The organism is Streptomyces sp. NBC_01476, from assembly GCF_036227265.1.
GTDB lineage: Bacteria > Actinomycetota > Actinomycetes > Streptomycetales > Streptomycetaceae > Actinacidiphila.
The window spans coordinates 2,260,560-2,315,203 of sequence record NZ_CP109446.1 but is presented as its reverse complement, the minus strand read 5'-3'; the positions used below and the strand labels follow the sequence as shown (position 1 = coordinate 2,315,203).

The 54,644-nt window shown below is 73.6% G+C and carries 53 protein-coding genes, 1 tRNA gene and 2 pseudogenes (1 of these 56 only partly in view); 26 read left to right on the top strand and 30 right to left on the bottom strand.

What is annotated here, in order from left to right; genetic code table 11:
• On the bottom strand, nucleotides 1–142 hold the 5' portion of the coding sequence (locus OG552_RS10135; RefSeq protein ID WP_329131416.1) for a helix-turn-helix domain-containing protein. 65 nt of this gene lie to the left of the window's left edge; only the first 142 of its 207 coding nucleotides appear in the window; it begins with the start codon at nucleotides 140–142; the stop codon falls past the left edge of the window.
• Between the two features lie 212 nt (nucleotides 143–354).
• On the opposite strand from OG552_RS10135, the gene OG552_RS10130 reads away from it, so the two are divergent.
• The 3 genes from OG552_RS10130 to OG552_RS10120 all read left to right on the top strand — a co-directional run bounded on the left by OG552_RS10130 (nucleotide 355) and on the right by OG552_RS10120 (nucleotide 2,609).
• On the top strand, nucleotides 355–891 hold the full coding sequence (locus OG552_RS10130) for a helix-turn-helix domain-containing protein (protein WP_329131413.1): 537 nt from the start codon (nucleotides 355–357) through the stop codon (nucleotides 889–891).
• 364 nt (nucleotides 892–1,255) lie between these two features.
• Entirely contained in the window at nucleotides 1,256–2,497 is a 1,242-nt protein-coding gene (locus OG552_RS10125; RefSeq protein ID WP_329131411.1) for a hypothetical protein, read from the top strand.
• Nucleotides 2,498–2,543: 46 nt separating this feature from the next.
• Nucleotides 2,544–2,609: transfer RNA gene (locus OG552_RS10120), tRNA-Val, on the top strand.
• A 520-nt stretch (nucleotides 2,610–3,129) separates the two neighbouring features.
• Here OG552_RS10120 and OG552_RS10115 read toward each other — a convergent pair.
• The gene (locus OG552_RS10115; protein ID WP_329131409.1) at nucleotides 3,130–3,504 is read right to left on the bottom strand and encodes a hypothetical protein; all 375 of its coding nucleotides are present in this window, start codon (nucleotides 3,502–3,504) and stop codon (nucleotides 3,130–3,132) included.
• A gap of 269 nt (nucleotides 3,505–3,773) precedes the next feature.
• On the opposite strand from OG552_RS10115, the gene OG552_RS10110 reads away from it, so the two are divergent.
• Genes OG552_RS10110 through OG552_RS10100 form a run of 3 tightly spaced genes read left to right on the top strand, consistent with a single transcriptional unit; the run spans nucleotide 3,774 to nucleotide 5,402 of the window.
• Complete coding sequence (locus tag OG552_RS10110) at nucleotides 3,774–4,034, top strand: hypothetical protein (protein WP_329131408.1); 261 nt, start codon at nucleotides 3,774–3,776, stop codon at nucleotides 4,032–4,034.
• Complete coding sequence (locus tag OG552_RS10105; RefSeq protein ID WP_329131405.1) at nucleotides 4,006–4,533, top strand: DUF6879 family protein; 528 nt, start codon at nucleotides 4,006–4,008, stop codon at nucleotides 4,531–4,533. Before OG552_RS10110 ends, OG552_RS10105 begins: the two co-directional genes overlap by 29 nt.
• A gap of 17 nt (nucleotides 4,534–4,550) precedes the next feature.
• The gene (locus tag OG552_RS10100; protein ID WP_329131403.1) at nucleotides 4,551–5,402 is read left to right on the top strand and encodes a helix-turn-helix domain-containing protein; all 852 of its coding nucleotides are present in this window, start codon (nucleotides 4,551–4,553) and stop codon (nucleotides 5,400–5,402) included.
• Nucleotides 5,403–5,504: 102 nt separating this feature from the next.
• On the opposite strand, the gene OG552_RS10095 is transcribed toward OG552_RS10100, so the two are convergent.
• Nucleotides 5,505–5,789, bottom strand: coding sequence for a sialidase family protein (locus OG552_RS10095; RefSeq protein WP_329131401.1), 285 nt, complete (start codon nucleotides 5,787–5,789; stop codon nucleotides 5,505–5,507).
• A 621-nt stretch (nucleotides 5,790–6,410) separates the two neighbouring features.
• Nucleotides 6,411–6,644 (bottom strand): hypothetical protein, encoded by a 234-nt coding sequence (locus OG552_RS10090; RefSeq protein WP_329131399.1) that lies wholly within the window; start codon nucleotides 6,642–6,644, stop codon nucleotides 6,411–6,413.
• Between the two features lie 196 nt (nucleotides 6,645–6,840).
• On the opposite strand from OG552_RS10090, the gene OG552_RS10085 reads away from it, so the two are divergent.
• Nucleotides 6,841–6,993 (top strand): hypothetical protein, encoded by a 153-nt coding sequence (locus OG552_RS10085; RefSeq protein WP_329131398.1) that lies wholly within the window; start codon nucleotides 6,841–6,843, stop codon nucleotides 6,991–6,993.
• 22 nt (nucleotides 6,994–7,015) lie between these two features.
• Nucleotides 7,016–7,774: a bestrophin-like domain gene (locus tag OG552_RS10080; RefSeq protein WP_329131396.1), complete on the top strand. Its 759-nt coding sequence runs from the start codon at nucleotides 7,016–7,018 to the stop codon at nucleotides 7,772–7,774.
• A gap of 121 nt (nucleotides 7,775–7,895) precedes the next feature.
• Here OG552_RS10080 and OG552_RS10075 read toward each other — a convergent pair whose 3' ends face one another.
• Nucleotides 7,896–9,317 carry a family 2B encapsulin nanocompartment shell protein gene (locus tag OG552_RS10075; RefSeq protein WP_329131394.1) on the bottom strand — a complete coding sequence of 474 codons (1,422 nt, stop codon included), beginning with the start codon at nucleotides 9,315–9,317 and terminating at the stop codon, nucleotides 7,896–7,898.
• A gap of 237 nt (nucleotides 9,318–9,554) precedes the next feature.
• On the opposite strand from OG552_RS10075, the gene OG552_RS10070 reads away from it, so the two are divergent.
• Nucleotides 9,555–9,740, top strand: coding sequence for a hypothetical protein (locus tag OG552_RS10070; RefSeq protein WP_329131392.1), 186 nt, complete (start codon nucleotides 9,555–9,557; stop codon nucleotides 9,738–9,740).
• Between the two features lie 52 nt (nucleotides 9,741–9,792).
• Here the strand turns inward: OG552_RS10070 and OG552_RS10065 are convergent, their stop codons facing one another.
• Nucleotides 9,793–10,476, bottom strand: coding sequence for a DedA family protein (locus tag OG552_RS10065; RefSeq protein ID WP_329131390.1), 684 nt, complete (start codon nucleotides 10,474–10,476; stop codon nucleotides 9,793–9,795).
• A 669-nt stretch (nucleotides 10,477–11,145) separates the two neighbouring features.
• Here OG552_RS10065 and OG552_RS10060 point away from each other — a divergent pair.
• The gene (locus OG552_RS10060; protein WP_329131389.1) at nucleotides 11,146–11,727 is read left to right on the top strand and encodes a TMEM165/GDT1 family protein; all 582 of its coding nucleotides are present in this window, start codon (nucleotides 11,146–11,148) and stop codon (nucleotides 11,725–11,727) included.
• 187 nt (nucleotides 11,728–11,914) lie between these two features.
• On the opposite strand, the gene OG552_RS10055 is transcribed toward OG552_RS10060, so the two are convergent.
• The 3 genes from OG552_RS10055 to OG552_RS10045 form a co-directional block, all read right to left on the bottom strand.
• Nucleotides 11,915–12,568: an HAD-IA family hydrolase gene (locus tag OG552_RS10055; protein WP_329131387.1), complete on the bottom strand. Its 654-nt coding sequence runs from the start codon at nucleotides 12,566–12,568 to the stop codon at nucleotides 11,915–11,917.
• Nucleotides 12,569–12,716: 148 nt separating this feature from the next.
• A complete protein-coding gene (locus tag OG552_RS10050; protein WP_329131385.1) occupies nucleotides 12,717–13,337 on the bottom strand; it encodes a hypothetical protein in 621 nt (206 codons plus the stop codon).
• A gap of 70 nt (nucleotides 13,338–13,407) precedes the next feature.
• A complete protein-coding gene (locus tag OG552_RS10045) occupies nucleotides 13,408–14,355 on the bottom strand; it encodes a peptidoglycan-binding domain-containing protein (protein ID WP_329131384.1) in 948 nt (315 codons plus the stop codon).
• A gap of 267 nt (nucleotides 14,356–14,622) precedes the next feature.
• On the opposite strand from OG552_RS10045, the gene OG552_RS10040 reads away from it, so the two are divergent.
• From OG552_RS10040 to OG552_RS10030, 3 genes are all read left to right on the top strand, one after another.
• On the top strand, nucleotides 14,623–16,677 hold the full coding sequence (locus tag OG552_RS10040) for an MFS transporter (RefSeq protein WP_329131382.1): 2,055 nt from the start codon (nucleotides 14,623–14,625) through the stop codon (nucleotides 16,675–16,677).
• A gap of 145 nt (nucleotides 16,678–16,822) precedes the next feature.
• Complete coding sequence (locus OG552_RS10035) at nucleotides 16,823–17,698, top strand: hypothetical protein (RefSeq protein WP_329131380.1); 876 nt, start codon at nucleotides 16,823–16,825, stop codon at nucleotides 17,696–17,698.
• A gap of 89 nt (nucleotides 17,699–17,787) precedes the next feature.
• Nucleotides 17,788–18,648 carry a hypothetical protein gene (locus OG552_RS10030; protein ID WP_329131378.1) on the top strand — a complete coding sequence of 287 codons (861 nt, stop codon included), beginning with the start codon at nucleotides 17,788–17,790 and terminating at the stop codon, nucleotides 18,646–18,648.
• Nucleotides 18,649–18,707: 59 nt separating this feature from the next.
• On the opposite strand, the gene OG552_RS10025 is transcribed toward OG552_RS10030, so the two are convergent.
• The 7 genes from OG552_RS10025 to OG552_RS09995 all read right to left on the bottom strand — a co-directional run bounded on the left by OG552_RS10025 (nucleotide 18,708) and on the right by OG552_RS09995 (nucleotide 25,608).
• Complete coding sequence (locus tag OG552_RS10025; protein WP_329131376.1) at nucleotides 18,708–19,505, bottom strand: ECF transporter S component; 798 nt, start codon at nucleotides 19,503–19,505, stop codon at nucleotides 18,708–18,710.
• Nucleotides 19,506–19,744: 239 nt separating this feature from the next.
• Entirely contained in the window at nucleotides 19,745–21,358 is a 1,614-nt protein-coding gene (locus OG552_RS10020; RefSeq protein WP_329131374.1) for an ABC transporter ATP-binding protein, read from the bottom strand.
• The gene (locus tag OG552_RS10015; protein ID WP_329140718.1) at nucleotides 21,355–22,512 is read right to left on the bottom strand and encodes a CbiQ family ECF transporter T component; all 1,158 of its coding nucleotides are present in this window, start codon (nucleotides 22,510–22,512) and stop codon (nucleotides 21,355–21,357) included. The genes OG552_RS10020 and OG552_RS10015 overlap by 4 nt, the downstream gene beginning before the upstream one ends.
• A gap of 11 nt (nucleotides 22,513–22,523) precedes the next feature.
• Nucleotides 22,524–23,216: an SCO2322 family protein gene (locus tag OG552_RS10010; RefSeq protein WP_329131373.1), complete on the bottom strand. Its 693-nt coding sequence runs from the start codon at nucleotides 23,214–23,216 to the stop codon at nucleotides 22,524–22,526.
• Nucleotides 23,217–23,220: 4 nt separating this feature from the next.
• The gene (locus tag OG552_RS10005; RefSeq protein ID WP_329131371.1) at nucleotides 23,221–24,462 is read right to left on the bottom strand and encodes a prenyltransferase/squalene oxidase repeat-containing protein; all 1,242 of its coding nucleotides are present in this window, start codon (nucleotides 24,460–24,462) and stop codon (nucleotides 23,221–23,223) included.
• 89 nt (nucleotides 24,463–24,551) lie between these two features.
• The gene (locus tag OG552_RS10000) at nucleotides 24,552–24,740 is read right to left on the bottom strand and encodes a DUF397 domain-containing protein (protein ID WP_329131369.1); all 189 of its coding nucleotides are present in this window, start codon (nucleotides 24,738–24,740) and stop codon (nucleotides 24,552–24,554) included.
• A 13-nt stretch (nucleotides 24,741–24,753) separates the two neighbouring features.
• Nucleotides 24,754–25,608: a helix-turn-helix domain-containing protein gene (locus tag OG552_RS09995; protein ID WP_329131368.1), complete on the bottom strand. Its 855-nt coding sequence runs from the start codon at nucleotides 25,606–25,608 to the stop codon at nucleotides 24,754–24,756.
• A 506-nt stretch (nucleotides 25,609–26,114) separates the two neighbouring features.
• On the opposite strand from OG552_RS09995, the gene lanKC reads away from it, so the two are divergent.
• The 4 genes from lanKC to OG552_RS09975 all read left to right on the top strand — a co-directional run bounded on the left by lanKC (nucleotide 26,115) and on the right by OG552_RS09975 (nucleotide 33,386).
• Nucleotides 26,115–29,081 (top strand): class III lanthionine synthetase LanKC, encoded by a 2,967-nt coding sequence (gene lanKC, locus OG552_RS09990; RefSeq protein WP_329131366.1) that lies wholly within the window; start codon nucleotides 26,115–26,117, stop codon nucleotides 29,079–29,081.
• 75 nt (nucleotides 29,082–29,156) lie between these two features.
• Complete coding sequence (locus tag OG552_RS09985) at nucleotides 29,157–29,285, top strand: SapB/AmfS family lanthipeptide (protein WP_329131364.1); 129 nt, start codon at nucleotides 29,157–29,159, stop codon at nucleotides 29,283–29,285.
• A 305-nt stretch (nucleotides 29,286–29,590) separates the two neighbouring features.
• Nucleotides 29,591–31,675, top strand: coding sequence for an ABC transporter ATP-binding protein (locus OG552_RS09980; RefSeq protein ID WP_329131363.1), 2,085 nt, complete (start codon nucleotides 29,591–29,593; stop codon nucleotides 31,673–31,675).
• A complete protein-coding gene (locus tag OG552_RS09975; protein WP_329131362.1) occupies nucleotides 31,668–33,386 on the top strand; it encodes an ABC transporter ATP-binding protein in 1,719 nt (572 codons plus the stop codon). Before OG552_RS09980 ends, OG552_RS09975 begins: the two co-directional genes overlap by 8 nt.
• Here OG552_RS09975 and OG552_RS09970 read toward each other — a convergent pair.
• Nucleotides 33,363–34,067 carry a response regulator transcription factor gene (locus OG552_RS09970; protein WP_329131360.1) on the bottom strand — a complete coding sequence of 235 codons (705 nt, stop codon included), beginning with the start codon at nucleotides 34,065–34,067 and terminating at the stop codon, nucleotides 33,363–33,365. The genes OG552_RS09975 and OG552_RS09970 overlap by 24 nt on opposite strands.
• A gap of 343 nt (nucleotides 34,068–34,410) precedes the next feature.
• Nucleotides 34,411–35,175 (bottom strand): annotated as a pseudogene (locus tag OG552_RS09965) (TetR family transcriptional regulator); the annotation flags it as partial.
• A 216-nt stretch (nucleotides 35,176–35,391) separates the two neighbouring features.
• Between OG552_RS09965 and OG552_RS09960 the strand changes: the two are divergent.
• Genes OG552_RS09960 through OG552_RS09950 form a run of 3 tightly spaced genes read left to right on the top strand, consistent with a single transcriptional unit; the run spans nucleotide 35,392 to nucleotide 38,653 of the window.
• Nucleotides 35,392–36,819 carry a glycosyltransferase family 4 protein gene (locus OG552_RS09960; RefSeq protein WP_329131359.1) on the top strand — a complete coding sequence of 476 codons (1,428 nt, stop codon included), beginning with the start codon at nucleotides 35,392–35,394 and terminating at the stop codon, nucleotides 36,817–36,819.
• A complete protein-coding gene (locus tag OG552_RS09955; RefSeq protein ID WP_329131355.1) occupies nucleotides 36,819–37,553 on the top strand; it encodes a class I SAM-dependent methyltransferase in 735 nt (244 codons plus the stop codon). The genes OG552_RS09960 and OG552_RS09955 overlap by 1 nt, the downstream gene beginning before the upstream one ends.
• The gene (locus tag OG552_RS09950; RefSeq protein ID WP_443070903.1) at nucleotides 37,550–38,653 is read left to right on the top strand and encodes a prenyltransferase; all 1,104 of its coding nucleotides are present in this window, start codon (nucleotides 37,550–37,552) and stop codon (nucleotides 38,651–38,653) included. The genes OG552_RS09955 and OG552_RS09950 overlap by 4 nt, the downstream gene beginning before the upstream one ends.
• Nucleotides 38,654–38,679: 26 nt before the next feature.
• On the opposite strand, the gene OG552_RS09945 is transcribed toward OG552_RS09950, so the two are convergent.
• From OG552_RS09945 to OG552_RS09930, 4 genes are all read right to left on the bottom strand, one after another.
• Complete coding sequence (locus tag OG552_RS09945; protein WP_329131354.1) at nucleotides 38,680–38,967, bottom strand: hypothetical protein; 288 nt, start codon at nucleotides 38,965–38,967, stop codon at nucleotides 38,680–38,682.
• 155 nt (nucleotides 38,968–39,122) lie between these two features.
• Nucleotides 39,123–39,974 carry a hypothetical protein gene (locus OG552_RS09940; protein ID WP_329131352.1) on the bottom strand — a complete coding sequence of 284 codons (852 nt, stop codon included), beginning with the start codon at nucleotides 39,972–39,974 and terminating at the stop codon, nucleotides 39,123–39,125.
• Between the two features lie 140 nt (nucleotides 39,975–40,114).
• Nucleotides 40,115–41,062: an N-acetylmuramoyl-L-alanine amidase gene (locus tag OG552_RS09935; RefSeq protein WP_329131350.1), complete on the bottom strand. Its 948-nt coding sequence runs from the start codon at nucleotides 41,060–41,062 to the stop codon at nucleotides 40,115–40,117.
• 62 nt (nucleotides 41,063–41,124) lie between these two features.
• On the bottom strand, nucleotides 41,125–41,763 hold the full coding sequence (locus tag OG552_RS09930) for a class I SAM-dependent methyltransferase (RefSeq protein ID WP_329131348.1): 639 nt from the start codon (nucleotides 41,761–41,763) through the stop codon (nucleotides 41,125–41,127).
• A gap of 122 nt (nucleotides 41,764–41,885) precedes the next feature.
• Here OG552_RS09930 and OG552_RS09925 point away from each other — a divergent pair, with 122 nt between their 5' ends.
• Nucleotides 41,886–43,334: an MFS transporter gene (locus OG552_RS09925; RefSeq protein ID WP_329131346.1), complete on the top strand. Its 1,449-nt coding sequence runs from the start codon at nucleotides 41,886–41,888 to the stop codon at nucleotides 43,332–43,334.
• A gap of 36 nt (nucleotides 43,335–43,370) precedes the next feature.
• On the opposite strand, the gene OG552_RS09920 is transcribed toward OG552_RS09925, so the two are convergent.
• Nucleotides 43,371–44,009: a response regulator transcription factor gene (locus OG552_RS09920; protein WP_329131344.1), complete on the bottom strand. Its 639-nt coding sequence runs from the start codon at nucleotides 44,007–44,009 to the stop codon at nucleotides 43,371–43,373.
• Nucleotides 44,002–44,307 (bottom strand): hypothetical protein, encoded by a 306-nt coding sequence (locus OG552_RS09915; protein WP_329131342.1) that lies wholly within the window; start codon nucleotides 44,305–44,307, stop codon nucleotides 44,002–44,004. Before OG552_RS09915 ends, OG552_RS09920 begins: the two co-directional genes overlap by 8 nt.
• On the opposite strand from OG552_RS09915, the gene OG552_RS09910 reads away from it, so the two are divergent.
• Nucleotides 44,291–44,506 carry a hypothetical protein gene (locus OG552_RS09910; RefSeq protein WP_329131340.1) on the top strand — a complete coding sequence of 72 codons (216 nt, stop codon included), beginning with the start codon at nucleotides 44,291–44,293 and terminating at the stop codon, nucleotides 44,504–44,506. The genes OG552_RS09915 and OG552_RS09910 overlap by 17 nt on opposite strands.
• Nucleotides 44,507–44,558: 52 nt before the next feature.
• On the opposite strand, the gene OG552_RS09905 is transcribed toward OG552_RS09910, so the two are convergent.
• The 3 genes from OG552_RS09905 to OG552_RS09895 all read right to left on the bottom strand — a co-directional run bounded on the left by OG552_RS09905 (nucleotide 44,559) and on the right by OG552_RS09895 (nucleotide 47,591).
• Entirely contained in the window at nucleotides 44,559–45,806 is a 1,248-nt protein-coding gene (locus tag OG552_RS09905; protein WP_329131338.1) for a sensor histidine kinase, read from the bottom strand.
• Between the two features lie 49 nt (nucleotides 45,807–45,855).
• Nucleotides 45,856–46,587, bottom strand: coding sequence for an ABC transporter permease (locus OG552_RS09900; RefSeq protein WP_329140712.1), 732 nt, complete (start codon nucleotides 46,585–46,587; stop codon nucleotides 45,856–45,858).
• A gap of 68 nt (nucleotides 46,588–46,655) precedes the next feature.
• Entirely contained in the window at nucleotides 46,656–47,591 is a 936-nt protein-coding gene (locus tag OG552_RS09895) for an ABC transporter ATP-binding protein (protein WP_329131336.1), read from the bottom strand.
• Nucleotides 47,592–47,982: 391 nt separating this feature from the next.
• On the opposite strand from OG552_RS09895, the gene OG552_RS09890 reads away from it, so the two are divergent.
• Entirely contained in the window at nucleotides 47,983–49,221 is a 1,239-nt protein-coding gene (locus OG552_RS09890; protein ID WP_329131334.1) for an NAD(P)/FAD-dependent oxidoreductase, read from the top strand.
• 154 nt (nucleotides 49,222–49,375) lie between these two features.
• On the opposite strand, the gene OG552_RS09885 is transcribed toward OG552_RS09890, so the two are convergent.
• On the bottom strand, nucleotides 49,376–49,507 hold the full coding sequence (locus OG552_RS09885) for a hypothetical protein (RefSeq protein WP_329131332.1): 132 nt from the start codon (nucleotides 49,505–49,507) through the stop codon (nucleotides 49,376–49,378).
• A gap of 347 nt (nucleotides 49,508–49,854) precedes the next feature.
• Nucleotides 49,855–51,507 (bottom strand): hypothetical protein, encoded by a 1,653-nt coding sequence (locus tag OG552_RS09880; protein ID WP_329131330.1) that lies wholly within the window; start codon nucleotides 51,505–51,507, stop codon nucleotides 49,855–49,857.
• Nucleotides 51,508–51,696: 189 nt separating this feature from the next.
• Here OG552_RS09880 and OG552_RS09875 point away from each other — a divergent pair, with 189 nt between their 5' ends.
• The 3 genes and pseudogenes from OG552_RS09875 to OG552_RS09865 all read left to right on the top strand — a co-directional run.
• Nucleotides 51,697–52,590, top strand: a complete 894-nt coding sequence (locus OG552_RS09875; protein WP_329131328.1) for a Nif3-like dinuclear metal center hexameric protein — start codon at nucleotides 51,697–51,699, stop codon at nucleotides 52,588–52,590.
• Nucleotides 52,587–53,330 (top strand): zinc ribbon domain-containing protein, encoded by a 744-nt coding sequence (locus OG552_RS09870; protein ID WP_329140710.1) that lies wholly within the window; start codon nucleotides 52,587–52,589, stop codon nucleotides 53,328–53,330. Before OG552_RS09875 ends, OG552_RS09870 begins: the two co-directional genes overlap by 4 nt.
• Nucleotides 53,331–53,333: 3 nt before the next feature.
• A pseudogene (locus OG552_RS09865) lies at nucleotides 53,334–53,984 on the top strand (histidine phosphatase family protein); the annotation flags it as partial.
• A 21-nt stretch (nucleotides 53,985–54,005) separates the two neighbouring features.
• Here OG552_RS09865 and eda read toward each other — a convergent pair.
• The gene (eda, locus tag OG552_RS09860) at nucleotides 54,006–54,629 is read right to left on the bottom strand and encodes a bifunctional 4-hydroxy-2-oxoglutarate aldolase/2-dehydro-3-deoxy-phosphogluconate aldolase (protein WP_329131326.1); all 624 of its coding nucleotides are present in this window, start codon (nucleotides 54,627–54,629) and stop codon (nucleotides 54,006–54,008) included.
• Nucleotides 54,630–54,644 lie beyond the last annotated feature (15 nt).

Sequence of the window (54,644 nt, the reverse complement as noted above, 5' to 3'; positions counted from 1 at the left end):
CTGTCTCACTGCTGGCTCCGGCCAGTCCCCGTTCGATCCGGGAGAGGTGGCTGCGGTGCCGGCCGGTGAGGCAGGCAAGCTTCCGAAGGCTCAATTTCTGCGCCTCCCTGAGGGCTCTGACTGCGTCGCCGTTCAATGTCACCCTCAGAGAGTAAGGGTGTAGCCCCCCGGCCTGCAAGCACTCTGCTCACATTCTTGCCTCAATCTCTGAGGGTGTGAGTGGTGTGACTGAGGGGATATGCGCTCCGGATCGCGCTATGCAACCCTTGTGCCCCTCAGGGCGCCTTAACGTGCAGGTCAAAGGCTGAGATGGGGTCTACGTGGTTGCATGAAAGTGAGGCATCATGAGGTTCCATGAGCGGAAACTGGACGCGGCTCGGCATCGCAGTGCGGGACGCGCGAGAGACCAGAAGCCTTACGCAGGCGGAACTGGGCGACCTCGTTGGCGTGGGTGCAACCACAATCGCCAACATCGAGCGCGCCCGCGTGAAGAAGATCTCTCCCACTCTTCGAGCCATCGCACGGGAGTTCGGCTGGGGGGCTGGCTCGATCGAGGGCATCCTTGCCGGCGGCGACCCACTACCCGCCACCCCAGGGCACCTCAATGCGCCGGTCGTCCAACCTGATGCCGATCCACCTGCCGTGATCGGTACAGAAGGACTGGGGCTGCGAGTTGTTGAAGCGCTGGCCGCAGGCACCACGCTTGACAGCACCGTCATCCCCCTTGGGCCGAACGGGGAGATGGTCGTCATCGTCAAAGGAAAACCCACCGCATCGCGCGCGCAACTGCGTGCCGAACTGGAGGCATGGGAGCAGCGCGAAGGGCATCTCCGGCGCCTCGGGCTCACTCCAGCCGACCCAGCAACAGACGACCCGTCAGATAACGGGTGAGTGCACCTTTCTGGTCGTCAGTTGGCGCGAACGCCTACACAATCCGCTTATAAGTGTGGTTGCATGACCAGACCGACGGCGGGGGCGCCACGGCGTTCAGGGGGACCGCATGGTCCATGTTCTACGCGTGTCCGGCATGCCGGGGCGAGCCATGGTCTGGGCGCGGCCAACGCGGCAAGGCGACACCGTGCTCTACATCGACAGAGCGTTCGCAGCAGGCACCACCGGAGCCATGTTCTGGAAGCCCGGCGGGGACACCAGGAAGTAAACGAGGACGAGTCCTCGATGATAGGGAGTACGGCGGCCCGCCGGCGGCCGGCCGCCACCCCGGCACCCACCAAGCAACACACCTCAAGGGGTGACCATGGCGTATGCCGAGAAGCGCGTCAGCACCGCGAAAGGCAGCAAGGGCAAGGTCACCTGGCGGGCCCGCTACCTCAGACCGGACGGGACCTACGGGTCCGAGCCCGGCTTCCCGACCAAGCGAACCGCGATCGATTGGGGCGACGCCCAGGAAGCGGCGATACGCGAAGGCCGCTGGATCGACCCGGCGCTCTCGCGCGGCCCCTTCGGAGAGTGGGCCCGGAAGTACATGGCCGACCGGGAACCGCGCGGCCGGACCCGGGGCACGATGTGGGAGAAGCTGGAGACGCACATCCTGCCCCACTGGGAGTACGTGCCGCTCCAAGGCATCACCTGGTACGACGCCGAGAGGTGGGCCAACGGCCTGGACTGCGACGACTCGACGGCCACGAAGTGCTTGACGATCATGTCCCAGATCCTCACCGGCGCGGTGGACGCCCAGCGGCTGCTCGTCAACCCGCTCGCCAACCGGCGTCGGTCGCGGCCGGCCGCCGTGAAGGAGGCAGTGGGCGCGAAGGACACGGCGGAGATGTGGGCGCCACCGGAAGTCGCGCTTCAACTTGCCCGCCGCGTCGGCCCGCTCGACGGACTGCACATCATCGTCACGGCGTTCGCCGGCGTCCGCTGGGGCGAGTCCCTGGCGCTGCGGCCGTCGAGCCTGGGGGAGCGGCACGAGCGCGGCTTCGCCTGTCCCACACTCGCCGTTGTCGAGGAGGTCGCGGAGTACACGCCCCGCGGTCCGGACGGTGAGCGCCTGCCCCTGTTCCTCGGCATCGAGCCCGTGAAGACCGCGGAGTCCAAGCGGAGCATCGACCTTCCGCCATTCCTCGCCGAACTGCTGGCCGCACACGCGGACGGCTGGGGGCACGAGTTCCTGTTCTGCACGCGCACCGGCGGACATTGGCGCCGCGGGAACTTCGGGCGCCAGATTGTGCGGCCGGGTGCCGACGGGCGGGAGGCGCTGGAGGCGACGAAGGGCCACGCGCCGAGGGCTGGTTGGGAGCCGATCATGCCGGGGCTGACGATGCGGGCTCTGCGGCACACGCACGACACCTACCAGGATGAGATCGGCGTGAAGCCGGCGTTGGCGTTCGAACAGGCCGGACACAAGCGGCCCGGGATCAAAGCTATCTACCAGCACCCCACGCCGGACATGCGCCGCATTAGACTGGAAGGGCTCCAGAGGATCTACGAGCGCGGGATGAAGGCGCTGGGCTGGTCGAGGATCTGGGAGGAAAGTTGATCTCCCGAAAATCTCCCAGATGATCTTCTCCTAGGGTTGCATCGCAGGCCCAGGGAGAAAGAGCGCCGCCCTTACAAGGCGGATGTCGGCGGTTCGAAACCGTCCACGCCCACCCCCAGGTCAGAGCCCCTTTGCTCGCCGGCGAGAGGGGCCCTTTTCGCGCCCCGAACCCGTATGGATCCCACATCCCCATGTGATCATGATCCTGGTCGCCCCTTCGAGGGATGAAATTCCGCCCTACTCGTGCGTAGAGTGCGCCTCGCGGAGAGGGCCGGCCTGCCTCCCCACGTGGGCCAGACTCCGCCCGCAAGGATTTCGGCTCGGGCGGTTGTACTGGCCGGACAGCCTGCCGGCCGCGCCTCGCGCCATGGCCTGGATTTCCGGGCCGGGCGACTCGCGGGCAAGATCCGCAGCCGAGCCGAGCCGAGCCGAGCCGAGCGGACAGCGGGGCGGCGGTCACCGGTTCTCTCGGTGCTGTCCTGGGGACGATGCCTCGGCGGTGGGTCGACCTGGGGCATGGACCGCTCCAGGTCGGCCCGCCGCTTCGGGCTCAGCGGGTTGTGGGGCCGGGCGGTCTGGGTTCGGTGGAGCAGCCCATTGTGCGGCAGTTGGGGTTCTCGCAGGACATGTGGTCACCTCGTCTCGGTCTCGCGGGTGGGTGTGTTGCCGCGCCGGGCGAGTGCCAGGTTCACCTCGGTGCGGAGCTCTGTGGTCAGTGGGATATCGGCACCGCAGGCGTGGTACAGGTGCGAGATGAGGATGTGGAGGCGCCGGTAGTCCTCCATGCTGATCCGGTCACCGATCACGGTCCGGATGCCTTCGACGGTGCCGTCCAGCGGCAGGCCGGTGAACCGGCCGGCCATCGCCTCCAGCTCACGGACCCGCCGGAACGCCGGCAGCTCGTCGTCGAGGAAGGCACGCACCGTGTAGGGCGGCACCGGCGGCCCCGGCGGGCGGGCATCGGCGAGGCTGAGGACCGGTGGCCGAGCGCGTTCACTCTCCTGCATGTCGTCGCCCTCTCCTGGCGCCGTCCACGCTCCCGGGCCTGCGAGCCGCGGGGGCATCTCGCTGCCCCGCCCCGGAGCCCGTCGGCGCCCGGGCCGGGAGCACTGCCCCCGACGGTAGGGACGGCCCGTGCGGCCCTGCGACTAATGTTCACTGATGTTCACGGAACTACTGGAACGGGTGATGATGGGCCGCACGCGGTCTTGACCCGCCTCCGCCGACGCGTGACCGTTGCGTACAACCGCGAACACGCCAAGCGTCGGAGGCTGTCATGGCATTACGGTTCATCGGCATCGACCCCAACACGGGGACCGGCGAAAGCCCCACCGTGTGGGTCGACCAGGAGAAGCGCGAGTTCGTCTTCCAGGGCTGGGAGCCTGACGAGGACACCCTCGCGGAATGCGAGCGGACAGAGGTCCCGGACCACGCTGTGGGCATCCCCGAGGGCGAGACCGTGATCCGCATTCCCGCCAGGATGCTGCCGATGATCAGGGAGGCGTGCGATGCCCTCGAACGCGCCGACGTTCGCTGAACTCCTCGACGGCGCCCGCTCCTCGGCCGTGCACCTGGAGATGCGCGACGTCTACGGCGTGGACAGCGAGGCGGCCGACTTCGCCCACTGGCGGGCCACTGGTGAGCGCGACGTCGACCCCGGATCGCCCTACTGGGCCCCCTGGGTGGACCTCGTGCAGCGCACGGTCGCCCGGGGCGTAGCGGTACGCCGCGCCCGGATCGTGTCCGAGCCGGTCACCGCGTACATCCGGTACGAACACGCGGGGACCGTCGTCAACCTCGGCGCTGGCGAACAGGTCCGGTGGCTGCCGCGGCGGCAGGCGAGCAACATCGCACTGCCCGGCAATGACTTCTGGCTGATCGATGACCGCCTCGTCCGCTGGAACCACTTCAGCGGAGACGGCGCCTCGGGCGGCGGCGAGATCAGTGAGGAGCCGGCCGTGGCCAAGCTCTGTGCCGACGCGTTCGACGCGGTCTGGAACCGGGCGATCCCGCACAACGAGTACAAGATCGAGTAGAGAGATGCCACCAGAAGATGCCCGTATCCCCGTCGTCCGCAGCCCAGATCGCTCGCGAGGCAGTAGCTCGGCGTCTCCGCGACCTGCGCGCGGACGCGGGGATCACCGGCACCGAGCTGGCCGGTCGCTGCGGCTGGACCCACCCGAAAGTGTCCCGTATCGAGAACGCCCGCACACCGCCGGCGCCTCGCGACATCCGCCTGTGGTGCGACGCATGCGGCGCGGGTGACCAGGCGCCGGACATCATCGCCGAGTCCCGCAACGCGGAGTCGCTGTACACGGACTGGCGTCGCCGGGTCCGGGCCGGCCTACGGCAACTTCAGGAGTCCTACACCGATCTCTATCGGGCAACCACGCACTTTCGGATCTACTCGCCGACCCTCGTTCCCGGCCTGCTGCAGACTGAGGGCTACGCCAGGGCGTTGCTCGGCGCGAACGCCCGCATGCTCGATATCCCCGACGACAGCGCCGAGGCCGCCGTCGCCCGGCTGCGCCGCTCCCAGATCATCCACGAGCCCCGCAGGCGGTTCGTCCTCGTCATCGAGGAAGCAGTCCTGCACTACCAGCTCGGCGACGACAACGCGATGGGAGCCCAACTCGGCCACCTCCTCACGGCCGGCGCCCTGCCCGCAGTCTCGCTCGGCATCATCCCCAGCTCGACCCGGGACCGCGCAGTGTGGCCGCAAGAGGTCTTCCACATCTACGACGACGCGCTGGTGTCCGTCGAGCTGTTGTCAGCCCGGGTGAAGGTGACGCAGCCCACCGAGATCGCCTTGTACGCCACCGCGTTCGAGCAGCTGCGCGGTATGGCGGTGTACGGAGCCGACGCGCGGGCGTTGATCGTGCGGGCCATCGACGCCTTGCGCTGAGGCCCGGCCCGCTCAAGCAGGCGGGGCGGGCCCAGCAGCATGGATGGGACACCCGCCGGCCTGCGGGCAGGGCCCGACCGCGCCGCTTGGCGCCGCGCCTGGTCAGGGGAAGGTGAGGGGGAGGGTGTGCCAGGTGATGTGGTCGTAGGGGGTTGTGGTGCCGGTTGCGAAGAGGATGCCGAGGCGGGTGCGGGAGATCTTGGTCAGGTCGGAGTAGGCGGCGGGGGTGTCCGGGGCGGTGAGGTGGGCGGTGGGGCGCCAGTGCAGGCCCCGGTCGGTGCTGCGGCGCAGCGTCAGGTGCTGCCGGGCGGAGGGGTCCTCGGGGCCGGAGTAGAGGAGCGGTCGCCGGAGGAACTGGTCGTACGTATGAGCGGCGGTTTTGGGCAAAAGTCACCCATTCGGGCGAAGGGTGCGAGGGGCCCGGGCGCGTCTTCCGGTGGCTGCTGACCATGGCCGAATGAGCATTCAGTGGGGGAAACACACCCGCTTATGGGCGGCTTTCGCCGTCACCGTCATGGCGACGGGCTCCTGGGGGCTGAGCACATCGGCGATGGCCGCTCCCCGGGGTCCTTGCGCCTCGCCGTCACATCACGCGACCGCTCCGCCCGCCGCGCGCACCTGCGGTTCGCCGGGCGTGCGGGCCGGGGGGACCGCCGGCCGGGAGGAGAGCTCCCCGGGCTCCCCGGGCTCCGGGGCACACCGGCCGCCCGTGTCCGCCGCTGCGCCGGAGCCGTCTTCGCCTGCCGCGGTGCCGGAACCCGTGGCGGAGCCGGCGCTGACGCCGGAGCCGACTGCCGCGTCCGCGTCGCCGCCGACCTCCTCGCCCGAGCCTGCCGCGGCACCTGAGCCCGAGCCGGCTCCCGCAGCTGAGCCCTCGGCGGCGGGCACGGAGAAGCCGCCCGCCAGCAACCGACCGTCCGGCCCGGCCCACCACCTGGGTGGTGGGTCGGCTCCCGCCGTGCCCGGCCACGGGGGCACCTCCGCGCACCACGCCGGGCCCGCTCACCCTCACACCTTCCCGGTGCGGCCCCCGTACCGGCCCGTACCCGCGTGGTGCGTGCCCTGGCGGTGGATCTGGAGTTGGGGCTGGGGCTTGGAGTGGCACGGGCACGGCGAGCACCACGGCAGGCCGCTGCCGTGGTGGTGCGGGAAGCCCCCGCCGCCGCCACCGCCGCCGACCACCCCGCCACCGACCACACCCCCGCCCACGACCGCACCCCCGAGCCCCAGCCCGTCACCCACGCCCACCCCGACACCCCCGGAACCCACGCCCACCCCGACACCGCAGCCCACGCCGCCGGCCGTGGCCGTACCGCCGCCGCCTCCACCGCCGCCTCCACCGCCGCCTCCACCGCGGCCCGCACCGCCGCCCGAACCCGCACCGGCACCCGCACCCACCGTCTCGCCGCACCCCGCGCCGCCCGCCGCACCGGCGGCCGTGCACTGGCCGGTCAGGCAACCGTCGCCGGCCGCACCGCCCGCCCCGCACCGGCGGCCGCTCACCGTGACGCTGCTGCTCACCACGGTGCCCGCGCTGCTCGCCGTGGCGGTGCTGCGGCCCGGCTCCAACGCGTATCGCAGGAACAACTAGCCCACAGCAAGGGGGAATCGGTATGTCGCAGTGGGTGGCACTGGTCATCGCCATGGTCGCGGTCTGCGCCGTGGTGCTCAGCGTGGTGGTCCTGATGCAACGCAGGATCGCCGAGGACGACGACCCGTCGGAGACACCGGACGTCATCGAGTACATGGTCATGATGATCGGCGTGGTCTACGCGATCGTCCTGGGCCTGGCCATCGCCGGGGTCTGGGAGGGCCGCGGCTCGGCGCAGGCGGATGTCCTGGCCGAGGCGCAGGCGCTGCACGAGGTGAAGTCCCGGGTGCAGGTGTACCCGGCGGACGTACGGGACAAGGTGCGCTCGGACGTGGACGCGTATGTCGTGTTCGTCGCCGACCACGAGTGGCCGTACATGCGCAAGCACGGTGAACTCTCCCCGCAGGGCACCGCGTTGCTCAACCAGGTGCGGACCGACGTGACACAGTTCGACCCCAGGAGCGATCTGGCCGCGCAGGCGTACCAGCCGGTGGTGGACGAGGTCGCCGCGGCCGATCAGGCGCGGGCGTCGCGCGGGCAGAACGCCGGGGCGACGATGCCCGGCATGGTGTGGTTCGGCCTGATCACCGGTGCGCTGGTGACGGTCGGCCTGATCTTCACGCTGCAGATCCGGCGCTCCCCACGGGAGTTGCTGCTCGCCGGGCTCTTCAGCGCGCTCATCGCCTTCCTGCTCTTCCTGATCTGGGACCTGGACGCGCCCTTCGGCAGCGGACTCGCGGTGTCGGCGGACGTCCTGCGGGACATCGTGCTCGGCACCTGACCGGTCGCGGTCCAGCCAGAAGAGCGGCTCCCCTGCCCGGCCTGGCAGGGGAGCCGCTCTCGTTCTCCGTCACTCAGCCGGTCACGTCAGCCGGTCACGTCGGTCGGTGCCGGCCGGTGGTTCAGTGCCAGTTGGCCACGTTCACGTTCTCCAGCACGCCCAGCGCGTCCGGGACCAGGACCGCCGCCGAGAAGTAGGTGCTCACCAGGTAGCTGATGACGGCCTTCTCGTCGATGCCCATGAAGCGGACGTTGAGCCCCGGTTCGTACTCGTCCGGCAGACCGGTCTGGTTGAGGCCGATGACGCCCTGGTTCTCCTCGCCGGTGCGGAGGGCGATGATCGAGCTGGTGCGGGCGGCCGTGACCGGGATCTTGTTGCAGCTGAGGATGGGCACACCGCGCCAGGCGGGCACGCTGGTGCCCAGCACCTCGACCGGGTCCGGGTAGAGCCCGCGGCGGGTGCACTCACGGCCGAAGGCGGCGATGGCCCGCGGGTGGGCGAGCAGGTAGCGGGTGCCGCGGCGCCGGCTGAGCAGTTCGTCCAGGTCGTCGGGCAGCGGGGGCCCTGCGTGCGGCTGGAGGCGCTGTTCGTAGTCGGCGTTGCCGAGCAGCCCGAACTCCGGGTTGTTGATCAGCTCGTTCTCCTGGCGTTCGCGCAACGCCTCGACGGTGAGCTTGAGTTGCTGCTCGGTCTGATTCATCGGCTCGTTGTAGAGGTCGGCCACCCGGCTGTGGACGCGCAGCACCGTCTGGGCGACGCTCAGTTCGTATTCACGGGGCTTGACCTCGTAGTCGACATACGTGGCGGGCAGCGCGGCCTCGCCCTTGTGGCCGGAGGCCAGCTCGATGTCGGCCTCACCGCGCCTGTTGGCGCGCTGCCGGGGGATCGAGCGGAGTGCGTCCAGGTGGCCGCGCAGCTCCGCGGACTGGGCCAGCAGCGGCTCAAGTTCCTGCCGGGACAGGGCGAGCACGGTGGTGGCGGCGCCGGCCTTGGCGGTGTACTCCCAGGTGGCGTCGCCGGTCAGCAGCGCCTGCTCGCCGAAGTGGTCGCCGTCGGCGAGGACACCGAGCCGGGTCTGCTCGCCGTACGAACCCTCGCCGAGCTTCTCCACCTTGCCGTGGGCGATGAGGAACACCGTGTCGGCGGGCGCTCCGGCCTCGGCCAGGACCTCGCCCGGTCCGTACTCCCGCTGGACGAAACGATCCGCCAGTGCGGTGAGCGAGGCGTTGTGCTGGAAGGTGCGCAGCGCGGCGATCTCGCCGAGCTCCTGCGGGATCACCCGGACCTGCGAGCCCGTCTTCACGAAGGTGACCCGGCCGTCACCGACCGCGTAACTCAGCCGGCGGTTCACCCGGTACGTGCCCGCGTTGACCTGGACCCAGGGCAGTACGCGCAGCAGCCAGCGGGACGAAATGCCCTGCATCTGCGGGGCGGACTTGGTGGTGGTCGCCAGATTGCGGGCGGCGGCGGTGTCGAGACTCGTCCGCTGCTCGCCGTTCTGGGGTGCGCCTTGTGCGGTGTCCTGGCCCGCATCAACCGACATGTGCTGTCCTTCCCGTAAGTGGGTGATACGGGCTCATTCTTTCCGTCACGCAGAGTGCTGCCTATTGCCGGAACGAGTGAGAATACTTTCCGAAATACGGGTAAGTGCCGTGGTCGGCGGGCCGGACGGTCCCGGTTCGGTGTCGACTCGAACCCGTGTGCGTCGAAAGGCCGTTGGCGGGCAACCGAGCGATGACGGGCGCTCCCGGCGCCCCTTCGGATCCAAGGGAGACTTCACATGCTGGCTGCCGTAGGCGCTGTCATCCTCTTCATCGCCTGGCTCATCAATGTCACGAACACCCACACGGACGCGGCCTTCACGCCGTGGAGCCTGATGGTCGCCGGGCTCTTCTTCGTGGCCCTGCACCTGGCCGGTGTCGGCACCGGCTGGTCGTACGGGGGCAGACGCCGCGGTCGCCGCTGAGGCGGCGGGTTGACGCGCCGGATGTGTCGGGTGCTCTGAGCGCGCTCGCGGCTCAGAGCGCTTCGACGACGGCGCCGCGGTCCGGCGGGGTGCCCTGGCCGGGGATCGCCAGCGGGACGGTCGGATAGCCGGCCGCCGCGATGGCCAGCCGGCGCTCGCGGCGGAAGACATAGGCGGCGAAGGCGCCCGCACCCACCAGAGCGGCGAAGGACATCGCGGTGCCGAGCCAGCTCGCACCGAGCCACTCGCCGCCGATCCAGCCCAGGCCCACGCTGTAGGTCGCCCAGCACACCCCGGCCAGCGCGGACCAGGGCAGGAACTCACCGGGGCGGCGCCGGGAGGTTCCCGCGCCGAGGCTGACCACGCTGCGGCCGGCCGGAGCGAACCTGGCCAGCACCACGAGCGCGCCGCCGCCACCGCTGAGCACCTGGTCGAGCCGTTCGTGCGCGGACGCGAGCCGCCGGGAGTTGGCGAGCCGGCGGTGGAACCAGTCACCGCCGCGGAACGCCAGCTTGTACGCGAGCAGGTCGCCCACGCACGAGGCGGTGGCCGCGCAGCCCAGCAGCGCGAAGATGTCGAGGATGTCGTCGCCGGCGCCCGAGGACCCGGCGGTGGCCGCGCTCACCACCAGCACACCGCTGGGGAGCACGGGGACGAAGACATCGAGCAGAACCGAGAGCGCGACCAGCAGGTAGATCCACGGCCATTCGAACAGGGAGCCCACGCCGTGCAGCACTGCGCCTCCTCGTCCTTCGCCAGTTTCTGCCCGAGTTGTGCGTTGTGTTCCCGCGAGTCCGTTGCGAAGCGCCGAGTGCCTGTTACGTGCCTGCTGAGCTGCGGATCTGTAGGTGTTGCCGGTGTCGCGCCGACGGCAGCGGATCTTCATTCGCCGTCAGCCGTACAGCGTACGCCAGTGGTGCCCGGCGGTTCCGTCGAGGGCACGTGACGTACGAGACAATCACGGCGTTATTACGGCGGGAATACTTTCGCCGAAACGGTTCAGCACCCGGTTCCCGCTGGCCGGAGCGCTTCCTTCGAGAGTACGTCCCGGTGCTCCCCGTGCAAGGGGGGTGAGCGGGTCGCGAGCTTCCTCACAAGTGCTTCACGATCTCCCGGCGCCCCTGGCGCACCGCCGGGCCTCCCGTAAACTGATCAACAGCAGAAGGGGAGTAGCTCTTCGCCGGACCGTCGACATACTGCTCGGGCCTCGCGGCGACCGCGGAAGCGGCGTGGTGCGGACCGGGCCGGCGCCCGGAGGCGGCAAGGACCGTGACAGGTCCGCCCGAGCGACATGCCGCCAGCGAGACCTTCGGCCGCAGTGTTCCGACGCTGCCGGGCCGAAGCGACCCCGCACCCTGCGGTTCCTCTCGGCACGGCCGCCCCGACCGATCGAGGATTCTCTCCCGTGCTCAGCATTTCCGTCGTCGCCGTGGTCTTCGGCGTCATCTTCCTTGCCGAACTCCCCGACAAGACCGCGCTGGCCAGCCTCATGCTGGGCACCCGCTACCGGGCGTCCTACGTCTTCTGCGGGGTCGCGGCGGCCTTCGTGGTCCATGTCGCGCTCGCCATCGCCGCGGGCAGCCTGCTGACCCTGCTGCCGCACCGCCTGCTCCAGGGGATCGTGGGTCTGCTCTTCCTGGGCGGGGCGGCGATGCTGCTCTTCTCGCACGGCGAGGACGAGGAGAAGGTGCGGGCGCCCGCCGACCAGAGCTTCCTCAAGGTGGCGGGGACCGGCTTCACGCTGATCCTGGTGGCCGAGTTCGGCGACCTCACGCAGATCATGACGGCGAACCTGGCCGCACGCTACGACGACCCGGTATCGGTCGCCATCGGCGCGGTGCTGGCGCTGTGGGCGGTGGCGGCGCTCGGCATCTTCGGCGGGAAGCTGCTGATGAAGCGGGTGCCGCTGCGGCTGATCACGAAGATCGCGGCAGGGGTCATGGTGGTGCTGGCCGCGCTCAGCATCTCCGAGGCGATCGCGGGCTGAGCCCGCGCTTCCGGCGCAGGGCCGGGGGCCGACCCCGGCCCGTGCGCCGATTCGTGCGCAGGGCCGGGGGGCCGGCAGGGCACCGCGGACCGGCGGGCGGGCGGCGGTGGTTCATGCGCCGGGCCCGGGGCCGGGCGGCGGCGCCGGTCCGCGGGGCACCGAGGCCCACGGGCGGGCGCTGGTGTCGTCAGCCGGCCGTGACGAGGAGGGTGCCGTGCGCGGTGGCCTCCACCCGGATCCGCTCCAGCGAGTCCACGTGCGCGCTGGGCCGGTGCGCCGCGGCGCGCGGGCCGACGCCCACCACCCGCATGCCGGCCGCGCGGGCGGCGGCGATGCCGACCTCGGCGTCCTCGAAGACCAGGCACTCCTCGGGCGTGAAGCCGAGTTCGGCGGCGCCCTTGAGGAAACCGTCGGGGTGGGGCTTGCTCGCGCTGACCCGCTCGGCGGTGACCAGGACCGGGGGGAGCGGCAGGCCGGCCGCGGCCATCCGGGCCCGGGCGAGCGCCTCGTCGGCGGAGGTGACCAGGGCGTGCGGGCGGCCCTGCAGGGCGGCCAGGAAGGCGGGGGCGCCGTGCACCGGGACGACGCCTTCGGTGTCGGCGGTCTCCTCGGCGAGCAGCAGTGCGTTCTCCGCGTAGTTCTCCTCGGCGGGGCGCTCGGGGAGCAGGGCGGCCATCGTGGCGTGGCCCTGGCGGCCGTGCACGACCCGCAGGACGGCGGCGGGCTCCATGCTGTGGCGCAGCGCCCAGCGGGTCCACACGCGTTCCACCACGGCGTCGGAGTTCACCAGGGTGCCGTCCATGTCGAGCAGCAGGGCGCGGGCGGTGAACTCGGACGGCATGCGGCTCCTCGGTACGACGCCTCAGGCGCCCTAAGACGGCAACGTGGCCCCGCCCGCCGGTCAGGGGAAGCGGGCGGAACCACTTTGTTCCTCCACGGTACAAAAGAATCGGCGGAAGCGCCAGCCCTGACCGTGCGGCCTTCGCGCGCTACCGCTTCTCCGGGTTCTGCGGGTGCTTCGGGTTCTGCGGGTTCTGCGGGCTCTCGGGGGCCGTGAACTGCAGCAGGCCCCAGGTGAAGTGGGCGATGGTGCGGCCCGGCGTGCCGGGAGTGGTGAGCGCCACCACGGCGCGGGTAGGGGCGTCCGGCGGGAGCGGCGTGGCCGGCGGGAAGGCGTTGGCGGCGTCCTCGACGGTGCAGGACCACGGGGTGAGGTCTCCGGCGGTACGCAGGGCGGGGGCGGGGGCATCCGCGGCGCGGACCAGCCACTCGTTCAGGATCGCCTTGCCGCCGGGGGCGACGAGCACCTCGAAACGCAGGTCGGGCCAGAGCGGGACCGGCCACAGCAGGGCCGTGCAGACGAGGTCGCCGACGCGCTGCCGCCGCTCGGACCGGGGCGGGCCGAGCGCGGTGCGGTACCGGCGTTCGCCGCCGGGGAAGGTCCGTGAGTGCAGCCGCGCCTGCCAGCGCCGGTTGGCCTCCCGCATGTCCGTATGGCTCGCGCCCAGTTCGCGGAGGGCGTCGTCCACCAGGCCGGGCTGGTGGTCGGCCATCCGGCGCAGCAGGACCAGTTGGAAGTGAGGAAGGCCGAAGGGTTCTCCGGTGACCATGGGGGGATTTTAGTGCGGGCCGGCCTGCCCGCTGCCGCGCTGCCCTCCGGTCCCCGCGCCCCCGGAGGGGTCAGCGGTGGTGGGAGGAGGTGAGGGCGGCGCGGGTGGCCTGGTCGTAGGAGCCCATCGGGGAGGCGTGGATGTGGTGCATGAACTGGAAGGCGGTCACCGCGAGCTGGACCTGGAGGGTGTAGACGCCGTCGATGGGGCCCCGGTAGAGGTGCGCGGCGGTGAGGGCGCGCTGCAGGTCGGCCACCTCCGGGCCCGAGTCGCCAGGGCCGAGGGTGGCGGGCGCCGGGGCGTCGTTGGGCTGGAGGGGCGGGGGCGGCGTGGTGGTGGGGGGTACGGCCGGGGTGGTGGTCGGCGTGCCCGCGGGCGCCGTGGTGGCCGGCGCGCTCGTGGCGGGGGTGGCCGACGGGGTGGCGGCCGGCGTCACGGGAGCGGTCGTGGTCGCGGTCGCCGTCGGGGCGGGGGAGGCCGGTGCGGCACGGCTGACCGGCGGCGCCACCTTCGCGGTGGCGGGCGACGCGTCGTGCGGCAGTTCGACGTCCGGCATCGACGTACTGAGATCGGGCAGCGCCCGCTCGGTGTCGGCCTGCTCGTCGCCCATGACCTGCCCGGTGACCGCCACCGCGCCCGCTGCCAGCGCCGACGCCGCCACGGTGGCCGCGGCCACCACGATCCCGCGTCTGCGGCGCCGGTGCCGCCCCCGTATCACCAGCGGCTCGGCAGCCGGCGGCTCCTCGGGGGCGTACTCGACCCCGGAGTACATCGAGGGGAAGAGTCCCAGATCGGCCGTCGCGGGCCCGTCCGGGTCGTGCTCGGTCGCGATGAGCGGGCGGGCCGTGGTCTCACCGGGCTCCTCGTCCGGCTCCGCGACGTACGGCCGCAGCCGCAGGGGGTGGAATCCCTCGGTCGCGGCCAGTGCGGCAGCCCGCTGCGCGGAGCGCTCGGCGGCCCGGGAGACGCCCTCTTCCGCAGCCCCCGCTACTTCCGTACCATCCGCACCTTCTGCCATTTTCCCCGCTTCCGCCCCGCTGACCTCGCTCGATTCCTCCTGGGGCGGCTCAGCCCCCGGATCTTGCTGCGGCGACGCCACTGGGTCCCCTCCCCGCCGTCGTTCGTGCGTTCGCAAAGTCCCGGCTGATTATGCCGATCCCCGTCGGGGCCGCACAGCCGCTCCCCCGAAAGGGGGCGGGCGGCCGTCCAAGATCACAACCCATATCCGTACAAACGGTGAGAATATGAAGTGTCTGGCCGTCGGGGGACGACGGGAGGAGCCTGTATGGCCCAGGACACCACCACCGCCGCGGAGCCCGCGGCGGGCGGACCGGGCGAGCACCAGGACAAGCGGGCGGTACGGATCGCGATCGGCGCGCTCGCCCTCGGTCTGCTCCTGGCAGCGCTCGACCAGACCATCGTGTCCACGGCCCTGCCCACCATCGTCAGCGAACTCGGCGGCATCAACCACCTGTCCTGGGTCGTCACCGCCTATCTGCTCGCCTCCACCGCGGCCACCCCGCTGTGGGGCAAACTCGGCGACATGTACGGCCGGAAGCGGCTCTTCCAGACCGTCATCGTGCTCTTCCTGATCGGCTCCGCGCTCTGCGGAATCTCCCAGAACATGCCCGAGCTGATCGCCTTCCGAGCTCTCCAGGGCCTGGGCGGCGGCGGGTTGATCGCGCTGTCGATGGCGATCGTCGGCGACATCGTGCCGCCCCGCGACCGGGGCCGCTACCAGGGCGTGTTCGGCGCCGTGTTCGGCGCCAGCAGTGTGCTCGGGCCGCTGCTGGGCGGGGTCTTCACCGAACAGCTCTCCTGGCGCTGGGTGTTCTACATCAACATCCCGATCGGCATCGTCGCGCTCGCGGTGATCGCCGCGGTGCTGCACATCCCGGTCCGCCGCACCGCCCACCGCATCGACTACGCCGGCATGGCGGTGGTGGCGGCCGCCGCGACCTGCCTGGTGCTGGTCACCTCGCTCGGCGGCACCACCTGGGCCTGGAGCTCGCCCGGCATCATCGGCCTGGCGGTGGCCGGGGTGGTCCTCGTCGCCGCCTTCGTGATGATCGAGCGCCGCGCCGAGGAACCGGTGCTGCCGCCACGGCTCTTCACCGTCCGCACCTTCGTCCTGTGCGCCGCGATGTCCTTCATCATCGGCTTCGCGATGTTCGGCGCGCTCACCTACCTGCCGACGTTCCTGCAGATCGTGCACGGCTACTCGCCGACCCTCTCCGGCGTCCACATGATCCCGATGGTCGTCGGCCTGCTGATCTCCTCCACCGGCTCCGGGCAGATCGTCAGCCGCACCGGCCACTACAAGGTCTTCCCGATCGCCGGCACCGCCGTCACCATCGTCGGACTGCTCCTGCTGCACCAACTGGACGAGAACACCGCGGTGTGGACGATGAGCCTGTTCTTCCTGGTCTTCGGGCTCGGCCTCGGCCTGGTGATGCAGGTGCTGATCCTCGCGGTGCAGAACTCGGTCGGCTACGAGGACCTGGGCTCGGCCACCTCCGGCACCACCTTCTTCCGGTCCATCGGCGCGTCCTTCGGCGTGTCCATCTTCGGCACGGTCTTCGCCCACCAGCTCTCGGAGAAGCTCGGCTCGGCGCTGCGCGGCCGCACCCTGCCACCGGGGGTCGACCCGGGCCGGCTCCAGGCCGACCCCACGGCCATCGCCCGGCTGCCGGAGGCGATCAGAGCGCCGGTCCGGCACGCCTTCTCGACCTCCATCACCACGGTCTTCCTGTGGGCGGTGCCGGTCGCCGCGGCCGGTTTCGTCCTGGCCTGGTTCCTCAAGGAGCAGCCGCTCCGCGGCTCGGTCACCGTCCCCGACGGCGGTGAGACGGTCGGCGCCAACCCGGTGGAGCGCTCCTCGCTGGACGAGATCGCCCGCTGCCTGTCCCTGCTCGGCAGCCGTGAGGCCCGCGCCGGCCTCTACACCCGCATCACCACCATGGCCGGAGCCGACGTGCGGCCGGCCACCAGCTGGCTGCTGCTGCGCCTCGCGCACGTCGGGGAGGCGGACCCCGTCGACCTCGCGGGCAGCACCACGGTGCCCGCCCACGTCATCGAAGCGGCCGCGGTCGAGGCGGAGTCCCGCGGCCTCGCGGTGCGCGCGGGCAATCCGCTGCGCCTCACCCCCTCCGGCCACGCCCTCGCCGACCGCCTCACGCAGGCACGCCGCGCTGTCCTGGCCGAACTCCTCGGCGACTGGGACCCCGCCCGGCATGCCGAACTCGCCGACCTCGTAGGCAAGTTGACCAAGGAGCTGTGCGGCGGCGACGCGGCACACCCGGAGCGTGCCGGCCGCGCAGGACGCCGCTCCCCCCAGTAGGAAGGCCCAGCGGCCTTCCGCCGGACCGCGTTGCGGGGCAACGGGCCTGACGGCGGGGGGTGTCCGCCACGCGCCGGGCCGGGCCGGTGTTTGGGGTGCCGGGCAGCGGACAGCCGACCGTAAAGAAGAGGACGGGAGGCACGTCATGTCAACAGGAGCGATAATCGCCGTCATCGTGGCGGTAGTTGTGGTGATCGCGATCGTCGCGGTGGTGACGATGATGCGCGGCAACGGCACGGGAGGCGCCGGACTCAAACGGCGTTTCGGTCCGGAGTACGAGCGGACGCTCGCCCGGCACGACGGGGACGACAAGGCGACGCGGCAGGAACTCAGTGAGCGCGTCAAGCGGTACGGCGGCTTCGAGCCGGCCCAGGTCAGCACCGAGCAGCGGGAGCGGTACGGGGAGCGCTGGGCGCAGATCCAGGCGCACTTCGTGGACGAGCCCGACCGGGCGCTGAGCGAGGCCGATCGGCTGATCGCCGAGGTCGCCACTGAGCGCGGCTACCCGGCCGCGGATTCGCCCGAGCACTTCGACGCGCTGTCCGTCCACCACCCGCACCAGGTGCAGGGCTACCGCCAGGCCCACGCGCTGGCCGAACACGCCGGCGCCGGCGGCCGGAAGGCCACCGAGGACATGCGGCAGGCACTGGTCGCGGCACGGGCGCTCTTCGACGACATGCTGCGGGACGCGGGTACGTCGCGGTCCCGCACCACCGAGGAGCGCACGCCGGACGCCCCCGCGCAGGCCCCGGCCGGCACGGCCCCGAGCGCCCCGGCCCCGGTGGCGGCACCGCCGGCCTCGACCCCGCCGGCCGCACGGGACGAGGCCGCCGAACCGGCCCCGGCCACCGAGGAGTCCACGGACACGCGAGCCGCTGACCGTGACCGTGACGCGGAAGCCGGCGCTGGTGCCGATGCCGGTGCCGATGCCGAGCGTGAGCACCACCGTCCGCTGGCGGACCGTTTCGCCTCCCTCACCGGGAGCGCGCGGCGCGACCACAGCAGCGACGACCACCGCTGACCCCGACCGTCGCCCCCGGCCCGCCCGGGGGCGGCCCTGGACGGCCGCATGCACGTGACGAGCATGTTGTATCCGAGGAGACGAAGACGATGAACGTCAACCGCACCCGTAGCGAGGACCGCGCCGACAGCCGCGACCCGGCCACCGACGAGCAGGCGGCGCCCGCCGTCACGCCGACCACCGACGGCGGCACCGACGAACAGCGCAGCGCGCCGGCCGGCGCGAGGACCGCGGAGCCGCAGCGCCCCGCCGTCACCACCCCGCCGCCGTCCGGGGCCGGCCGTACGACCGGCACCGGTACCAGCCGTGGCAGTGGCAGTGGCACGGGCACCGGCGCCCGGACCCCGGCAGGCAGCGACTCCGGCGCGGGGACCCGTACCGCAGGGACGGACAACGGGACTCCGGCCGGTACGGACTCCGGCTCCGGCACCGGGACTGACATCGGGACCGGCACCGGCACCGGCACCGGCATGAAGCGCCCGGCCGGCGCCGAAGGCACTGACACCGGCACGGACGCCGACGCCAAGCGGGAGCGGCGCGACCGGGACCGGGACCGGGACCGGGAGGACACCGCCGCGGCGCAGCCGCCGGCCACCCCGCCGACCGCCGGGCGAGGCACCCCGACGGCCGCGTCCACCATGGGTTCCGACTCCCGCACGGCCCAGGCCCGTGGCACCGCGACCCGCACCACCGAGGACATCGACCAGCTCAACAGCCGTATGGAGCGCGCCCTCGGCGGCTTCGTCGACGACCCGCGGCGAGCCGTGCGCGAGGCCGACGCGGTCCTGGACGAGGCGGTCCGCCGGCTGACCCGGATGGTCGAGGAGCGGCGCGACACGCTGCGCGGCAGCTGGCACGGTGACAACGGCGACAAGACCGGTACGGAGGAGCTGCGCGTCGCGCTCACCCGTTACCGCGACATGACCCGTGAGCTGCTGAACGTCGGCTGACCACGGCAGGAACAACCCCCGGCCCGCAGGCAGTACACGCCTGCGGGCCGCGCCGCGTGTCAGTCGCGCGGTTCACCGAAGACGACCGCGGCGCCGAACGCCGCGCGGCGGGTGGCCCGGCGCAGGGCGCGCAGGATCGGCGGCCCGAGGGTGAAGGAGAGCACCGCGGTGAGTGCGGCGCGCGGCAGGTCCCAGCCGAGGGACGTGGTGAGGCAGTAGGCGGCGAACCGGGCGAGGTTGGTGGCCAGCGGGGCGTGCGGGTCGTAGGCGATGTCGGAGGCGAGGCCGGCGATGTAGGGCCAGCCCTGGAGGTTCATCACGGTGCCGTACGCGAGGGCGGCGACCGCGCCGTAGCAGGCGAGCAGGGCGAGTTCGCCCCGGCCGCGCAGCCGGTCGGGCCGGGGCAGCAGGCCCGCGCCCATCGTGACCCACCCCATCGCCAGCATCTGGAACGGCATCCACGGACCGACCCCGCCGGTCAGCAGCGCGGAGGCGAACATCGTCAGCGAGCCCAGCGTGAAGCCGAAGCCGGGGCCGAGCACCCGGCCGGAGAGCACCATCAGGAAGAACATCGGCTCGATCCCGGCGGTGCCGGCGCCGAGCGGTCGCAGCGCGGCGCCCGCGGCGGCCAGCATGCCGAGCATCGCGATGGCCTTCGCGTCCATCCCGGTGTCCGCGACGGTCGCGATCACCACGCCCACGAGCAGCGGCAGCAGCGCGGCGAACAACCAGGGCGCGTCGGTGCTGTGCGCGGCCACGGACGAACCGTGCGCGGCGAGCAGCGGCCACCCGAAGGCGGCCACCCCGATCGCCGAGACGATCACCAGCGCGGTGACCGACCTGACCCCCAACCGCACGACCGCCCCTGCCGGCCGTGTTCCGGCGGTCCGGTCCGCCGGAGGGCCGGCGTTCCCGTCGGCCGGTACTTCGGCGTTCTTGCCGGCCGGAAAGCTCGCGAGGGCGACGGGTTGCGGGCCGGTGTTCCCGTCCGCCGGAGGGCCGACGTTTTCCGGGGGCGGTGTTCCTGCGTTCCCGTCTGCCGGAGGGACGCCGCCGGGCCCCGGCGGCGGGGGAGGTTGCCGGTTGTCCCTGGGGGTCATGACGTGGGGTCCAGGGCGTGGGCGACCTGGGTGGAGGTGAGCCAGGGGGAGGGGGCGAGGATCTTGGCGACCTGGGGGGCGAAGGAGGGGGAGGAGAGGACGACTTCAGGGGTGGGGCCGTCGGCGACGACCTCGCCGTCGGCCAGGATGACGACGCGGTGGGCGAGTTCGGCGGCGAGTTCGACGTCGTGGGTTGCCAGGACGATCGCGTGGCCGTCGGCGGCCAGGCTCCGCAGGTGCGCGGCGAGGCGGGACTTGGCCGCGTAGTCCAGGCCGCGGGTCGGCTCGTCCAGCAGCAGGACCGGCGGCCTCGCGGCGAGCACGATCGCCAGCGCGAGGGTGAGCCGCTGCCCTTCGGAGAGGTCACGCGGATGCGCGTCCTCCCGTACCCCGGGCAGGAGTTCGCCGAGCAGTGCCCGGCACGTGCCCGGTGCCGCGCCCGCGTCACGGTCCGCGGCGGCGCACTCCGCGGCGACCGTCTCGGCGTAGAGCAGGTCCCGCGGCTCCTGCGGTACGAGCCCGACCCGGCGCACCAGTTCCGCGGGACGGGTGCGGTGGGGCACCGCGCCGCCGACGGTGACCGCACCCGAGGCGGGCGTGTGCAGGCCGACCAGCGAGGCCAGCAGCGTCGACTTGCCGGCCCCGTTGCGGCCCATCAGCGCGACGGTCTCACCGGCCCGTACCGTCAGGTCCACCCCGCGCAGCGCCTCCACCCGGCCCCGCCGCACGGCCAGCCGCTCCACCCGCACCAGGGGTTCGCCGGTGCCCGCCGGTCCAGGCCGCGGCGCCGCCAGGTCCGCCAGCCGGTCGCGCAGTGCGCCGGCCCGGCGGCGGGCGTCGCGGACCGACAGCGGCAGCGGCGACCAGCCGGCCAGCCGGCCGAGGGCGACCACCGGCGGATGGACCGGGGAGACCGCCATGACGTCGGCCGGAGCGCCGGTCACCGCCGGCCCACCGGGGGCGGGCAGCAGGACGACCTGGTCGGCGTACTGCACCACCCGCTCCAGGCGGTGCTCGGCCAGCAGGACGGTGGTGCCGAGGTCGTGCACGAGCCGCTGGAGAACGGCGAGCACCTCTTCCGCGGCGGCCGGGTCGAGCGCGGAGGTGGGTTCGTCGAGGACCAGCACCCGCGGGTGGACGGTGAGGACGGAACCGATCGCCACCCGCTGCTGCTGCCCGCCGGAGAGCGTAGCGATGGGGCGGTCGCGGAGTGCGGCGAGCCCGAGCAGGTCGAGGGTCTCCTCGACGCGGCGCCGCATCGTCTCCGGCGGGACGCCCAACGACTCCATGCCGTAGGCGAGTTCGTCCTCGACGGTGTCGGTGACGAAGTGCGAGAGCGGGTCCTGGCCCACCGTGCCGACCACGTCGGCGAGTTCCCGCGGTTTGTGGGTACGGGTGTCGCGCCCCGCGACGGTGACGCGCCCGGTGAGCAGCCCGCCGGTGAAGTGCGGCACGAGACCGCCGACCGCGCCGAGCAGGGTCGACTTGCCGGCCCCCGAGGGGCCGACGACCAGGCACAACTCACCCTCGGGCACGGTCAGTTCGATGCCGCTCAGGGTGGGGGCCGCGGCGCCGTCGTAGGTCACGGAGACGTTCTCGAAGCGGATCACCGCGATGCCCCCCGGGGCGCCACCACGGGCGCGGGCGCCACGAAGGCCGGGAGCAGCCCCAGCAGCACCGACAGCGCGGGCCACAGCGGCAGCGCCGGGGCCGCCAGCGGAAAGGCGGGCGGGTCGAGGGCCGCCGCGTCGTACCCGCCGGCCGTGATCATCAGCGCTGCGACCGCCACCCCCGACCCGGCGACCAGCCACGCCCGGGGACCCCACCGGTCGGGGCGGTAGCGGGTCCGTACCGAACGCCGCCCGCCGAGGCGCAGTCCGGCCGTCGCGGCGGCCAGCCCGGCCGCCAGCAGCGGCAGGCCGTACCGGGTGCCGTCCGCGGTCAGCAGTCCGTAGGTGCCCGCGCACACCCCGAGCAGGCCGCCGAGGGTGAGCGCGGCGGTGGTCCGGCGCACCCCGGGCGGGACCGCGGCGGTCCGCCCGTAGCCGCGCGCGTCCATCGCCGCCGCCAGTGCCACCGACCGCTCCAGCGCGCCTTCCAGCACCGGCAGTCCGACCTGCAGCAGTGCCCGTATCCCGCGGTCCTCCCGGCCGCGCAGCCGCCGGGCCGCCCGCAGCCGGGACACGTCCGCGACCAGGTGCGGGGCGAAGGTCATGGCGACCACCACCGCCACCCCGGCCTCGTAGAGCGCGCCCGGCAGCGACTTGAGCAGCCGCGCCGGATTGGCCAGCGCGTTCGCCGCGCCCACGCACACCAGCAGCGCGGCCAGCTTCATGCCGTCCCGCAGCGCGAAGACCACGCCCTCCGCGGTGACCCGCCCGCCGATCCGTACCCCCTGCGCCCAGCCGGGGAGCGGTACTTCCGGCAACCGCACCAGCACATGCGTGCCCGGTACCGGTGAGCCCAGCACCACGGCGAACACCAGCCGGATCACCAGAACGGCCAGCCCCAGCCGCAGAAAGGCTCCGTACGACCGGGCCCAGGGTGCGTCCCCGCGCCGCGCGGCCACCACGTAACCGGCGACCGCCACCACCAGCGCGAGCAGCAGCGGGTTGCTGGTCCGGGACGCGGCGGTGGCGAGCCCCAGCGCCCACAGCCACCAGGCCCCGGCGTGCAGCGCGTTGGCCCGGCCCGCCGCCGGCGCGCGCAGCCGGGCGGCCCGCCCTGACCGGCCGGCCGGCAGCGCGTCCTCGCGCCCCGGCAGCTCCGCCCCGCTCACGAGCGGCGTCGGCGGCGGGTCTGCCGGCCGGCTCCCGCCGCGAGGAGCACCACGGCGCCGATGCCCGCGTAGAGGCCGGCGGACGGGCCGCCGCCGTCCTCCGTGCCGGTGGTTGTCCCGGCTGCCGGGCTCGTCCCGCTCGTCCCGGTCCCAGCCGGAGCGGTGGACTTCCGGCCGGATGCCGCGACCTGCTCGCCGCAGCCGGAGACCGGGTAGCCGGAGATCGCGCAGAGGATGCCGGCCGAGTCGTACCGCAGCGGGCGGGCGACCGCGGCCAGCGCGTCGGCGGAGGAGGCGTCGGCCGGGACGCGGGCGCAGGCGGTGCGGGGCGCCGGCGGGGTTGCGCCGCCGGGGGCGTCGGCCGCGGTGCCGGGGTCGATGACCAGGGCCACCCGCTTCGTGCCCCTGGCGGCCGGGGTGTTCGCGCAGATCGCCGCGAAGCCGGCCGCTCCGCGCGGCTGCACGGCCTGGGCGGCGGCGTCCCGGCTCACCGCGAAGCGCCAGCCCTCGACGCTGCCGTCGGCGGGTATGTGCAGCGCCGGGCCGGTCTGCGCGTACGTCCAGGTGTCGCCCGAGCGCAGCCAGTACGACCAGTAGCGGTAGCCGGCGGCCTGCGCCGGTGCCGCGGCTGCCAGCAGCAGGGCCGCCACCGCTGCGGCCACGCAGGCCCACCTACGACCGCGGCGCATCAGCTCAGCCCTGCCGCCGCTTGCGTCCGCTCAGCAGGAAGCCGACGCCGACGCTGGCGATGAAGAAGACGGCCACGATCAGCCAGGTGCTGGTACTGGACGAGCTGTCGTGCTTCTTCTCCTCCGGGGCGGCCGAGGACGCGGTCGCGGCCGGTTCGTCCGCGGCGGGACCGAGGGTGGTGAGCTGCTGTACGTAGTCCGTGCCGCCGGTGCCCCGCGGGTCGTTGCCGGTGGCGTGCGCGGCCAGGATCAGCTGCGAGAGGGCCGCCGGGCTGCCGTGCGACCAGGCGGTGGAGTTCGCCGCGAGCCAGGTGTAGGCGGACCGCGCGGCGGTGAGTTCGCCGGCGGCGGCCAGGGCGACGACCGCGTCCGCGGTGGTGCCGTAGTCGGGGGTCGCCTTGGTCGCGCCCGGGCTGGGCGCGGTCAGGTGGCCGCCGCCGGCCGTGAGCTGCCGGGCGAGCCAGGCGGCGCCGGCCTGCGCGGCGGCGGCCGGGGTCATCGAGGTGTACGGGTCCTTCGCACCGCCGCAGGCGGGCGCGGCCGGCAGCGGGGTGTCGCGGGTAGGCGCGGTGACCACGAATCCCGCGCTCCGGGCGCCGCGGACCGCGTCCGCGGTGGCCTTGGCGTTCACCGCGAGCTTGCCGTCCGCGGGGTAGCCGTACGAGCCGCGGTCCGCGGCCTTGGCACCGCAGCCGAACTGGAAGCCGCGCAGCGCGTCGTACGGTGTCCGGCCGGCCTTGGCGGGCAGCGTGTCCTCGCCGGCCGTCTGCAGCGCGCCGATCACCACCGCGGTGGAGTCGGGGTCGGAGGCGCCGCCGGGGTTGTACGACCAGCCGCCGTCGGCGTTCTGCACGGACTTCAGCCAGCCGGTGGCCTTCGTCACGGCAGGCCCGTGCCCGCCCAGGACGCTGAGCGCCTGGACGGCGATGCCGGTGGCGTTGGTGTCCTCGGTCTTCGCGTCGCACGCCGTGGCGGTGTCCGCCCGGTAGGACGGGAAACCGCCGTCGGCGCACTGCTGCCCGCCCAGCCACCGCACCGCCGCGGCCGGCGGCGTCACCCCGGCCGTGTGCAGCGCGAGCAGGGCGTACGCCTGCCGCCACACACCGTCGTACGTCGGGTCCGTGGCGCCGTACAGCCCGGCGGGCGGGGTCGCGGCGTTCGCCGGGGCGGCCGGGACCGCCGCCAGGGCGAGCAGGGCGGTCGCTGTCGCGGTCACGGCGAGGGCGGCGCGGCGGCGCAGGGGCATGAGAGGAGAACGCCTTTCCGGGTACGGGGGAGCCCTCACCCTAACCCGCGGGGTGACGGCGGCCGGACCCGGTGCGCCCGGCGCCCGGCTCAGCCCGCGGGCCGGGTCACCTTGATCCCCTGGATGAAGCGGGCCAGCGACTTCGGGGTGGTGGTGAGGACCACAGAGGGATCATCGCTCTCGCGGAGCAGGACCGCGCCCCCGTCGGCGGCCAGCTCGACGCACTCGCCCTGTTCCTGGGAGTACGTGGACTTCTGCCAAATCAGGGACGCGGTCATGGGTGGGAGCCTTTCAGAGGTCGCGGGAGATGGTGTGGATGAATTCACGTGACCGGGACCGGTCGAGGGCCACCGCTGCGAGGGTGTCGTACAGGACGCTGTAGTTGGCCAGGTGCGGGGCGGCGTGCAGAAAGCTGATGCCGTGCGCGGAGTCGATCTGCACCGTGTCGAGCGGCCGTACCGGCCCGCTCGCGTAGAGCATCGCGTGTCCGGACCCGATGTGCCCGTCCGCCGCGAAGGGGATCACCCGAACGCTTATGTGCGGCAGGTGGCTCAGTTCCTGGATGTGCTCCAACTGGGCCCGCGCGACCTTCCCGCCGCCGAACCGCATCCGCAGCGCCGCCTCGTGGATCAGCGCCTCGTACGGCGGGGCCGTGTCGCGGTACAGCACGCCGGAGCGTTCGAGGCGCTGGGCGACCCGCGCCTCCAGTTCGTTCTCCGGCAGCGGGGGTATCGCGTAGCCGAAGACCGTCCGGGTGTAGTCCTCGGTCTGGAAGACCCCCGGGACATGGGTGATCTGGATGGTACGCAGCCGGGTCGCATGGTGCTCAAGCTCCGCCACGTCGAGCAGCGCCGCGGGGACGACACCGCGGTAGGCCTCCCACCAGCCCTTGCGGCCTTGCCCGTTGGCCATGCTGACGAGCGCGTCGATGAGCGAGGTGTCACCGCACTCGTAGAACGCGGCAAGACGCCGTAAACGCTCCTCGCTGACGCCCAGCCTGCCCGCCTCGATGTGACTCACCTTCGCCGGATCGGTGCCGAGCAGCCGCGCGGTGTCCCGGGCGGTGATGCCCGCGGCCTCCCGCATCTTCCGTAGCTCCGCACCGAGGCGCTCCTGGCGGGCGGTTGCGGTGCTTCTGAGCGGCATGGTGTCCCTTCTTGATGCTGGATCTGAGTCTGCCGTTCCGCTCTCGCGGGGTCCAGATCGTTTCTGGAAAATTCGGAGACAAGGTTGCAGAGGTGCACTATTGCCCCATAACGCCCTATGGGGTAATCGTATGCGGACAGTCAACTCCCCTGTCGCCTGCGCTTGTTGGCCGGGTACACCCCGAAAGTCCACAGGGCATGGACCTTTTGGGCGGACCTGGTGAAGATCAGCAGTTCGCACCGCTTGCCGCCGGCCGCCGGGAGGCTCGCGGCGGGCCTGCGAGAACCGTTTCGGCAGCCGCCGGCTCTGCCCCTCTGGCGCTGTCCGCCCGGTGCCGGTCCGGCGCTGCCCGCGCGGGGAAGGCCGCCGCCCCGGGCGCCGCCCGCCGGCTGTGCGGAGCGTCCGCCGGAACCGTGCGTTCCGCACGGCCATGAGATGACATCGGTGACTTCTCCGCATTCATCGCACCGTGCGAGTCTTCCTCCGTCGCCACTGGAGGGGGATCGATGGACAACCGCTACGAAGTCTTCTGTCTCGCCGACCGCTATTTCTACGAGAGCCTGGACCGTTTGCCGGCCGGCGCTGATTCCGATGCGGTGGCGGAAACCGGATCCGTGGCGCGCTTCGAAACCGCCCAGCGTGAAGTCCCGGCCGGCTGGCGGTCGTTGCGCAACGGGGACTGGTTGCATATCGACCCGCCCGCCGGTGCGGACGCCTATCCGACGCAGGGCTGGAAAATCCATGTCTCTGCCGGTCTGGAAAACGCCGAAAAAGTGGCGGCGAAAGTCTGGGACTACTGCGTTCCCCGGCACATCCCGTTCAAATTCGTGCCGAGCCCGCAACTGCTCCACCTGCGGAACTCGAAATACGCGGGCCGCGACACCAGCGGGAAATTCGTCACCATCTACCCGGCGGACGAGTCCCGGCTGCGGGTGGTCCTCCAGGAGCTCGGCGAGCTGCTCGACGGCGAGCAGGGCCCGTACATCCTCACCGACCTCCGCTGGCGCGAAGGGCCGCTGTACGTGCGGTACGGCGCCTTCGCCAAGCGGTACTGCGTCGGCGAGCACGGCACCCTCGTGCCGGCCGTCGAGGACAACGAGGGGAGGCTGGTGCCGGACAGCCGGACACCCGCCTTCCACGTCCCGGACTGGGTGACCCTGCCGGTCTTCCTCGCGCCGGAGCTGGCCGCGCGGAACGCCACGACGGTCGCCGGCCTGCCCTACCGCATCGAGAAGGCGCTGCACTTCTCCAACGGCGGCGGTGTCTACACCGGCACCGACACCAGGAGCGGCGCGAAGGTCGTGCTCAAGGAGGGCCGCCCGCACGCCGGGCTCGCCTCCGACGGCGCGGACGCGGTGGCCCGGCTGGAGCGCGAACGGGACGCTCTGCGGAAGCTGTCCGGGCTGGGCGTGGCTCCCGAGGTGCGGGACTGGTTCACCGTCGGCGACCACCGCTTCCTGGTGATGGACTTCGTCGAGGGCAAGCCGCTCAACTCCTTCTTCGGCCTGCGCCATCCGCTGCTCACCGACCGGCCGGACCCGGCCGCGGTCGCCGACTACACCCGCTGGGCGCTGCGGATCAACGCGGGCGTCGAGGCGGCGGTGGCCGCGGTGCACTCCCGGGGGATCGTCTTCAACGACCTCCACATGTTCAACATCATGGTCGCGCCGGACGAGGAGACGGTGTCGCTGCTGGACTTCGAGGCGGCGGCGCCCGGGGCGGACCAGGGCCGGCAGATCGTCGCCCACCCCGGCTTCGTCGCCCCGCCCGACCGGCGCGGCTTCGCGGTCGACACGTACGCCCTCGCCTGCCTGCGCCTCGCCCTCTTCCTCCCGGTCACCACGCTCCTGGCCATCGACCGTGCGAAGGCGGCCCACCTGGCGGACGTGATCGCCGCGGAATTCCCGGTGCCGCGGGCCTTCCTGGACGAAGCGGTGGCAGAGATCACCGGCCCCGCCTCCTCCCCTCAACCGGCCATGGCCACGGGCGGGTTGACCCTGCCGGGTCCGGCGCCGGCCGACCGGGAGCCGGCTGCCGCCGGGCGGGGCGGGGACGACCGGGGGCGGGTCCCTGCGGGTGGCGGTGCCGGGGGGTCCGCGGGCGGCGCGGACGGAGGCGGGCCGGTGCCGATTCCCGCCGGGCGGGGCGGGGACGCACGGGGGCGGGTCCCTGCGGGTGGCGGGCGGTCCGTGGATGGCGCGGTCGGGGACGGGCTGGTGGCTGCCGGTGCCGGGGGGACTGGCGGCGGGGTCCGGAGGGCCGGCGCCGGCGGGGGCGGCGTGGTCGCGCCGGCCGGGCGGGAGAGACCGGCGGGCGGGGACGGGGGGTATCTGCCCGCTGAGCCGGGGGAGTGGGGCGGGGCGCGGGACGCCATGGTCGGGGCGATCCTCGCGTCGGCGACGCCCGGGCGGGAGGACCGGCTCTTCCCCGGGGACATCACACAGTTCTCCGCGGGCGGCGGGCTCGGGATCGCACACGGGGCGGCCGGGGTGCTGTACGCGCTCGCCGAGACGGGGGCCCCGCGGTACGCCGCGGGGGAGCGCTGGCTGCTGGAGCGTACCCGCGTGCTGCCCGACGGCACCCCGCTCGGGCTGTACGACGGCCTGGCCGGCGTCGCCTATGTGCTGGAACGCCTCGGGCACCCCGGCCGCGCCCTCGACCTGATACGCACCCTGCTCGCCGAGAACTGGCAGCGGCTCGCCTCCGACCTCAACGGCGGCCTCGCCGGCATCGGCCTGGTGCTGGAGCACCTCTCCCGCACCACCGGAGAAACCGTCCTGCGGGAACGCGCGCTGGAAGCGGCCGGCATCGTCGCCGCCCGGCTCGCCGCCGAACCCGGCAGCGCCGCCGCCACCCGCCGCGCCGGCCTGCTGCGCGGCGCCACCGGTCCCGCCCTGCTCTTCCTGCGGCTCTACGAACAGACCGGCGTCCCGGCGCTGCTCGGCCATGCCGCCCGCGCGCTGCACCTGGACCTCGACTCCTGCGTGCACACTGCGAGCGGCAGTCTGGAGGTCGACGAAGGCTGGCGCACCATGCCGTACGCCGGCGACGGCAGCGTGGGCATCGGCCTGGTGCTCGACGACTTCCTCGCCCTGGCCCGGCACGGCGACGCACCGGAGCCCGCCACCGCCGACCGCTTCGAGCAGGCCCGCCGCGACATCGTGCGCGCGGCGACCCTGCGGCTCTACGCCCAGCCGGGGCTCTTCGCCGGCCGCGCCGGCATGGTGCTGCACCTCGCCAGGACCACCACCCCCGGCGTACCCGAGGGCGCACTGGCCGCGCAGATCGACGCGCTCGGCTGGTACGGCATGCCCTACGGCGGCGGCCTCGCCTTCCCCGGCAACCAGCTGATGCGGCTGTCCATGGACCTCGGCACCGGTACCGCCGGCTGCCTCCTCGCACTGGGCGCGGCGCTCGGGGACACCCCGGCGCGGCTGCCCTTCCTCCCGCCACCACCGGTGGCGGGCCCATGAACCGGGACCGGCTGCGACCGGGACCGTGCACCACCCAGTTTCCAACCGTGAGTTCCACTGAAAGGACAACCTGACATGGCGCTTCTCGACCTCCAGAACCTCGAGCCCGTCGAGCACGGCCAGGGCGGCGGGGGCGGCCAGGGGGCCAGCTCGCTGAGCCTGATCGGCTGCATCAGCTCGGTCAGCTTCCTGATCTGCCTGTGACCCACCCCTGAGCCCGGGGCGGCGGACCTCGCTCCGCCGCCCCGGGCCCGGCACCACCGGCACTACCGGCACTACCGGCACCACCAGCACTACCGACAGCACGAGCACTACCGGCACCACCGGCACCCGGCTTTTCCCTGCAGCCGGGAGCCGGCAACGCCACCGGCAGCACCCCCGGCCCCGGCCGTCCCTCCCACCGGACGCCGGGGCCGGGGCCGTTCCCGGCCCACCGGTGACGGCGAACCGGCCGCGGGGAACCCAGCCAGAAGGAGACGCCTGTCGTGCACAACAGGGCCGATCGAGTCTTGCTGACCGCTTCCCGGGCCTGCGCCTGGCGGCTGGCGGTGCTCGCCCTGCTCGGGCTCGGCGTCGCCGGGCTCGGCCTGTGGCTGCCCGCGGCGCTCGGCCACGCACTGGACCTGCTGCTGCGCGGGCGGTCCGCGGCCGGCTGGGTGGGGATCTGCGCGGCGATCGTCGCCGGGCAGACCGCCCTCGGGGCCGCCGCGGACATGCTGGGCGCCACCACCGCGGCGCGGATCACGGCGGGGCTGCGCCGCCGGGCGGTACGGCACGTGCTCGACGCCGGACCCGCCGCCAGCGCGCCGGGCGGCGGCGACCTCGTGACCCGACTGGTCGGCAACGCCGCGGACGCGGGCAGCGCGCCCGTCGCCGCGGCGGCCCTGCCCGCCACCTTGGCCGCTCCCCTCGGCGGCATCGTCATGCTCGGCCTCACCGACCCCTGGCTCGCCGCCGCCTTCCTGCTCGGCGCGCCGCCGCTGGCTCTGCTCGTGCGCCGCTTCGCCCGCGCGTCCTCCGACTCCATCACCCGCTACCAGGACGCCCAGGGCCGGATCGCCTCGCTCCTGCTGGAGGCGCTGGGCGGGGCGCGCACCATCGCCGCGGCCGGCACCGAGTCCCGCGAGAACGCCCGGGTGCTGCGGCCCCTGGCCGAACTCACCGCCCAGGGCCACCGGATGTGGCACGTGCAGGGCCGTGCCACCGCCCAGGCCGCCGTCCTCGTCCCGCTGCTGCAGATCGTCGTCCTGTCCGTCGCGGGCCTGCGCCTGACCCAGGGCGCGATCTCCGTCGGTGACCTCCTCGCCGCGTCCCGCTACGCCACGCTGGCCACCGGAATCGGTCTGGTCGTCGGCCAGTTGGGCGCCCTGGTACGCGGCCGTGCCGCCGCGGCCCGGCTGACCGCGGTGCTGGACACCCCGCTGAAGACCTACGGCGCCCGCTCCCTGGAGGGCGTCGCCCCTATCCCGACCCCGGCCGCCGCGGCCTCCGGCCCGGGCCTGCCCCGCCAACTCCCGCCGCATTCCCCCTCCGAGCAGGGCCCGGCCGACCGTGCACCGACATCCGATCCGCGCGTTACCGCCGGGACAAAGCCCGGGGTGTCGGCGGAGGGTGACCTGCGTGAGCGTCCGGCCGGCGCCGGCGGTGAACTTCCGGCCGGGGCCGGGCCGTTCCGGGGTGCGCCGAATTCCCTGGAGAGGGTGCCGGCCGCTCGGGGGGTGGTGGAGTTCCGGGGGGTCACCGCGCTGCGCGGAGGGGAGACCGTGCTGGAGGGGCTGGATCTGCGCGTGCCCGGTGGGGCGTGCGTCGCGGTGGTGGGGCGGTCGGGGTCGGGGAAGTCCGTACTGGCCGCGCTGGCGGGGCGGTTGGCCGATCCGGAAGAGGGGACCGTGCTCCTCGACGGGCAGCCGCTGCCCGAGCTGAGCAGGGCCGGACTGCGGGCGGCCGTCGCGTACGCCTTCGAACGTCCCGTGCTGCTTGGCGAGTCCATCGCGGACGCCGTCGGCTTCGGGCCACGGCCCCTGCCACGTACGGCAGTTGTGGACGCCGCCCGGGCGGCCGGCGCCGACGCCTTCGTGACGCGGCTCCCCGGCGGTTACGACACCCCGCTGGCCCAGGCGCCGATGTCCGGCGGCGAGGTGCAACGCCTCGGCCTGGCACGGGCGTTCGCGCACGCCGGACGGCTGCTGGTGCTGGACGACGCGACCTCCAGTCTCGACACGGTGACCGAACTGCACGTGGCCCGGGCCCTGTCGCGAACCCACCGCGGCCGGACCCGGCTGCTCATCACCCACAGGGCCGCCACCGCCGCGCGGGCGGACCTGGTGGCCTGGCTGGACGCCGGCAGGCTGCGCGCCCTGGCCCCGCACGGGGAACTGTGGGCCGACCCGGACTACCGCGACCTGTTCGCCGCCGGGTCCACCGGGTCCACCGGGTCCACCGGGACCGCCGGGTCCACCGGGACCGCCGGGTCCACCGGGTCCGCCGGGTCCACCGGGTCCGCCGGGTCCACCGGGTCCGCCGGGTCCACCGGCACCAACGGCACCGCCGGCATCGACCCGCACCCGGAGAAGAAGGAGACCCGGCATGCCTGAGACACGGCTGCGGACGTATCTGCGGGGCCGGGCGGGCGTCATCGGCATGCTGTCCGCCTGGTCGGTGCTGGAGGCCGGGCAGACGTTCCTGATGGGGTACGCGCTCGCGAAGGCGCTGGACGACGGTTTCCTCAGGGGCCGCCAGGGGACCGGACTGTGGTGGCTCGCCCTGGCCGCGGTGTCCGTCCCGGTGGGCGCGTACGGCACCGCACGGGTCTTCCGGGCGCTCGCCGGTCTGGTCGAGCCGCTGCGGGACCTGCTGGTACGGCGGGTGGTGCGCGGCGGGCTGCGCGCCGCGGTGGCCCGGGGGCGGGCCGGCGACTCGTCGGTGGTGTCGCGGCTGACGCACCAGGTGGAGATCGCCCGGGACGCCTTCGGCGGACTCGTCCTGGTGCTGCGGTCGTTCGTCTTCACCGCGGCCGGCGCGCTGGCCGGCATGTGCGCGCTGGCGCCCGTCCTGCTGCTGATCGTCGTCCCGCCGCTGGCGGCCGGCATCGCGCTCTTCGCCCTGGCGCTGCGGCCGTTGGCCCGCCGCCAGCACCGTTTCCTCGCCGCCGACGAGGCCCTCGCCGAGGAACTCGGCGCCCTCGCCGGCGCCTTGCGGGACGTGACCGCGTGCGGCGCGGAAGAGCCGATGGCCGCCCGCGCGGACGCCCGGACCGACGCCGAACTGCGGGCCACCCGGTCGCTCGCCCGCTGGGGCGTGGCCCGGGCCGCCGCGCTCGCCGTCGGCGGCCAGTTCCCGGTGGTCCTGCTGCTGGTGGGCGGCCCCTGGCTGCTCAGCACCGGCCGGATCACCCCCGGCGCCCTGCTCGGCGCGCTCACCTACCTGACGCAGTCCCTGCAGCCCGCGCTGCAGAACCTCGTGCACACCCTCAGCGCCGCCGGCACCCGGCTGGGTGTGGTGATGGCCCGGATCACCTCGGACCCCGGCCCGTCCCCGGCCGCACCATCGGTCCAACCGGCCCCAATGGGACGGGCGTTGGAACTGCACGGCGTCACCTTCGCATACGGGCCGGCCGCCGAGCCGGTGCTGCGCGACCTGGACCTGACCGTCGAGGCGGGCGAGCATCTGGCGGTGGTCGGCCCGAGCGGCATCGGCAAGTCCACGCTGGCGGCGCTCGCGGCGGGCCTGCTGCGCCCGGACCGGGGCAGCGTCGCCACCGCCGGGCGGCCGGCCCTCGTACCGCAGGAGGCGTACGTCTTCCACGGCTCCGTGGCGGAGAACCTGCGCTACCTGTGCGGCGACGGACCGTCGGACGCCGCCGTGCTCGCCGCGGTGCGTGCCGTCGGCGCCGCCCGGCTGGTGGAGCGGGTCGGCGGGCTGGCGGCCGAGTTCGACCCGGCCACGCTGTCGGCGGGGGAGCGGCAACTGGTCGCGCTGGCCCGTACGTATCTCGCCCCGGCCGCTCTTGTGGTGCTGGACGAGGCGACCTGTCACCTCGATCCGGCCGCCGAGGCGGTGGCGGAGGCGGCGTTCGCCGGCCGGCCGGGCGGCACGCTGGTGGTGATCGCGCACCGGATCAGCTCGGCCCGGCGGGCCGGGCGGGTGCTGGTGCTGGACGGCGCCCGGGCGGTCTGCGGCACCCACGACGACCTGCCGGCCCGCTCCCCGCTCTACCGCGATCTGGTGGGGGGCTGGTCGGCCCCCGGGCCGGCGCAGCTCCCCCACCCGGTCACTGCGGGACTACACCCACCCGGCGACCTGTGAGATCCGGATCGCGTCGACCCGGTTGCGCGCCCCGGTCTTCCGGGTGATCGCGGCGAGATAGTTGCGCACCGTGCCGTTGCACAGGTGCAGGCTGCGGGCGATCTCGGTGACGGAGGCGCCCTCGGCGCTCAGCGAGAGCACGCTCAGCTCCCGGCGGGTCAGCGGCATGTCGGCGGCCTGCAGGAACTCGACCGCCAGCGAGTCGTCGACGAACCGTTTCCCCTGGGCGGCCTGGCGGACCGCGGTGGGCAGCCGGTCCGCCGAACGGTCCTTGTTGACGAAGCCCAGCGCCCGGGCCTCGAAAGCGCGCCGCAGATCACCCGGCTTGCCCGCGCCGGTCAGCACCACCAGCGAGGCCGGCGCGGCGGCGGGGCACGCGCAGCCCTGGTCCCCCCGGCCGTGCACCCCCCGGCCGTGCGCACCGGTGTGCCCGGCGTGCCCGGTGTCCTGCGGCCACCGGTGACGCGTCCCCCCGCCGTGCCCTGCCGCGCCGCCGGCATGCCGCCGCCAGCCAGGACAGTCGGCGTCCACCACGTACACCTGTGGTCGTAACGCCCGGTCCGTCTCGCACAGGCGTGGCCACTCGGTGTCCGCCACCTCGAAGTCGGACTCCCTGCCCAGCAGAGCCGCAAGCGCGGAGCGCAGCAGGCTGGTGTCATGGGCCACCAAAACGCGTATCACTGAAGATCCACCTCGTGTCGTCGCCTGGTCACGCCGCTCCTCGTCCCCGGGAACGGCCGCAGGCGTGCCTACGGACCGTGCGCCCCCCTCGGGCCTGCCAGGCAGGCCCAGGGCCAGGTCCGACCGTCCCCGTCCGGTCCCTGACACGGGTGGACGGTGCCTTCTGCCGCACCTGGCCCGGCGCCATCCATTCCTACCCGGACCGGTCCCCAGCGGGGTGCAGGCTTTACGGCCGGCCGGGCGTACCCGGGGGGCGGTGAGAGGCGCGGAGGGCGCACCACCCCCGCCCGCACGCCGTGCCTCCAGCCGGCGGACTCAGCCCGCCCGCGGGGCGCGGTCAGGTGTCGAGGAGACCGCAGGCGGTGCGGATGTCCTGGGTGACCTGGGCGACTGTCGAGCGGCCGGAGAGCCAGCTGACGAGGGCCGCGTGCCAGGTGTGCTCGATCACCCGGACCGCGGCGAGCCGGCCCTCGCCCGGGGCGGCGGCGCGCGGCCCCATCGCGTCCACGATGATCGTGCGGGTCAGCCGGGAGACCGTGGCCACCTCCGCACCCACCGAGCGGTCGGCGAAGATCAGCGCCCGTACCATCGCGTCGGCGAGCTGCGGCTCGCGCTGGAGCGCGCGGAAGGCGCGGAGCAACGTTTCGGCGACCCGCTCGGACGGCGCGGTGGCGGCCGGCGGACGTTCGCGCAGCGCCAGGTGGAGCAGCCCCAACTGGTCCTCCATGGTGGCGACCAGCAGATGGATCTTGGACGGGAAGTAGCGGTAGAGGGTGCCGAGCGCGACCCCCGAGGTCTCGGCCACCTCGCGCATCTGGACCGCGTCGAAGCCGCCCCGGACGGCGAGCCGGGTGCTGGCGTCCAGGATGCGCCGGCGGCGTTGCTCCTGCCGCTCGGTCAGCGGCAGCGGGGACGGCCGGGGATCGGTGCGGGCGCGGCCCTGGGCGCCCCCGGACGCGTCGGTGGTTCCGGCCGGGGCGCCGGCGGTTGGGGTCGGGGCACCCCCGGCCGCCCCTGCCGGGGTGCCGGCGGACGCACCGGTGGTTCCGCTAGAGGCGTCGGTGGACGCGTCGGCGGGGGTCCCTGTTGGTGCCGTACGAGCTGCCATCCGTGCCGCCTCACCGCTGTCCCGCGCCGCTCCCGGCGCCTGTGCATGACGGCAGCCGGCCGCCGCCGGGCACCGTGGTGGGAATCACCCGGAGGGCCGCGGGCGGACCGTCCCGTGCCGGGTGGATTCGCCTTCTGTACCATCACGTCTGAAACTTGTTCTAGATTAGCGCGACCGGTTGCGCGCCGGTTCAATCGCAGCGAGAAGGGGGTCCGAGTGACCTCATCAGGGGCCGCCAGGACTCCCGCCGCGGGGACCGCTTCTGCGGAGCCGCTGCGGATCGCCCTGCTCAGCTACAAAGGCAACCCCTACTGCGGCGGCCAGGGCGTCTACGTCCGCCACCTCTCCCGCGAACTGGCCGCGCTCGGCCACCGGGTCGAGGTGATCGGTGCCCAGCCGTATCCCGTCCTGGACGCGGTCGGCGACGGCGTCACCCTCACCGAACTCCCGAGCCTCGACCTGTACCGCCAGCCCGACCCCTTCCGCACCCCGCGCAGGGGCGAGTACCGCGACTGGATCGACGCGCTGGAGGTCGCCACCATGTGGACCGGCGGCTTCCCGGAGCCGCTCACCTTCAGCCTGCGTGCCCGCCGTCATCTGGCCGCCCGCCGGGGCGACTTCGACGTCGTGCACGACAACCAGACCCTCGGCTACGGCCTGTTGGGCCTCGGCCTGCCGCTGGTCACCACCATCCACCACCCGATCACGGTGGACCGCCGGCTGGACCTGGCCGCCGCCGGCACCTGGAAGCGGCGGCTGTCGGTACGGCGCTGGTACGGCTTCACCCACATGCAGAAGCGGGTGGCACGGCGGCTGCCGTCGGTGCTGACCGTCTCCGGCTCCTCGAAGTCCGAGATCGCCGACGACCTGGGCGTACGGGCGGACCGCATCCACACCGTGCACATCGGCGCCGACACCCGGCTCTTCTCGCCGGACCCGGCGGTGGCCGAGGTGCCCGGCAGGATCGTCACCACCTCCAGCGCGGACGTCCCGCTCAAGGGCCTGGTCTTCCTCGTCGAGGCGCTGGCGAAGCTGCGCGCCGGGCGGCCGGACGCCCACCTGATCGTGGTCGGCAAGCGCCCCGAGAAGGGACCGGTCGCCGAGGCGGTCGAGCGGTACGGGCTCGGCGACGCCGTCGAGTTCGTCAAGGGCATCAGCGACGCGGAACTGGTCGACCTCACCCGGAGCGCCCAGGTGGCCTGCGTCCCCTCCCTCTACGAGGGTTTCTCGCTCCCGGCCGCGGAGGCGATGGCCACCGGCACCCCGCTGGTCGCCACCACCGGCGGGGCCATCCCCGAGGTGGCCGGACGTGACGGCGAGACCTGTCTCGCGGTGCCGCCGGGCGATCCGGCCGCGCTCTGCGCCGCGCTGGAACGGCTGCTCGCCGACCCGCGGTTGCGCCGCCGGCTGGGCGCGGCGGGCCGCGCCCGGGTGCTGGCCCACTTCACCTGGACCCGCGCCGCACAGTCCACCGCGGAGCTGTACCGCGCCGCGATCGCCGAGCAGTCCTCGCCGGTGGCCGGCCGCGGCCGCCGGGCCCGTCCTGCCGCACCGGTGGCCGGCGCCGCCGGCCCGGCCGCAGCCGGCCGCGGAGCCGGCACCACCACCGCAGAAACGGGAACGCCCGTGGGGAGCAATCGCTGATGCTGACCGTCGACTTCACCCGTTTTCCGCTCGCCGCCGGCGACCGCGTGCTCGACCTCGGCTGCGGGGCCGGGCGGCACGCGTTCGAGTGCTACCGGCGCGGTGCCCGGGTGGTGGCCCTCGACCGCGACGGCGAGGAGATCCGCGAGGTCGCCAAGTGGTTCGCCGCGATGGCCGAGGCGGGCGAGGCCCCGGCCGGCGCCGAGGCGGTGGCGATGGAGGGCGACGCGCTGCGACTGCCGTTCCCCGACGACAGTTTCGACGTGGTGATCATCTCCGAGGTGATGGAGCACATCCCGGACGACAAGGGCGTGCTCGCCGAGATGGTGCGGGTCCTGCGGCCGGGCGGCCGGATCGCGGTGACCGTGCCCCGGTACGGCCCGGAGAAGGTGTGCTGGGCGCTCTCCGACGCCTACCACGAGGTCGAGGGCGGCCACATCCGGATCTACAAGGCCGACGAACTCCTCGGCAGGATGCGGGAAGCGGGCCTGAAGCCGTACGGCACGCACCACGCGCACGGGCTGCACGCGCCGTACTGGTGGCTCAAGTGCGCGATGGGCGTGGACAACGACCAGGCACTGCCGGTGAAGCTGTACCACAAGCTCCTGGTCTGGGACATCATGAAGAAACCATTGGCCACCCGGCTCGCCGAGCAGGCGCTGAACCCGGTGCTCGGCAAGAGCTTCGTGGTGTACGCGACCAAGCCGCACCTGCCCGCGGGCGCGGTCAAGTGACCTGGTCCGGCAGTGGGCAGGGCCAGGGTCAGGACCAGAACCAGGGCAGTGTCGAACAGCTGGTGCTGCCCGGCGTCCTCACCGCGGAGCAGGCCGCGCAGACGGTCGCCGCCATCGCCGCGGCGCAGCGCCCGGACGGCGCGATCCCCTGGTTCCCCGGCCACCACCTGGACCCCTGGGACCATGTGGAAGCGGCGATGGCGCTGGACGCGGCGGGCGAGCACGAACGCGCCGAGGCGGCGTACCGGTGGCTCGCCCGGCACCAGAACGGCGACGGTTCCTGGTACGCCGGATACCAGGACGGCGACCCGGAGCGCCCCACCGACCGCGGCCGGGAGTCCAACTTCTGCGCCTACGTGGCGGTCGGCGTCTGGCACCACTACCTGGCCACCGGTGACGACGCCTTCCTGGACCGGATCTGGCCGCAGGTCTACGCGGCCGTCGAGTTCGTCCTGGCGCTGCAGCAGCCCGGCGGGCAGATCGGCTGGAAGCGCGAAGCCGGCGGGGAGATGGTCACCGACGCCCTGCTGACCGGGAGTTCCTCGGTCCACCAGGCACTGCGCTGCGCGCTCGCCATCGCCGAGCACCGTGAGGAGCCGCAGCCCGACTGGGAGTTGGCGACCGGCGCGCTCGGCCACGCGATCCGCAGGCACCCCGAGCGGTTCCTCGACAAGAGCCGGTACTCGATGGACTGGTACTACCCGGTGCTGACCGGCGCGCTGCGCGGACCGCGCGCGCTGGAACGTATCGAGGAGGGCTGGGCACGCTTCGTCGTGCCGGGGCTCGGGGTGCGCTGTGTGATCCCCAACCCGTGGGTCACCGGCGGCGAGAGCGCGGAACTGGCGCTGGCGCTCTGGGCGGTGGGGGAGTCCGACCGGGCGGTGCGGATCCTCACCGACATCCAGCACCTACGGGCCGAGGACGGCCTGTACTGGACCGGCTACGAGTTCGAGAACCGCGAGGTGTGGCCGGTCGAGCGCACCACCTGGACGGCCGGGGCACTGCTGTTGGCGGTGGCCGCGCTCGGGGGGGATGAGGCGACCACCGCCGTTTTCGGGGGCGAACGGCTGCCGGACGGACTGGCGCCCGGCTGCTGCTGAACGGACCGGCATCGGGTGGCGGACCGTCAGGCCCGGTTCACCCGGCCCGCGATGGCGTGTGCCACCAGCAGGTAGACGGCCGCCGGCAGGCCGTAGTTGAGCACCGTGCGCCACTTCAGGTTGTCCACCGTGAACAGGTCCTTCGACCACCCTGCCAGCCAGTTGGCCGAATGGTGGACCCAGTCGACCAAGTCGTTCGCTCGGTTGGCGTCGAAGCAGAAGAAGAAGATCCACAGAATCAGGATCAGTGCAGCGATGTCTGCGGCGATAAGGATGATCACCGCGGCGGGGTTGCCGCCATACCGTCTGGCCATGACCCTCGCATTGCCCCGAAAGGGTGAACGAAACTCGCGCCGGCCGGCCGGCGGCAGATCCGGCGAGAACACCCGCACGGGGCCGGACAGCACGGCGGCCGGTCACCCGATGGAGGGATGACCGGCCGCCGCGCGGAACCGGGGAGGACCGGGGATCAGCCGCGCTGGATGCCGCTGCTGTCCTGCAGCACACCGCGCCGCCCGTCCTGCGTCTGGGCGATCAGCGACTGACCGCGCTGGTCCACTGCCAGGTACCAGGTACCGGGGGCCAGTTCGGCGATCTGGCCGCCCGCGCCGTCCTCGGAGTACAGCGGGCGCGGCACCGGCACCGCGAACCAGAAGGCGGTGAAGTCGGCGGACGGCGCCGAGGCCGCGGCGGACGGCTGCGCGGCGGCCTGGCCGTACGGCGCGGACTGCTGGGCGGACTGGCCGTAGGAGGCGTCCACCGACTGGGCGCCGCCCGGGTAGCCGTAGGCGGCCTGCGGCGGGTTGGCGCCGTACGGCTGGCCGACGCCGGGCTGGCCCGGACCGACACCGTAGGGCTGCGCGGGCGCCGGGCGCGGGGCGTTGAGCAGCGGCGCCTTCAGCTGGGGCAGCCGGCTGGAGAGCGGGGCGGCGACCCCGATGACCAGGCCGAAGAGCAGCGTCAGCCAGTTGCCGATGCCCTTGTCGTAGGCGTCGGAGTTCCGGAAGAGGGTGGCCCACACGGCGGTCCAGCCGACGAAGACGGACAGCGCGAGCGACCACTGCTCCAGGGAGAGCCCCAGCAACTGGCGCCCGGCGAGCGGACCGCCGGACCTGGCCAGGACCAGCGCGACAGCCGCCGCGATGGCGGCGAGCGTGACGGACGGCAGGATCGGGAAGAGCTCCGAGTGCCACGTGTTGACCGAGTCCGAGCCGCCGAATGCCGACTTGGCTTTGTAGAACGGCAGGAACGAAGCGATCAGGAGCAGCACCGCTGCTCCGATCACCGCGCCGTCACCTCGGGTCAGGGAGCGGATGTTCACGTCAGGTCCTGTCCTTTGTCAGTTCGGTCTGTTCGGTTCTGCTCTGATCGGGGCGGTGCCCCATCGTACGGGGGTGATCATGACCAGCGGGATGGGCAGGGGCATTGGTGCACGATCCATACCGGACTGCTACCGCCCTGTCACCCCTTTCCGCCGGGCGAATCGGACGAACTCTCCAGAAAAGCGGTGAGGCCGTCGGCGATTCCGCGCGCGGCGTCCTGCCGCCAGGCGGGATTCGTCAACGACTTCGCGTCGCGCGCATTGCGCATATTGCCGCACTCGATGAACACCTTCGGCACCGTTGACATGTTGAGGCCGCCCAGGTCACCGCGGACCATCAGGCCCTTGCCGCCGCCGAGGTAGTCGGCGAACGGTTCCTTCGTCGCGGCGGCGAAGTGCGCACGCAAGCTGGTCGCCAGCCGCAGCGAGGGCCCGGCGATGGCCCGGGTGTCGGCGCCGCCCTCGTGCAGCGACTGGGGCGCGATCACATGGAAGCCGTAGTCCGCCGCGGGGGCGCCGTCCGCGTGGATCGACACGGCCGCGTCCGCGTGCGCCTCGTTGCCGATCCTGGCCCGTTCGTCCACGCACGGCCCGTACGGCCGGTCACCGTTCTGCGTCAGCACGACCTTCGCGCCCCGCGCGATCAGCAGCGACCGCACCCGGCGGGAGACGTCCAGGGTGTACGACGCCTCCGCGTAACCGGCGTTGGTCTCGGTGCCGGTGGTGTCGCACTCCTTGTGGCCGTTGCCGACGTTCACCTGGCGGTTGATCTCTGCGGTGTGCCGGTAGTTGGCCGGGTTGTGGCCGGGGTCGAGGGCCACCACCTTGCCGGCGAGCGGAAGCGTTTCAGCTGTCGGGCTGCCGGGCGGGGTCGGGCTGCCGGGCGGGGTCGAGGTGGCCGGCGCCACCGTCCCCGGCGCGGAGGTGTCCCCGGTGGCGGAAACCCGGTCCCCTGCGCTCCCGGTGTGCGCCGATCCGGTGCCGGAGCCGCAGGCCGCGAGGCCGATGAGCAGGCACACCGCCCCCGCGGCCGACGCGAAGCGCGGTGGAGTGCGACGGTCGCCCCCGCGGGACTCGTTGCTGAACACGCCCGTGACTCTATCGGCCCGGCCCGCGGCCCCGCAGGGCCCCTCGACCGGCCGGGCCGCCCTCACACCACGAGTTCACCCGCTGAGCGGCGCAGCACCCGCAGCGAACCCTCCACCGCCACCTCGGTGAACACCCCCGAGGACAGGGCGCGTTGATGGATCCGGTACGGGGCCTGGCCGCCGTCGGCCGGGTCGGGGAACACATCGTGGATCACCAGCAGCCCGCCCTCGGCGACCAGCGGCGCCCACCCCTGGTAGTCGCCGGACGCGTGCTCGTCGGTGTGCCCGCCGTCGATGAAGACCAGCCCGAGCGGCTGCCGCCACACCTTCGCCACCTGTGGTGACCGGCCGACGACGGCGATCACGTGCTCCTCAAGACCGGCCTCGTACACCGTCCGCCGGAACACCGGCAGGGTGTCGATCCGTCCTGTCTGCGGGTCGACCAGGGTCGGGTCGTGGTACTCCCAGCCCGGCTGCTGCTCCTCGCTGCCCCGGTGGTGGTCAACGGTGACCGCGACCGTGCCCGCGCCCGCCGCGGCGTCCGCCAGCAGCAGCGTCGAACGCCCGCAGTAGGTGCCCACCTCCAGCAGCGGCAGCCCGAGGACGGCCGCGGCCTGTCGGGCGGCGGCGTACAGCGCGAGCCCCTCGTCCAGCGGCATGAAACCCTTGGCGGCCTCGAACGCCGCGAGCACATCGGTCATGGCCACCACCCTAGGGAGCCGCCCGCCGCTCTTCCGGCGCGGCCCCCGGTCCTGGCCCCGCCCCCGGTCGTAGGCCGAAATCCCGATGCCGGGCCAGGGGCGGGGGCGGCAGCATGGGGGCCATGACGGAACTTCTGGGAGACCGGGTGCCCACCGGACGCGGTGGCCGCACGTTCACGGCGCCGCCGGCCTGGGCGGTGCTGCTCGCGGTCTGCGCCGGACAGTTCCTCGTCGTGCTGGACGTCTCCGTGGTGAATGTGGCGCTGCCCTCGATGCGCGCCGACCTGGGCCTCGGCCAGACCAGCCAGCAGTGGGTGGTCAACGCCTACGCCCTCACCTTCGCCGGCTTCCTGCTCCTCGGCGGGCGGGCCGCCGACCTCTTCGGCCGCAAACGGGTCTTCCTCACCGGCCTGGCGGTCTTCACCCTCGCCAGCCTGGCCGGCGGCCTCGCCCAGGACGCGTGGATGCTGATCGGCGCCCGCGCGGTCCAGGGCCTCGGCTCGGCCGTGCTCGCCCCGACCACGCTCTCCATCCTCACCACGTCCTTCCCCGAGGGCTCCGAGCGGACCCGGGCGATCGGCACCTGGAGCGCGGTGGGCGCCGGCGGCGGCGCCGCGGGCGGTCTGGTCGGCGGACTGCTCACCGACTACCTGTCGTGGCGGTGGGTGCTGCTGGTCAACGTCCCCGTGGGCGCGCTGGTGCTGGTGGGCGCCGCGCTGTGCCTCACCGAGAGCCGGGCGGCGGCCGGCCGCCGGCTCGACGTCCCCGGTGCGTTCCTGGTCACCGCCGGGGTTGCCGCACTCGCCTACGGCATCGCGGAGACCGAGTCCCACGGCTGGACCGCGGCGCGGTCGCTCGGCGTGATCCTCGCCGGCCTGCTGATCCTCGCGGTGTTCACCTGGGCCGAGTCCCGTACCGCCCAACCCCTCATGCCCCTGGGCCTGTTCACCGTCCGCTCGGTGTCCGCCGCCAACTCCGTCCTGCTGGCCTGCGGCGCCGCGACCTTCGCCACCTGGTACTTCCTCTCCCTCTATATGCAGAACGTGCTCGACTACAGCCCGGTCAAGGCGGGGCTGTCCTTCCTGCCGCACACCGTGAGCATCATCGTCGGCTCCAAGCTCGCCCCACGGCTGATGGCCCGGCTGGACCCGCGGCTGATCGGCGCGGCCGGCGGCTTCCTGTCCGCGGGCGGCCTCGCCTGGCAGAGCACCCTGACCGCGCACGGCACCTTCGCCGGTACGATCCTGGGCCCCGGCATCCTCACCATGTTCGGCGCGGGGCTGCTGATGACACCGATCGCCGCCGCGGCCACCTCCGGCGTCGGCCTGTCCGAACAGGGCCTCGTCTCCGGCCTGCTGAACACCTCGCGGCAACTCGGCGGCGCGCTGGGCCTGACGATCCTGGCGACGGTCGCGGCCGGCCGGATCTCGGCCCGCACCGGCGCCGGGGCGAACGCGGCCCAGGCGCTGTCCTCCGGCTACTCGGCCGCCTTCCTCACCGGCGCGGCGATCCTGGCGGTCGGCACCTGCCTGATCGTGCTGCTGCCCAGGCCCGCGCCGCGGGCGGTGTGACGCGGCCCCGGCCCACCGCCCGCCGGCCCCGACCCCCTACAGCCAGCCGTTCTGCCGGGCCGCCCGCACCGCTTCCATCCGGTTGCGGGTGCCGGTCTTCCCGATCGCGGCCGAGAGGTAGTTGCGGACGGTGGACTCCGAGAGGAACACCCGGCCGGCGATGTCGGCGACCGTCGCACCGTCCGCCGCCGCGTTGAGGACGTCCTGCTCGCGCGGGGTGAGCGGGCTCGGGCCCGCGCTCAGCGCGGCGGCGGCCAGCGCCGGGTCGATCACCCGCTCCCCGCGCAGCACCCGCCGGATGGTGCCCGCCAGTTCCTCCACCGGCCCGTCCTTGACCAGAAAGCCGGCCGCTCCGGCCTCCATGGCCCGCCGCAGATAACCGGGCCGGCCGAAGGTCGTCAGGATCACCACCTTGCAGGCCGGCAGCCGGTCGCGCAGCTCGGCGGCGGCGTCCAGCCCGCTGCGGCCGGGCAGTTCGATGTCGAGCAGCGCGACGTCCGGCCGCGCGGCCAGCGCCGCCTCGACGATCCGGTCCCCGGCGTCCACCTGCGCCACGACCTCCAGGTCGTCCTCCAGGCCGAGCAGCAGCGCGAGCGCGCCGCGCATCATGCCCTGGTCCTCGGCGAGCAGCACCTTCGTCGTGCGCGGGGGCACCGCACGGGGCTCGTCAGTCATGGGCACCAGCGTAGACAGGGCCGGTGGCCGCCGGTCCGGTCCGGGTCGCGGCGGGGTGCGGCACCGGCCGTGCGGGGCTCCCCGGAATACGGTCATCCCGCGCGCCGCGGGCCGCCGTCGTGAAGAATGACGGGATGTCCTCGCGATGGTCGATCCGGTCCCGTAATTCGCTGCTGTCCATCTGCTCGTCCGAGTCGGTCCTGTCGATCGGTTCGACGGGCTCGGCGCTGTCCATCGGATCCTGCGCCTCCTTCGCTTCGGCGGGGTCCTTCGCCTCCAGCATGTCGGCCTTCTCCACGGCCTCCTTCCAGTCCTTCTCCGCGGTCCTGTCCGGGCAGTCCAACCACTCGCTGCTCTCCTGGCAGAGCAACGGCGCGGTCCGCTCCCGCCGGACCGACGGTCCACTGGCCGGCTCGGTGGCGGTGACCGCCGGGGTGGCCGTGGTGACGGCGGTGACCGCCGCGGTGTGGTGGTACGCCGGCCGCACCGACGACTGAGCCGCGGCCCGCACGGGCACCGCGAGCGGCAGCGCGGAGGGGCGCGCAGCGGTTACGGCGCTGTCCCGCCGTCCTCGACCGGCAGCACCGCCGCGACCCGGAAGCCGCCGCCCGCGGCGGGTCCTGAGGTCAGGGAGCCGCCGGCGGCGGCAAGGCGCTCGGTGAGACCGCGCAGCCCGGTGCCGGTCCGGGTGACCCCGGTGGCCGGGGCGGCGGCCCGGCCGCAGCCGTTGTCGGTGATGGTCAGCCGGGCCCGGCCGCCGGCCGTGCTCAGCTCGATGCGGGCCGCGGACGCGCCGGAGTGCCGGATGACATTGGTGACCCCCTCCCGGACCACCCAGCCCAGCAGGGCCTCGGTCTGCGGCGGCAGCGGCGGACCTGACTCCTGCACCACCACGTCCACGTCCGAGGCGGTGAGCGCCGAACGGGCCCGGTCCAGCTCGGTGGACAGGCTCCCCTCGCGGTAGCCGGTGACCGCCTCCCTGATCTCGGTGAGCGCCTGGCGGCCCACCGACTCGATGTCGGCGACCTGGGTCAGGGCCGCGTCGAGATCCCGCGGCGCGATCCGGCGGGCCGCCTCGGACTTCACCACGATGACCGACAGGGTGTGCCCGAGCAGATCGTGCAGGTCCCGGGAGAACCGCATCCGCTCCTGCGCCACAGCGGACCGCGCCAGCTGCTGCCGGGTCTCCTTGAGCTGCGCCACCGCGTGGAAGAGGGTGATGATCACCGACACCACGAGCCCGGAGAGGAACGTGCCGTAGGCCAGGCTCACGGTGCTCCAGAACCCCATGTGCCACAGCCCGGCGGTGATCCCGGCCGCCGCGCTCAGCGGCGTCAGCATCAGCCCCAGGTGCCGCCGGCTCTTCGCCACACTGCCGACGCCCAGCGACACCAGCACGAACAGCAGGAGGAAGTTGTCGCCGCAGGTGATCGCCAGCGCGAGGGTGACGGCGGCGAGCGCGCACAGCAGCCGGAACGGCACCGGCCCGGACCGCCACCGCTCCGCGAAGGCGGTCCGTACGGTCGCGACATAGAGCACGCAGAAGACGGCCAGCCCCGCGCCGGCGAGCCACGGCAGCGCGACCTTCCCACTGAGGATGTCGCCGGCCGGGCCGATGACCATCAATATCCATGGGATCAGCGCGTTGCCGTCCGGGCCTTTGAGCTGCTCGATCTCCTCGTCGAAGTCCTTCGAGCCCCGCAGCCACCACCTGCGGCGGCACCGCTCCTCGCCGGCTCCCGCGCCCGCGCCCGTTCCCGCCGGTATGCCGAGCCTGATTCCGTCGTCGACCGTCATGGCGACCCCCGTCCCCGTCCGGTACTCCGCTTCCCCACCCGCACGGTGATCACGCGGTCCGCGCCCCCCGCCGGTAGGAGAACACAGCGTAACCGGCGAAGAGGACAAGCCACCCGGCGAGCACGGTCACCGTACCCGCGCCCGGGGCCCGGCCGTCCAGCACGCTCCAGCCCAGCTCACCGAAGCGCCGGGTCGGTGTCCAGCGGGAGACCGCGGCCAGCCAGCCGGGGAACACCTCGGCCGGTATCCACAGGCCCCCGACCACCGACAGACCCATCAGCGAGGCCATACTCACCACGCCAGTGGTCTGCGCGGACAGCCCGTACCCGTTGCCGAGGCCGAGCAGGGTGAACGGCACCGTCCCCACCCAGAGCAGCAGACCGGCCGCCGCCCACTGCCACGCCGCCAGCCGCACCCCGTTGACCAGCGCGCCCGCGGACAGCACGCAGATCAGCGCCGGCAGGACGGTCACCGAGGCGGTCACCGCCCGGCCTGTCACCACCTGCAACGGGCTCATCGGGGTGACCCGCAACTGCCGCAGCCAGCCACGGCCCCTGTCCTCCGCGACACCCGGCCCGACCCCGAGAGCCGCCCCCAGCGCCCCGTACGCGGCCATGCCGATCATCGAGTAGCGGGCGTAGTCGGCTTTGTCCTGGGCGTTGTCGCTCGCGCCGAGGTTGCTGAAGAGCAGATACATGGCCAGCGGCACGGCCACCGCGATGATGACGTACCCCGGGTCGCGCAGCGTGCGGCGGATCTCCAGCCGGACGTAGTGCAGCAGCGGCCGGAGATGAGCCGCCCGGCCGGCCGCCGGCGCGGCGGGCAGGGACGGGGCAATGGCGGTCTCGGTCATCGGACCGGCTCCTTTCCATGGTTGGCGTCGTGGTCGGTCAGGGTGCCGTGGTCGGTCAGGGTGAGGAAGGCGTCCTCCAGGCCGGCGGGCGCGACCTCCAGCCGGCGGATCCGGCCCGCGGCGGCGAGCGCGACCACCGTGGCGTCCGGGGCACCGGACCTGAGTACCGCCCGGTCGCCGCGGATCTCCACCGCGCTCACCCCGGGCAGTCCGCGCAGCCCCTGGCTCCCGGACCCGGCCAGGTCGAAGGAGACCAGGGTGCCGCCGACCGCCCGCTTGATCTGCTCGCCCGAGCCGTCAGCGACGGTACGGCCCCGGTCGATGACGAGAATCCGGTCGGCGTTCTCGTCCGCCTCCTCCAGATGGTGCGTGGAGAAGAGCACGGTGTTGCCGCGGGCGGCATAACCCCGCATGGACTGCCAGAACCCCCGCCGCGCCGCCACGTCCAGCGCCGCCGTCGGCTCGTCGAGCACCAGCAGTTCCGGCCGGCCCGCCACCGCCAGCGCGAACCGCAACGGCTGCGTCTGGCCACCGGAGAGCCTGTCGATCCGCCGCTCGGCCAGCTCCGGGATCCCGGCCAGCGCCAGCACCTCCCCGGTCGGCAGCGGACGCGGATACGCCGAGGCCACAAAGGCCAGCAGCTCCCGCACCGTCACCCGCGGCACCGGCTGACCGTCCTGCAGCATCGCCCCGACCGTCCCGGCCCGCACCGCCTCGGCCGGCGTCCCGCCGAAGAGCTCCACCCGGCCCGCGTCCGGCTGGTCGAGCCCCAGCAACAGCCCGATTGTGGTGGACTTCCCCGCTCCGTTCCGCCCGAGCAGGGCCAGCGTCTCCCCCCTTCTGATCTCCAGATCGATACCGGCGACGGCATGCACCGCGCCGAAGCTCTTATGGACCCCCGTGAACCGCACCGCCGTCGTATTGGCTCCCATATCCATGACGCTACGGAGGGGCCACCGTGTTACGGCAGAGGGGAAAGTCCACACCCGGGCAGGACAAATGTCCCGGGCGTGCCCGCCGGGCGAACACGGGGCACCCGCCGGGCACATGCCGGACACGCCCGCCGGACACACGCCGGGCACACCCGTCGGGGACCAGCTGGGGACGGGTCGGCGACCACCGGGGACGGGCCGGACAGCGGCCTCCTGGTGACCGTCCACCAGCGAGCAGCCCCCGGCACGGCACCCGCCTGAACACCCTGCCCGCCTGAACACCCCGCCCGTGCCCCGGACGGGCCTGCCGCTGCCGCCACCCGGAGGACCACCCGGCCTTCTCCCCACCGGCCCGGGGTACGCAGTACGGGACGGGAAGGCGGTGGCACCCATGGCGGACGTCGTGGTGATCGGAGCGGGCCTGGCCGGACTGGCGTGCGCCGGCGATCTGACGGCCGCCGGTCTCGACGTGCACCTGCTGGAGGCGTCCGACGCCGTGGGCGGCCGGATGCGGACCGACGTAACGGACGGATTCCGGCTGGACCGCGGCTTCCAGGTGTTCAACACCTCCTACCCGCAGGTCAAAGCGCGGGTCCGGCTGCGGGAGCTGCGCCTGCGCCCCTTCACCCCCGGCGTCCTGCTGCACACCCCGCGCGGCCGGCTGCGCTTCACGGACCCGACCCGGCGGCCCCGGGAGAGCGGCGACCTGGTGACGGGCCGGCTGGCCGGGGCGCACGACCTGGCCGCGCTGGGCCTGCTGAGCGCGCGGGACCTGCTCACCCCGCCGCGGCTGATCAGACGGGCGCCGGACCACACCACGCTCACCGCGCTCGCCGACGCCGGGATCTCCGCCGACCTGGTGGAGACGCTCTTCCGGCCGTTCCTCGCGGGTGTCTTCCTGGAGGACGAACTGGAGACGTCGAGCCGCTTCTTCCATCTCGTCTGGCGTTCCATGCTGCGCGGCACCCTCTGCCTGCCCGCCTACGGCATCGGCGCGGTTCCCGCCCAGCTCGCCGCGGACCTGCCGACCGGCACCGTACGGCTGGAGACGCCGGTACAGGCGCTCACCGACGAGGGGGTGCTGCTTTCCGACGGCCGGGAGGAGGGCGCGGCGGCCGTGGTGGTGGCGACCGGGCCGGGGGCGGCGGTGGACCTGCTGCCCGGCCTCGCGGTGCCACCGAGCCGCTCGGTCACGACGTACTACCACGCCGCCCCCACCGCACCGCTCGCCGAGCCCACGCTGCTCACCGACACCGGACGGCGGGTGCTGAACACCGTCGTGCTCAGTCAGGCCGCCCCCACCTACAGCCCCGACCGGCGGGCCCTGGTCTCGACCTCGGTACTCGGCACCTCCGGTGTCCCCGACGAGGCTCAACTGCGCGGGACGCTGGCCGAGTTGTACGACACGGACACCTCCGGCTGGGAACCCGTCGGCGAGTACCGGGTCGAGCAGGCGCTGCCCGCGATGCCGCCGCCCTTGCTGCTGAGCCGCGGTACGCGCTTCGCACCCCGGCGTTACGTGTGCGGCGACCACCGGGCCACCGGCTCCGTGCAGGGCGCGCTGGCGTCCGGTGCGCGGGCCGCGCGCGAACTCCTCGCCGATCTGCGCGGCTCCGGCCGGGACGTCTGACGTCTGACGCCTGACGTCCCTACGGGCAGCGGGAGTTGAGTGGGGCAGCCGGGCGGCCGGGCAGCCTTGGAGTGGAAACGCGACGGCCGCCCGCCGTTCCCCCCATCCGGGGAGGGTACGGCGGGCGGCCGGACGGAGCTACGGAGCCCCGGCGTCAGTCCTCGGACGGACGGCGGTGCTTCCCGAGCGGCTGCTGGCCCTTGTCGGCCTCGTCGGCCGAAGCCGGCCCGCGATGACGGCCCGCGGTGTCATCGGCCGAGCGGTCGGGCGTTGTTGCGTTGGACATGTGAGATCTCCCCGTAATCCCCTGTGAGAATGGCGCCGTTCCCGGTGAACGACGAGCCGGCTTGCGCCGGAAGCGCGCGAAAAGGGTGAACCCGTCCGGTGGATGCGCCAGTTGGCGCCGGTCACGTTGGGTACCCGCGTGCACGACTTCCGGTGAGTCTACTGATGCCCTCCGAGCCGCCACCAACACCCCCACCCGGCGTGTCCTACGCGTTTCCGGAAGCTCTCCGGAGTGCTCCGCGCGGACGCCGCCGGGCGGCGTACCGGCCGCCCGGAGCACTCGGAACGACCGTGTGGCGGCGGGCAGTTGGAGCCCCGGCGTGATGCGTGCTGTCTCGCCCATGGCGCTCACCCCGCCTGCGCCGCGGCCAACGGAGCCTGCTGCAGCGGGAGTACGGCGAGCTTGCGGCGGGCCGGAGCGGAGGTGGTGACCGGTGCGGAAGAGGAAGCCGTGACCGGCGGGGCGGTGACCGGTGCGGCGGTGGGCGCCGCCGCCGGGCCCTGCACCAGGCGCCGGACCGGGTGCGCGGCGGGCTCACCGACCGGCACGACCGGCACGACCGGCACGACCGGCACGACGGGCCGGCGACCGGTGGACACGACGAGCCGGCGACCTGCGGCCACCGCGGTGCGGCGACCGGTGGGCTCCCCGCCGGGCCGGCCGGCGGAGGGCGACTGCTGTGACGTTTCCGCAGACTCCGCGGCGGCCCCCGGCCGTACGTTCGGCTCCGCGGGCGACCCCGACACCCCCGACCGCACGCTCTGCTCGTCGGCCGCCTCGGCCTCGTACCACGACTCCGGGTCCGGGGCGTCGTAGGCGATCACGCCGCACGGCCAGTCCGGAATGGCGTACGGAAGGCGCAGTTCGTGGCCCGGCAGCCAGAGCGCGGTCGGCCCGAGCCAGCCGCGCGGGGTGGCCCGCCAGTGCACCTGCCGCTCGCCCGGCCGCCACAGCGCCAGCGACTCCGCACCGCCGGGCACCTCGGCCCGCAGCGCCACCACGGTCGCCTCGGGGGAGAGGATCTGCCCGGGCTGCGCGACCACCGGCGTGAAGAGCGCCCCCGGCACCCGCAGCGCGTCGGGGAACCGCACCGGGTGCCTGCTCCCCAGCACCCCCCAGCCGATCCGCGCCTCCCCGGTGGCGTCGCTGCGCAGGAGCAGCAGCCCGCTGTCCGGTGCGGCCAGCAGCAGCCGGTCGTCGCTCTCCTCGGTGAGCTGGAGCAGCGGGCTGGTCTCCGCCGTGTGCAGATCGGCGGCGATGGCCTTGGTCCTGCCGTCGAGTTCCCGGTCGAGTGCCAGTAGCCGGCCGGTCCGGTCCAGCCAGACCCCGCCGGTGCAGCGGCCCGCGACCGACATCACCGCGACCGGCGAGCCGTCCGGCGTACCGTGCCCGTACACCTGCCAGACCGTCGTGACCCCGTCCTCGTAGGCGAGCGCGAAGGCGGTCCCGGGCAGTGGTGCGGGCGGCAGCAGCTTCACCTCGGTGCCGCCCAGCGAGCACACCGGCAGCTCTCCGGTGCCGGGCCCGGTCGGGTAGAGCAGCGCGAGGTCGTGCCGGTCCGCCACGCGGCGCCTGATCAGGACCCGGCCGTCGCCGAGCGGCAGCACCTGGGTGCCCGGCTCCTCCGGCTGCCCGCCCGGCAGCGGGACGGCGTACGGCTCGGGGCCGCTCAGCGTCCACCGCTCGACGAACCAGTGGCCGGATCCGGCGGTCGCGTCCCCCTGCCCGCTCCTTTGCCCGCCCGCTTCCGCGGCCCTCTCCGCGGCCCCCTCCCCGGCCCCCTCCGCGGTCTGCCCGGCGGCAGGCGCGGCGGCGGGTTCCGCAGTCCGGCCGGCCAGCGCCCGGGGAGCGGCCGCTTCCGCCCCCGCAGCCGCTTCCGCCCCCGCGGGAGCCTCCGCTTCCGCGAGGCAGGCCGCGTAGGAACCGTCCGCGGCGATCGTGAAGCCCGACCGGCGCAGTACGCGGGCGGCCGGCGGGATGTCCATGGCACTGACGGTCATATGAGAGTCCACCTCCGTCCCAGGACGGTAGTTTTCGGACTTCCGGACCATCAACGCGAGTGGGGGCGGTTCACACATAAGGGTGTCGCTTCCCCCGATTCCGCCCCGTTCGGGGGGCAGGTGTGCTCCGGCGTCCTGCCGTACCACCGCACATCCCGGCAGGCCCGGCGGGCCGGTAACCTTCCCCTTGTGTCTGTGCCCGTTCCCGCGTCCGTCCCGCCCACCCTCGCCGACGTCACCGCCGCCCTGGACGCCCTCTGGCCGCCCGAGCTGGCCGAGTCCTGGGACGCTGTCGGCCTGGTCTGCGGCGATCCGGCGGCCCCGGTCACCCGGGTGCTCTTCGCCGTCGACCCGGTGCGCGAAGTGGTCGACGAGGCGGTACGCATCGGCGCCGACCTGCTGGTCACCCACCACCCGCTCTATCTGCGCGGTACGACCACGGTGGCGCCCACAGGACCGGCCGGCTTCAAGGGCCGCGTCGTCCACGACCTGATCCGTAACGGCATCGGCCTGCTCGTCGCGCACACCAACGCCGACCGCGCCGACCCCGGTGTCTCCGACGCGCTCGCCGCCGCCGTCGACCTGCGGGTCACCGGGCCGCTGGTACCCGACCCGGCCGACCCCAAGGGCCGCCGCGGTCTCGGCCGGATCTGCGAGCCGCTCGCCCCGCTCACCCTGGCGGCCTTCGCCGAACAGGCCGCCCGCGGGCTGCCCCGTACCGCCGCAGGACTGCGGATCGCGGGCGACCCCGACACCCCGGTCCGCACCGTCGCGGTCTGCGGCGGTTCCGGCGACAGCCTCTTCGCCGAGGTGCGGGCGGCCGGCGTCGATGTCTTCCTCACCGCCGACCTGCGCCACCACCCGGCATCCGAAGCCCGGCAGAGCGGCGCGCCCGCCCTGGTGGACGCCGCCCACTGGGCCACCGAGTGGCCCTGGTGCGAGCAGGCGGCCGGCCAGCTCGACGAGATCTCCGACCGGCACGGCTGGTCGCTGCGCACCTACGTCTCGGGCGCGGTCACCGACCCGTGGACCGCGCACTCGCCCTCTTCCCACGTCCCTTCCAGCTCAGGAGCCCCCCGCTGAACGCCGAGCCCGCCGACCAGATCCGCCTTCTCGAAGTCCAGGCCCTCGACTCGCGTATCGCGCAGCTGGACCACAAGCGCAAGAACCTTCCCGAGCACACCGAGCTGGAGCGTCTCGCCGCCGACCTCAGCCAGCTGCGTGACCTGCTGGTCGCCGCGAGGACCGAGGACAGCGACACCGCCCGCGAGCAGACCAAGGCCGAGCAGGACGTCGACCTGGTACGGCAGCGCGCGGTCCGCGACCAGCAGCGGATGGACTCCGGCATCCTCACCTCGCCCAAGGACCTGGAGAACCTCCAGCGCGAACTGGCCTCGCTCGCCAAGCGCCAGTCCGACCTCGAAGACGTCGTACTGGAGGTCATGGAGCGCCGGGAGAACGCCCAGGAGCGGGCGGCCGAACTCGGCGGCCGGGTCGCGTCCCTCGAAGCGAAGGTCGTCGAGGCCGAGCAGCGCAAGTCCGAGGCGCTGGCCGGCATCGACGCCGAGGGCTTCACCGTGGCGAAGGAGCGCGAGACGCTGGCCGCCGGCATCCCCGACGACCTGCTCAAGCTCTACGACAAGCTGCGCGGCCAGCAGGCCGGCATCGGAGCGGCCCGCCTCTACCAGAAGCGCTGTGAGGGCTGCCGGCTCGAACTCAACATCACCGAGCTGAACGAGGTCAGGGCGGCGCCCGCGAACACGGTGGTGCGGTGCGAGAACTGCCGCCGCATCCTGGTGCGTACCGCGGACTCCGGTCTGTAGGGGCCGGGTTCACCGGTGCCGGACGCGTCCTTCACCGCGACGACCTTCCTGCTGCTGCGGCACGGGGAGACGGCGCTCACCGCCGAGAAACGGTTCTCCGGCAGCGGGGGCGAGGATCCTTCGCTCGCCGAGCGCGGGCGGTGGCAGGCCGGACGCGCGGCCTCGGCCATCGCCGCCCGCGGGGACGTGACGGCGGTGGTCAGCTCGCCGCTGGCCCGCTGCCGTCAGACGGCTGCCGCGGCTGCCGCGGCGCTCGGACTGGAGGTCACCGTGGCCGAGGACCTGCGGGAGACGGACTTCGGTACGTGGGACGGGCTCACCTTCGCCGAGGTGTGGTCCGGTTTCCCGGCCGAGATGACCGCGTGGCTCGCCTCGCCCGCGGTCGCCCCGCCCGGCGGGGAGAGCTTCGCGGAGGTGAGCGTGCGGGTGGCCCGGGCCCGGGACGACCTGCTGGCGCGGTACGCCGGTCGTACGGTGCTGCTGGTCAGCCATGTGACACCGATCAAGACGCTGGCCAGGCTCGCGCTGGACGCGCCCGAGTCGGCGCTCTTCCGGATGCACCTGGACCCGGCTGCGCTCGGCGAGATCGCCTACTTCGATGACGGCAACGCGTCGCTGCGGTCGTGGAACGACACGGGGCATCTGCGGGGTTGAGCGTCTGGGGCCGTCCGCCGGCTAGCCGGCGCCGCCCAACGCGGCGGCGCCCCGGGCGAGTTCGGTGATCTTCTCCCAGGCGCGCTCACGCAGGGCGGCTTGCGGGATCATCCAGGTGCCGCCGACGCAGGGCACGTTGGGCAGGGCCAGGTACTCCGGTGCCCTCGCCGCGTCGATGCCGCCGGTCGGGCAGAACCTGGCCCGGGGGAGCGGGGAGGCCAGTGAACGCAGGTAGTTGACGCCGCCGGCCGCCTCGGCGGGGAAGAACTTCATGTCGGTGACGCCGAGTTCGAGCAGCCCGAGCGCTTCGGAGGCGGTGGACACCCCGGGCAGGAACGGCAGGCCCGAGGCCCGCATCGCGTCGAGCAGCCGAGCGGTCCACCCCGGGCTGATCAGAAACCCCGCGCCCGCGGCACGTGCGGCGTCCGCCTGCTCCGGGGTGAGGACGGTCCCGGCGCCCACCACCGCGTCGGGCACCTCCCGGGCGATCGCCCGTATCCCGTCCACCGCGGCCGGCGTCCGCAGCGTGATCTCGACCGCCGGCAGCCCCCCGGCCACCAGCGCCCGCGCGAGCGGCACGGCGTCGCCCGCGTTCTCCAGCACGACGACGGGGATCACGGGGGCGAGGTCGAGCACGGAGGTCATGGCCTCATCCTGACG

Excerpts from the sequence above, each read along its gene's own strand:
- OG552_RS10130 (WP_329131413.1), top strand. The coding sequence starts at position 355 with ATGAGCGGAAACTGGACGCGGCTCGGCATCGCAGTGCGGGACGCGCGA.
- OG552_RS10125 (WP_329131411.1), top strand. The coding sequence starts at position 1,256 with ATGGCGTATGCCGAGAAGCGCGTCAGCACCGCGAAAGGCAGCAAGGGC.
- OG552_RS10115 (WP_329131409.1), bottom strand. The coding sequence starts at position 3,504 with ATGCAGGAGAGTGAACGCGCTCGGCCACCGGTCCTCAGCCTCGCCGAT.
- OG552_RS10110 (WP_329131408.1), top strand. The coding sequence starts at position 3,774 with ATGGCATTACGGTTCATCGGCATCGACCCCAACACGGGGACCGGCGAA.
- OG552_RS10105 (WP_329131405.1), top strand. The coding sequence starts at position 4,006 with ATGCCCTCGAACGCGCCGACGTTCGCTGAACTCCTCGACGGCGCCCGC.
- OG552_RS10100 (WP_329131403.1), top strand. The coding sequence starts at position 4,551 with ATGCCCGTATCCCCGTCGTCCGCAGCCCAGATCGCTCGCGAGGCAGTA.
- OG552_RS10080 (WP_329131396.1), top strand. The coding sequence starts at position 7,016 with ATGTCGCAGTGGGTGGCACTGGTCATCGCCATGGTCGCGGTCTGCGCC.
- OG552_RS10075 (WP_329131394.1), bottom strand. The coding sequence starts at position 9,317 with ATGTCGGTTGATGCGGGCCAGGACACCGCACAAGGCGCACCCCAGAAC.
- OG552_RS10070 (WP_329131392.1), top strand. The coding sequence starts at position 9,555 with ATGCTGGCTGCCGTAGGCGCTGTCATCCTCTTCATCGCCTGGCTCATC.
- OG552_RS10055 (WP_329131387.1), bottom strand. The coding sequence starts at position 12,568 with ATGCCGTCCGAGTTCACCGCCCGCGCCCTGCTGCTCGACATGGACGGC.
- OG552_RS10050 (WP_329131385.1), bottom strand. The coding sequence starts at position 13,337 with ATGGTCACCGGAGAACCCTTCGGCCTTCCTCACTTCCAACTGGTCCTG.
- OG552_RS10045 (WP_329131384.1), bottom strand. The coding sequence starts at position 14,355 with ATGGCAGAAGGTGCGGATGGTACGGAAGTAGCGGGGGCTGCGGAAGAG.
- OG552_RS10040 (WP_329131382.1), top strand. The coding sequence starts at position 14,623 with ATGGCCCAGGACACCACCACCGCCGCGGAGCCCGCGGCGGGCGGACCG.
- OG552_RS10035 (WP_329131380.1), top strand. The coding sequence starts at position 16,823 with ATGTCAACAGGAGCGATAATCGCCGTCATCGTGGCGGTAGTTGTGGTG.
- OG552_RS10030 (WP_329131378.1), top strand. The coding sequence starts at position 17,788 with ATGAACGTCAACCGCACCCGTAGCGAGGACCGCGCCGACAGCCGCGAC.
- OG552_RS10010 (WP_329131373.1), bottom strand. The coding sequence starts at position 23,216 with ATGCGCCGCGGTCGTAGGTGGGCCTGCGTGGCCGCAGCGGTGGCGGCC.
- OG552_RS10005 (WP_329131371.1), bottom strand. The coding sequence starts at position 24,462 with ATGCCCCTGCGCCGCCGCGCCGCCCTCGCCGTGACCGCGACAGCGACC.
- OG552_RS10000 (WP_329131369.1), bottom strand. The coding sequence starts at position 24,740 with ATGACCGCGTCCCTGATTTGGCAGAAGTCCACGTACTCCCAGGAACAG.
- OG552_RS09995 (WP_329131368.1), bottom strand. The coding sequence starts at position 25,608 with ATGCCGCTCAGAAGCACCGCAACCGCCCGCCAGGAGCGCCTCGGTGCG.
- lanKC (WP_329131366.1), top strand. The coding sequence starts at position 26,115 with ATGGACAACCGCTACGAAGTCTTCTGTCTCGCCGACCGCTATTTCTAC.
- OG552_RS09985 (WP_329131364.1), top strand. The coding sequence starts at position 29,157 with ATGGCGCTTCTCGACCTCCAGAACCTCGAGCCCGTCGAGCACGGCCAG.
- OG552_RS09975 (WP_329131362.1), top strand. The coding sequence starts at position 31,668 with ATGCCTGAGACACGGCTGCGGACGTATCTGCGGGGCCGGGCGGGCGTC.
- OG552_RS09955 (WP_329131355.1), top strand. The coding sequence starts at position 36,819 with ATGCTGACCGTCGACTTCACCCGTTTTCCGCTCGCCGCCGGCGACCGC.
- OG552_RS09945 (WP_329131354.1), bottom strand. The coding sequence starts at position 38,967 with ATGGCCAGACGGTATGGCGGCAACCCCGCCGCGGTGATCATCCTTATC.
- OG552_RS09930 (WP_329131348.1), bottom strand. The coding sequence starts at position 41,763 with ATGACCGATGTGCTCGCGGCGTTCGAGGCCGCCAAGGGTTTCATGCCG.
- OG552_RS09925 (WP_329131346.1), top strand. The coding sequence starts at position 41,886 with ATGACGGAACTTCTGGGAGACCGGGTGCCCACCGGACGCGGTGGCCGC.
- OG552_RS09920 (WP_329131344.1), bottom strand. The coding sequence starts at position 44,009 with ATGACTGACGAGCCCCGTGCGGTGCCCCCGCGCACGACGAAGGTGCTG.
- OG552_RS09910 (WP_329131340.1), top strand. The coding sequence starts at position 44,291 with ATGTCGGCCTTCTCCACGGCCTCCTTCCAGTCCTTCTCCGCGGTCCTG.
- OG552_RS09905 (WP_329131338.1), bottom strand. The coding sequence starts at position 45,806 with ATGACGGTCGACGACGGAATCAGGCTCGGCATACCGGCGGGAACGGGC.
- OG552_RS09895 (WP_329131336.1), bottom strand. The coding sequence starts at position 47,591 with ATGGGAGCCAATACGACGGCGGTGCGGTTCACGGGGGTCCATAAGAGC.
- OG552_RS09890 (WP_329131334.1), top strand. The coding sequence starts at position 47,983 with ATGGCGGACGTCGTGGTGATCGGAGCGGGCCTGGCCGGACTGGCGTGC.
- OG552_RS09885 (WP_329131332.1), bottom strand. The coding sequence starts at position 49,507 with ATGTCCAACGCAACAACGCCCGACCGCTCGGCCGATGACACCGCGGGC.
- OG552_RS09880 (WP_329131330.1), bottom strand. The coding sequence starts at position 51,507 with ATGACCGTCAGTGCCATGGACATCCCGCCGGCCGCCCGCGTACTGCGC.
- eda (WP_329131326.1), bottom strand. The coding sequence starts at position 54,629 with ATGACCTCCGTGCTCGACCTCGCCCCCGTGATCCCCGTCGTCGTGCTG.